This window comes from Paenibacillus sp. P4_E11 (assembly GCF_056401635.1).
In genome coordinates, this window is the sequence record NZ_JBFUIX010000034.1 from 1 (window position 1) to 57,671 (window position 57,671).

Genomic DNA, 57,671 nt, shown 5'->3' on the forward strand with positions numbered 1-57,671 from the left:
ATAGGAAGCAGCCCATACAACACCCGTACCGTCAGGCACGATGAGTTCCGCTCGCTTCATCATGGCCWTGTAGTCGCTGTTGTCGATGGCGGACATGACCATGATCGGATTCGCAGTGATGACCTGATGCGGCTTCCGGCTATGAACCGCCTCTGTAAGGAATTGCACCGTATCGTTCATATTCATTTGCGAGAAGGGAACTCCAAATATGTTAACCGTAGGAAATTTCACGTGAGAACTCATCCTTTTTGACGCAATACTGCGATAATTTGTTGCGCCGGCCGATGCGCTTCTTCCTTCAATTGGTCGATCCGCGCCTGCTTGGCCGATCTCCATTCCATGGGGCGCTGCAGCAGATTGACCAGGTCCTTCCTAACTTGATCGGAATCAAATTCAACTCCGTCAGATGAGGTCACCGCTGAAGCTTGCATATCCAAACGATGCAGGAATTGATCGATCTTCGGATCATACGAAATGCCGAGCAGAGGTACATGCTGCGAAGCCGCGTAAATTAGCGAGTGCAATCTCATACCGATCAGAACATCGCAAGAGCTTACTTCGGCCAGCATATCTTGTGGGTGTATGACTCCACTTATTAGCTGTACACGGCTGGAATCAACGGAATGTTGCCCCGCTCCCAGCAATTCCATTACATAGCGGGACGCTTCTTCATCTGTAGGCAAGTGAAACGGAAGGAAGCGAAGTATCACGTCTCGGCTCGCTTGAACCGCCTTCAATGATTCGGCCAATGCTTTCAATTCATTCCGATCCTTGTTCCAGTAACGTACCGATATTCCCACTACGGGAGTATCACTTGCACCTTGTGAACGATCACTCGGTTTGTTCAGTACTGCATCTTTCAACTTCAACCCCATAACAGGATCTGGAACTACGTCAATCCGCGCATTAGGGACACCCATACGCTGCAGCAAATCAGCTGACTCTTGGTCCCGAACGGAGATATAGCGGCACTTCTTAAATACGGATCGAATGAAAGGATCGTATAGGCGTCGATTCACCGGCCCAATACCTTGAGCATAAATAAATGTAGGCTTTCCCAGCCATTGAGCCAGTTGCACAATAGCCAAGTAGTAAGGGATCGTAAGCGCTCCTGTTGCATCTTGCAGCAAGCTTCCACCACCGCTGATCAACCCGTCGCACTTACGCAGCTCAGCCGCCACAGCTCCCAGCTTCATCCGATGGATAGCACGCACACCATACATGCGTTCTGTCCATTCCGGGTTGGCGGACAATACGATCGGCTCTATGCGTACACCCTGCTCTTTCCCTTCCGCTTGAAGGGCGAGCAGCATCGATTGCAGCACAGCCTCGTCTCCACTGTTATTGAAACCGTAATACCCGGATATTGCTATTCTTTTAACAGGTAAGGAGACCATCGCTTCCAACTCCTTACTAATACTTCCCATACTGCGATATAGAGAAGCCCGATGACTAACCCGAGCAGCACTCCATAGGTAATGCGTGTAAGCGAAATGAAAATCGGGGTATGCAGATGGGCGAACGTGTCCACCATAGACAGTTGACCCATTACTGCCGCCGCAAACAAATACACAGCATTGCGGTATTTCATTAACAAGTATGCGCTTAGAATGAACAACGGATGCGCGAACAGAAATTCCTTATTCCGTGGCCTCACGCCAAGCTTATCCTCCAACAAGGTACGGAATATTTTCTCCACATTGGAAGCCTGTCCCTCGTTGCCCGTACGCGACAAGTAGTACCACAAGCCCACCAAGGCGATACCCGCTAACGTGACCATTAAGATGCTGATTTTCGTGGAAAGAATCGTCCTCGCCCGCTGAATAGCTCCTCGAAGTCCGATTTGTCCGTTAAACAATAGAACGTATAGTCCAACCAAAACCATTGGAATCAAATGAAGCAAAGCCACCCCACGGAATTGCTCCAGTACCAAGTAGTAAGAAATGCCCGACAACAATCCCACCACGTAAGCAATCCCTATAACCGTGAGCCCCGAGGAGCGTAAAAACACGCCCAATGCTTGCATAACACTCGGTGCAAGTCCGCGCTTATTTCGACTCTGTATGGATCGAATCGCGTAGATCGTCGACCAGGTGGGCGCACAAATGCCTACAGCCAAAGCTGTCGCTTGTAGCGCAAGCGAGGAAGACAAGCCATACAACCCTAATACTCCGACTAGCCCGATGACAAACAATAATAGGATCAACGATTGAACGAAGGAACCGATGGTCAGCGCAATAAGCGCGGCGCCTCCCGCTAACAGCACTAGCTTAAGGGCTTCAATCGATTTGCCATGTTCAACAAACGCATGTGCTTCCCCGAATTGGTAACCGATGTCTTCAATGCGCTGTATAGCCCCTTCGGGCCCTTCCAGGCTGTTCACGATATTGTCCACATAGTCGTTCATGAACCCTTTGTCCATATCCTTGGCAGCCTTGATATTGAGGAACAGAATGCGAATATTGCGGTCTTTGACTGCCAAAACCAGCTTGTCCGCAATCTTATCCGGCTTGAGGTTGGCCTCTGTATCAAACAATGGGAACACCCGAACGGCATTGTTGTTCAGCTTGTTCAGGAACGATACGGTGAAGCCCTTCTGTGGAGCTTTCAGCCGATCGATCGCCCCTACGCCCATCTTGTATTTATTTAACAAGTCCAACGTCTCCACCACATTGGACTTCTCAGGATCTTCATCGTAGCCAGTGATCGCTGTGCCGTCAAACAAAATGCGTTTCACGCCAAAACTGCTCAAGCTCTTAAGCTCCGCTTCCAGCTCTTCTTTGGAGTAGGGCTGCAGCCGGTTCGATAATCGCCCTACAAGCTGGAATCCGAACTCATTATGGAGCCTATCCATCGTAATTGGGTCAGGAGGCAATGGCTTCGTATTGGCCTCTTCATAAGGAAGCCCTATAATCAGTCCGCTCTGGTTGTTATAACTCCAGGGACGGACGTCCGCCTTGACCCGATTGCGGTATACGTTCTCAATTGAACTCTGCAGCTTGTTCCGAGCCTCATTAGAGGTAAACAACAGGTAGGTGAAGTTCTCGTTCACACCTGCTGGCTTGCCGGTCATCGCCGAATACTCATTCGATGTGAATACTTGGATACTCCGGCTGTATTTCAGCTCCTCTAATGAAGCTTCATAGACAGCCATCGAGTTTACCCCTGCAGCCTTCAACCGCTTGAGCTGCTCTTGTACATACGTCTGCGGATTCGGTTTGTACTGTGACGCCTCCAGCAAGTCGCGATAATCGAATACAATCTCCACATTCTTCGTGGAACGCTCCGTCTGTACCCGCTCATATGCTAATGGCAATGAAGCGATCAACCCTATAACGACTAGCAGCCAAAGCCACTTCCCAACTCGACGATTGAATTGCAAATATCGTTCCAGCACTACGTTCACTCCCTAATTCTTTTGCCTTCTTAGCCGTCTACCCTGGACATGACATCCGCCCGGATTCGCTCCAACTTCTCTGATGACTCTGCCTCCGAGGCCCCGCATACAGAGAAATAAATCTTAATCTTAGGTTCCGTGCCTGATGGTCGCAAGCAAAACCACGATTGATCTTCGAGCACATACTTCAATACATTTTCCTTCGGCAGATCATCAATACCCTCTGCATAGTCCTGTACAGAAGCTACACGAATGCTGGCCACATGTTCAGGCGGGGTTGTACGCCAATCGTTCATGATGCCTTGAATCGCAGCCACCCCATGAATGCCCTTCAACGTACGCGATTCCAACGCTTCCATGAACGTCCCGTATGTACGGTAAAGCTCCTGCAGTACCTCGTACAAGGTCTGGCCTTGGCTCTTGTAGTAAGCCGCTGCCTCACACAGCAACATGGAGGCTAATACCGCATCTTTGTCACGGCAATAATTGCCGGCCAAATATCCGTAGCTCTCCTCATAGCCGAACAAGAATCGGTGCTCTCCGGTCTGATCGAATTCAGTCATCTTGGCACCGATGTATTTGAATCCGGTTAACGTATTCAGAGTCGGAATGCCGTACGCTGCCGCGATGACCGCTCCCATCTCACTGGTCACGATCGTCTTGATCACAACACCATTCGAAGGCAAGGTTCCCTTCTTCTTCATCCCACTTAGCAAATAATGCGTCAAAATCGCACCGGACTGGTTGCCGCTCAGCACGACATATTCGCCGGACGCGTTCAATACAACCGCACCGACCCGATCACAATCAGGGTCCGTCCCAATAATAATATCGGCTTGTTGGGCCTTGGCTAATTCAATCGCTAACGTAAAGGCTTCTCGCTCCTCCGGATTCGGAGAGCGTACAGTAGAGAAATTCGGGTCTGGCTGTTCTTGCTCCGCCACGACGTGGACATGCCCGAAGCCGATCTCAGCCAGCGCACGGCGGACGGATAGGTTACCAGCCCCATGCAATGGAGTATACACAATATGGAAGTTGTCGCTGATCGCCCGGACTTGCTCTGAGTGCAGGCTGACGCTAGTGACAGCCTGCAAGTACAGATCGTCCAGCTCCTGACCGGCGCTAACCAATAAGCCCTGCTGTTCCGCCTCCGATTGGCTCAATCGCTTCACATGCCCGAATCCCTCAACAGATTGAATATGGGCGAGAACCCGCTCCGCGCTGTCCGGTACCAGTTGACCCCCATCGGCGCCATATACCTTGTACCCGTTGTACTCAGGCGGATTGTGGCTCGCCGTGATTACGATCCCTGCCGTGGCCTGTAAGTGCCGCACGGCAAAAGACAGCTCCGGAGTGGGCCGGAGCGATTCAAACACATAGGCGCGGATGCCGTTGCCCGCGAGTACTTGCGCTGCCTCCAGCGCAAACTCCGGCGACTGGTTTCGCGAATCGTAGGCGATCGCCACGGATGGAACCGAGGACGCTCCAGAAGCCTGCTCCTCCAGTACAAATTGCGCAAGACCTTGCGTTGCCTTCGCTACAGTGTAGCGGTTCATTCGATTCGTGCCAGCACCGATTACTCCGCGCAGCCCGCCTGTTCCGAATTCCAACTCTTTATAGAAGCGATCCTCGATTTGGTCCGCCTGATTCTGAATATGTAGTAGTTCCTGCTTGGTCGTTTCATCCACAGCTGTGTCGTTCAGCCATGTTGCATAACGTACCTCTGCCTCGCTCTTCTTCATTGTTTCCGCCTCCCGATTGGATGATCCGCTTATACGGTTGAGGATTTATTGGCCAATGCGAACATCAGTCCACCCTCGGCTACCACTTGGTCTCCCACTTTGGCTACTGCTGTGCCTTTTCCAATCGTACCTTTCAATCGGGTAATGTTCACTTCTAGGGTAAGGGTGTCGCCTGGTACAACTTGCCCGCGGAACCGGAACTCGTCGATTCCCGCGAAGAAAGCCAGTTTGCCTCGATTCGCTTCCATCTTTAATATCGCAACGGCTCCTACCTGAGCCAACGCTTCTACTATGAGCACACCTGGCATAACCGGATGTCCGGGAAAGTGGCCCGCGAAGTGAGGTTCATTCATCGTAACGTTCTTCACACCGACAGCTCGAACCCCTTCTTCTACTTCAAGAATACGATCAATTAACAGGAATGGGAATCTGTGGGGAATAATGTCTTGAATTTGGTTTATATCTAACATCATTAACGCTCCTCTTCGAGTGTGGTATAAATACTTGGCATTATACTTAGACTAACAACTATCCCTTCCCCGTCTGCAGGCGAAGAAGGTTGATATAAGGGGGCGTAGCGGATGACCTCGAAGGGCTTTCCTACGCCTTTTTTCCTACATCGCTGGCTTTGGTTTCCTGATTCAGTGATTTGAATAAAAAGATGTAAACAAAGGAGGCCAAGAAGGACACTCCAATCGCACTCCACAAGATGGTAATGCCTAGCTCTTGGTCGAAGAACACGAACAGGAACGCCAAATAGTACAAGACCGTTGCGACTTTCCCCATCGTATTGGCCGGTACCGTTCGCTTCCCGCGAAAGTGGAAAAATGCAGAACCAACAATCATGCCGGCATCGCGAATAAGCATGACCACAGCTGCCAGCCAAGGAATTCTTCCGGTAACCAGGAGGGAAATCACGACGGTCAGCATCATGCATTTGTCCGCCAGCGGGTCGAGCATAATGCCCATCTGTGTGATCTGTCCCCGTTTGCGCGCCAAATAGCCATCCAGTACATCAGTTGCTCCCGCCAATACGACAATCGCAAAAGCAGTCTTGATATACCCAAGGCTATAGAAAACGATATAGATCGGTATTAAAAAAAAGCGACATAGTGTCAGCAAGTTAGGAAGATTCAATCGCAACCCTCTCCCTCATTCGTTACTTCATCCATTCATTATACCGTTCTTATACAAAAAATAAAACTCCCATTCCGGGAGCAATCTAGGCATTCCCGCAAGCCATGCTCGCAGGAGTCCTCTTAATTCGCAAATACTAACTCAAATAGATGCTTCCACGTGTCCATGTTCCATACGTCTCCGTACTCCCTGCCCCCCATGTACACGTACCCGAATACTACACCACCAACTAGTGCGGCAACACACAAAACTGGGATCAGCAGCACTCTTAGAACACGAAGGATGATTCTCAACCATGTCGGAATGCGCTTGCGAGTGGTCGACGGAAGCGCCTGCGACTTGGACAACTGGTCTTGCGGCGATGGGGAAGGCGATGACGGTGGGGTTGGCGCCCCCTTGGCAACTGGCGGAGCTGGGCGAGTGCTGGCGTCTTTCTTATTGGAAGAAGTCAATCCGTTCTCAGCTCCGGAGCGAGTTCGTGAGCGCCATCAAATTGTCCGCCGAAACCAATGCCTTCGCATTTAATTGGAACGCCCGTTGGGTTAGCATCAATTCCGTCGTTTCATCAGCCAGGTTGACGTTCGATTGCTCGACGAACCCTTGTCTTACCGCCAGTTTACCCTCTTCCGGACTGATCGGAATCGTCCCGACCACCCGAACAACATCGCCAAGAAGAGCCGGATCAAGTGTATTGGGTACCGTATACATATTCTCACCTAACTGCTGCAGTACCTGCGGCCGCACCACCTGCACCAACTTCAACTGTCCCGCTGGAATAGCAGGCGTGCCAGGGGTTAGCTCGCTATACGCTAGAATCGTGCCGTCTTCTGCTATCTTGATCTTATGGTAGTTCGGAATGCGAACCGGTTGGTTGTTCACACCGAGAACAGCATGGCCTTGCTTGGTCGTTAAATATACATTGTTTGGGTCCACTGAACTCGCGGTCAAGGAGAACGCCCCGTCCCGCGTCCAGGCTGGTTTCAACACCGGTTGTCCATTGGCATCTTGCCCTGGAATTGCAATCTCGAACAAGGCGTCACCTTCAATCGCCACGTCCGTCTGCAAGTCGGTCGCCTTCAGCGAACCTTGCGACATCTGGGTCTGGATGGAGCTGATCTTCGCTCCCCAGCCTTGAGTCAGCCCAAGCGGTGACACACGGCCGGCTTGTTGGAACGCGGCTGGCTGAGACATGGTCGTCGTCAACACGTCATGGAAAGTCGCTTCCTGCCGCTTGAACCCCGTCGTATTGATGTTAGCCATGTTGTTGGCTATAATATCTAGTTTCTGTTGAAGCCCCTTCATCGATACCAAGGAGTTAATCATCGAATGATTCATCGCTTCGAACACCCTCGCTTACTTGTATTGACAGAACACGAAAGCCGACCGCCTCTTATACGCGGCCGACTTCATTCACTGCCTTATCCAAACTACGATCATAATATTGTACGATTTTCTGATTCGCTTCATACATGCGAGAAGCCGTCATAATATCAACGGTCGATTGGGTAGGGTCTACATTCGAACGTTCTAGAAAGCCTTGACGAACCTCGATTTGATCGGTTGGATTCATCGGTGCTATGGCAGATGGCTGGGTAACGTCATTGCGAAGAACCCCGCTACCTTCTGCAATTAATCGCATAGGTTCCTCCACACGGGTTAGCAACAAAGCCATCGGCTGTCCGTTCGCATCCAGTATGGTCCGTCCATCCACAGAATCCAGCAATTCCCCACGACCGTTCATCGTAATGTTGCTGATTGGGATGTCCGTCACCGGATCAATAAGAACGATAGGCTGACCATCGACACCTGCTACACGGAAGCCTTCCGCGGTAACGAGTTGGCCTAACGCATCGATGGAGAATTTCCCGTTCCGGGTAAACCGCTGCTCCCCGTCCTGATTCAACACGGTAAAGAAAGCCTGCGGCTGGAATACACGTTGGCCCTCATCTGTAATGGTCTTCCCATTATCGAACTGCATGCCGGCCACTTGAATATCCGAGACAACAGCAAAGTCGAAGGGATTGCCGGTCTCTCTTAAGTCCCCTTGTACGTTCACGGTCAAAGCTTCCTCAGCCAGAACGCCCGTATTCAACCGACCGGTGTTGAACCGCCGAACGCCAGGAGCGTCACCTTCTTGCAAAGTGATCAACATCTCTGGAAATGAACGTGACACCATACGGCTCTGTTTGAAGCCGGGTGTGTTAACGTTCGCTATATTATTCGTGACCGTATCATGCTTGCGTTGCTGCGACAACATACCTGCAGTTGCGGTGTACATTCCTCTAAGCATAGGAGGCCTCCAAGATTGACAAGTTTATACTATAGTATCGGTAAGCTAACCGAGTTTTTTTCTAGTTACTTTGTCTAGGTTGTCCAACATAATGCCTGTCCCATTAACAACGCAATGCATAGGATCTTCGGCGATAAGCACTGGAACCTTCAGCTCGTCCGCCAATAGCTGATCTATACCGTGCAACAGCGCGCCCCCGCCAGTCAAGATGACCCCGCGGTCGATAATATCGGCTGACAACTCAGGCGGTGTACGCTCCAGTACAATCTTAGCCGCTTGCACAATCGCGGTTACCGATTCCCATAGCGCTTCTTTCACTTCGTGTGAATGAATCGTAACGGTCTGCGGCAACCCGGACACCATATCGCGCCCTCGGATATCCATCTCCTCGTTGCGGGATTCCGTATACACGGTCCCGATCTTCAGCTTGATGTCTTCCGAAGTGCGTTCTCCAATCAACAGCTTGTACTTGCTCTTTATGTATTTCATGATGGCGGAGTCGAACTTGTCCCCTGCGATCTTAATAGAAGAGGAGGTCACGATGTCGCCCATGGATAACACGGCTACGTCCGTGGTCCCTCCGCCAATATCTACAACCATATTCCCGTAAGGTTGGAAAATATCCATCCCGGCTCCAATCGCTGCCGCCTTCGGTTCTTCTTCCATAAACACTTCTCGTGCTCCGCTGCGTTCGGCTGCTTCACGGATTGCCTTCTGCTCCACCGAAGTAATATTGGTCGGGGCGCAGATCAGAATGCGGGGATGCGAAAACCATCGCTTGCCGCCCACTTTCTGAATGAAGTGCTTCAACATCATTTCCGTTATTTCGAAATCGGCAATGACCCCATCCTTCAAAGGGCGAGTCGCTATGATGTTGCCAGGTGTCCGCCCCACCATTCTATGGGCTTCCTCTCCTACGGCAAGCACACGCTTGGATTCGCTCTCAATTGCAACGACAGAAGGTTCATCCAATACAACGCCGCGCCCTTTGACATGAATGAGTACATTAGCCGTACCTAGGTCAATTCCTATATCTTTGCTGAACATGAATACTAATCCTCCCTGAAAATCCATCCGCCACGACGATAGTCCGTTTCACACAATAAGTATATCTATTTCGACAGCTTTTGCAAAATTCCTCTTTTTTCAGATAAAGAAGTTCATGAGGAAGCATTCTGCTTAGTGGGGAGGGTATATGACAGGGAAGGAGAATGGGTTAGCGGGCTGTCACCAAATGGTCGGAAGTTTTGGGCGATCGCGTCCGTTTGTACTTCACTTTCGTGGCTTCTCCTCCTCTTAAGTGGCGAATGGATTTGTGATACTCCAGGATCAGTTTCACCTGATTGGCCAATTCCGGATTGATCTCCGGTAGCCGTTCCGTTAAATCTTTATGCACCGTGCTTTTGGATACCCCAAATTCCTTGGCTATTGTGCGAACTGTTTGTCTCGTTTCCACAAGACTGCGACCGATTTTGATTGTACGTTCTTTGATGTAATCGTGCACTCCCCTCGCCTCCCTGCTCGAGTTAGTTTGGTACAGTATATGAGGGGCAGGGCCATATATTCTTTGTTTCCAAGCCTGACAAGCCTAGTCGTACAAATTATTTTGTCGGACAAACTGAATCGCCCTGTACAAGGGAAAACAAAAAAGCAGAGGGAAAGATTCCTCTGCTTGTGGGAACAACACTACTTACTTCTGGCTGAGCAACGTTTCCGGATTGACCGGAGTCCCGTCTTGACGAACTTCGAAGTGAATGTGGTAGCCCAATTCCTTCTCCAGTTCGCTTCGTCCCGCTGTAGCGATGGCGTCGCCCTTCTTCACTTGTGCATCCTTCGCCACCTTGACGTCGGATAAGCTTTGATAGATGCTGACCATGCCATTACTGTGCGTAATCTCAACCAATTGACCGACCAACGGGTCTTTGTCAACACGAGTGACTTTCCCGCTGCCAGCAGCGATCACATCAAACGGCTTATCATCGCTCCGACCCAGGTCCAAGCCCATATGCGGGGTCAACGTCTCGCCATACTCGACCATGGCAGCTTGTCTCACTTCATTCGAAGCTTTGCTATCGAAGAAGCTCATGAGCACATCCACATCACTGCTGTTCTTTACGGGCCATTGCAACGTTTCGGTGTTGGCGGCTACGGCAAGCGCATCAGGCGTTTTCTTACCGTCAGTTTGAGTTTGTTTCGTCGTTTCCACCCCTGTGGTCTCATCGGATAGCGTCTGCGTACCCGAATCCTGATAGACCCACATTAAGGTTAGTATAATTGCCGCCGCTGCCATGTAAGTTGCAGGAAATACCCACTTCTTCGCGGTTAACCTCTTCCATGTGGAAAGTTTGACCGACTCGGCTCCGTTATTGGTTTTCGGAGCGTTTTGTTTGACCTGAGTTTCTTTGTTTTGTTCACTCATTGGTTATCACCTCAGTAACCAGTGTGACCAGATCAATAGGTTTTATACGTGAGATGATAGATTTTTTCTAGTACTCGCAACCTTTCATTTTTTCAGTATAGAAGACGCTTCTCGGATATCAACGCCTTGATAGTAGTACTTAACGATCGCTCCCGCATCATACCCTGCCTGCGCCATTCCATTCGCACCCCATTGGCTCATCCCTACGCCATGTCCGTACCCGTAAGTAGTAATCTCTATGTTGGTTCCCTTCACCTTCCATTGAAACTCCGAGGATGCTAGTCCTAGCTTCTCGCGAACCTCGCGACCCGTGAACGGTTTGCCGGCAATTTGCAGCTTCTTGATCCGGCGCCCCTCTGTTGTTTCCAACACCCGCATGCCTGACGTTCCTGTGGACACCGCGATTGTAGTAGGCAAGCCCAGGCTCTTCATCACTTCTTTTCCTTTCAAAATAACCGTCTGTTCGTATTTGGGAGACAATTGCTTGTCCCAGGGACTCGGAACACTTCGCAGATAGGGAATGTAGGTTGTCCAGTAATCTTCTGAATTCTCGGTATACCCGTTGCTCGTAGAGAAGAATGCTGCTAGGATCGGTTGGCCCTTATACACAATAATCTGATTCTCTGTCTCATTCACCGCACGATTCAACCGCTCCATTTGCGTTTCATAGAGTCCCTCGCCCCACAATCGCTTCAGTTCATCCTCGGACTTGTAAGCCTGATGGGCTACGGTGTCGGTAACAAGCGCTCCGGTTACTGGAACTTGGCTGTAATCCTGGTCCAACAAACGCTTCACAATATACGTCCGGGCGGCAAGCGCTTGAGCCTTCAAGGCCTCTAACTCGAAATCAGCCGGCATCTCGGCCGCTATCACATTGCGCACATACGTTTCCAACGGCACCTGCTCTATGAGTGTAGATGCGCTTCGATATACCGGGATGATTGGGGCCTTATACCGATCCGTGGCCTGGATACCGATTCCCGCACCGATTTGATTTTCCGTCTGGCCGGTGTCGCGCTTGGCAGTGGGTGTACGATCTACTAGAATGGCGGGGATCAGAATGGCAACGCAAAGAAACGCACCCAGGGCAATTCCTAATAGCGGGGCTACCGTTTTGTTGAACTGGTTGAACTTATTGAACTTATTGAACTTATTTCGCCTGTTGTACTTGTTAAGCTTATTCAATCGGTTGATAGGTTTGTTCACCGGCATCTCCCTAGTCTCCTCTTCTCGGTCTTCTCTGTTGCGATATTCCATTCTATGAGAAGTTGGGACATGCTAGAACCGAAGAGAATCGAGAGAGTGCTTCGTAAGAGTTCCGTTTGGCGCGGGGAGGGAGTGAACAGGAAAAAACTGCCGCTCAAGTGCATGATTGCACTCGAACGGCAGTTTTCTATAATTACCATTTAATAGTCTGTTCAACGATTTGATTTTTGTGAATATTTATTCATTGGGGTTATGGAGGGACAAGGGAATGGTACGTAAAGTTTACGGCCGCCTTTGAAATCAAATTGTAACCACAAGATTAATTAAAAACAATTTGAATTTCAACAGCGGTGGAGTGCCATCCCTTTCCTGCAATAACCCCCATCAATGAATATGTATTCACGGATTTACTTTCGTCGGACAGCCCCCTACATTACGCCCAGCTCGGTTGTGGGTTGATGGAGAAGAGCGGCAGCTCCGGTTCCTTGTCCTTCACAGGCAACTCCACCTTCTCCCCTTCATGCCGGCGAATATCGGCGCCCAAGCTCTGCAGCTTGCCGGTAATGTCAACATACCCCCGGTCAATATGATGGATGCCGGATATCTCGGTCTCTCCATCGGCTACGAGTGCCGCCAAGATCAGAGCGGCGCCTGCGCGCAGGTCGGTGGCGCACACCTTAGCGCCCTTCAGTCTGACATTGCCGCTTACAACAGCGGTTCTGCCGTCGACTTTTATTTGCGCCTGCATGTACTGAAACTGCTCTACGTGCATAAAGCGATTCTCGAACACCGTCTCCGTTACTAAGCCAGTTCCGTCCGACACCATCAGCAGCGCCATCATCTGGGACTGCATATCGGTCGGAAACCCGGGATAAGGCAACGTCTTGACGTCAACCGATCGCAGGGGTTGATCGGCCCGCACGGTTATGCCGTTCTCATCCTCAATCACCACGACTCCCATTTCCTGCAGCTTGGAGATGACAGGACGAAGATGGTCACCAATCGCACCCTCAATGTAAACCTGGCTCCGCGAGATCGCAGCCGCAATCATATACGTTCCCGCTTCAATACGATCGGGAATAACGGTATGTACGACACCCCTCAGTTGTTCCACGCCTTCGATACGGATGAGCCCGGTTCCTGCGCCGCGAACTCTTGCTCCCATCGCATTCAGATAGTTAGCCAGATCTACGATCTCAGGTTCCTTGGCCGCATTCTCTATGATCGTCGTACCTTCTGCAAGTGTGGCCGCCATCATGATGTTCTCGGTTGCGCCTACACTGGCCACATCCAAGTATACTTTCGCACCCTTCAAGCGCCCTTGAACACGAGCTTCAATATACCCCTGACCTAGATCAATCTCGGCCCCCAAAGCCTCAAAGCCCTTCAGATGCTGGTCAATGGGGCGAGTTCCAATCGCACAGCCCCCCGGCAGAGCAATTCTGGCATATCCTTTACGGGCTAACAGCGGGCCCATAACCAAGAAGGAAGCTCTCATCTTCCTAATCCACTCATAGGGTGCTTCACAGGCTGTTATCCGCTCTGCATTGACCCGAATCACTTCATCCTTGTATGTGATCTGAACACCTAAGCTTTTCAATACTTGACTGATCGTCAATACGTCGTCTAGTGGAGGGGCATCGTGTATGATGCTCTCACCCTCCGAACCTAAGATTGAGGCAGCGATAATGGGCAGAACTGCGTTTTTCGCTCCGCTGACTTTCACGTTCCCGGATAATCGCTTGCCACCGCGGACGATAATTTTGCTCATCTAGATCCCCTCCGCGAGTTCCCTTGTAATAGTCAAACCATGCATGGTTAAAACACCCACCGTTCAGTTTAGCACCCGGCTCCGAGCGGAAACAACTGTTAAATGATTCCTTGCTGCCCGCTTTTCACCCGTTACAGTCTTCGCAGTCCATCGGCCATTTGGAACGGTATCCCGAAAAGTTTATGTTCTTACTACCATTGTTGACAACAAAAAAGGATGTTATTCGACAAGTTAGAACATCCCCTGTAGCAGTTGCGACCAATTGAAATAATCGATCACAAACCGTGCCACTTCATAGCCCAATACGATGGAGAGCAATACTTGTAGCATCTTGGCCGGAACGCTCTTCGGACTTTTCAGAAACAAGTCGAACCTGAATTGCTGCAAGCTCCACCATGACAAGAATATGGCAATCAGAACGATCGTGATATTAACAAGTCCCGACATCGCCAATGAATTCTTTACTTGCTCGGCCACATCCATACCGGATTCCTCCATTCCGTTCTAATGACTAGTTCGCTAACACTTGAGTAAGCAGCGCGACTAGCTCTGCCCGGGTACAAGGTTGTTCAGGCCGGAATGTATCGTCATCATAGCCCGATATCAGGCCCTCCAGCTTCAATTGCTTCAAGATCGGCGTCGCCCAGTAATCGGAAGCCACATCGGCAAAAGGAATATTCCCTCTCTGCTTCCCGCTGATTCCCAGTGCATTCGCTACCAGGACGGTCATCTCAACACGAGTGAGTTCCCGATCCGGCTGTACCGTGCCATCCGGATACCCCTGAACCACCCCGGCTTGAGCGCCTAGCGAAATCGAGTCATAGGCCCAATGAGAGCCCGGGAGATCCGCGAATTGCACGGACTTACGCTTGTTGTACCCGAACGCTCGAACGATCATGGTCACGGCTTCTGCTCTTGTTAAGGTTCGCTCCGGTCTGAATGTATAGTCCCCGAAGCCTTCAACGACATGACGATCACTCAGTTTCTGGATGGCAGATTGCGCCCAATGATCCCTTATATCGATGTACCCGCCAACCATCCGATCGATTTGGGCCGAAATCCGATACATTTGGTCCTGGAAGCCCATATTCGCGGTTAATTTCACGAAATATGTGCCCGGTATTAGTTGTTGTGTCAGTTCCACTCCCGATTGACCCCACGGATTCATCACTCCACTAACAAAGACGAGTGAACTGTTCAGTAATTCCATCCTCATGGTTCGATTACTTGGGATGTTATTCAACTGCAGACGCAGCAAGCTATCCTCGGCAACCGTGATTTTAAACCAATCCTGATCCTCTCGATCGCTTGCATCTATAATACCCTCTAGCTCATACTGATTGCCCAATAGTGTGGACTGGTAAGACTTATCATTCGGTTCATTCGGGTCAAGCATACGCATATCGTACAGAACCTCTAATGTGTAGGACCCGTTCACGGCATGGGTCGTCGTCTTATCAGCCAATATGTAGTACGTTCCCGGAAACACGTCCAAGCTGTAGGATTCAGGCTCCCCGTCTCCATTCTGGTCTAGAGTGACGAGCTTCTCCCCTTTCTTCTGAACCTTCAGAATGACATCCATCCGCTTCGTATCAGGCGTCAACCGCAAGGTAAGTGTTCCAGACTGCTCTACACGGATGGAATACCAATCCTGATCGTCCTCATGGTCGAAGGTTCCGACAATCGACTGGTACCGCGGTGCAAGCTGATAAGCTTTGTATTGCTTATCATTGTCCTCGAAGGGGTCGCTCCCGATTCGGAACGTGTTCGTTATTCGGTAAACCCAAGCCTTGTTCGACTTCCGCTCGATAGAACTCCATACAAAATCATTTTTGCCCTTCTTTACTGGGACATCTATCGTCTGGGAGGCCCCAAGCGAATAGGGGACACCCTCAGGATAATCCGATGAGTAATGCGTCCATCGCACATCAGATGGAGTCGGCTCATCTGCATTCAGTTTGAAACGAATTGTTCCATCATAAGGCACCTCTATTGAAAACCAATCCACATCTCGTCCATCTTTAAGCTCCCCCATCAACATCGTATTGAGTGGAAATGGCTTAGCAGTCGCCGGGGTTTCATTAGGCTCGTAAATGTCGGGTTGATGCAGCCCAGAAACGACGCGATCCACGCGCAGCAATCCGTATCCCGTATACATGTCCCAGCCTGGGTCGCCGATATCCTCTGCGGTTTGTCGGAGCAGATTGCGAATCTCGTATACCTTCATTCCCGGATTGCGGCTCCAAGCGAGTGCGGCCGCGGCCGCTACTTGAGGGGCAGCCATCGATGTGCCTTCGTTGAAATCATACTTACCGCCCGGTGCGGTCGTAAATACCGACCAAGGTGCCACCAGGTCAACTTCCGGGCCATAATTCGAGCGGTACTCGAATTGGTTGTTCGTACGCACACCGCCCACAGCCACCACGCTAGGATACGCAGCCGGGTATCGCACAACCTGCCCTTCGTCATTCCCCGTTGCTGCTACAAGCAGCACCCCCTTGTCTTCGGCATACTGAACGACTTCCTCAAGAAAAGGATCGTTACGCAGCAGTCCGACAGACAGCACGACGATTTTGGCACCATGATCAACGGCATATCGTATGCCTTCGCCAAGCTTGTCTTCGTCCCCTCTGCCGCTCGGTTCCAGTGCCTTGATGGGCATAATCTTCGCTTTCCAGAGCAGGCCGGTGATTCCTTTATTATTGTTACCCAGCGCAGCAATAACGCCCGCTACACTCGTACCATGCCCATTGTCGTCTCGCGGCGGCTGGTTACGCTGAATCAGATTCGTTCCGGGGACCAAGTTGTCTTTCAAATCCGGATGATCCAGATCTACGCCCGTGTCCACAAGCGCAATGATGATGGATTCGTTCTGGTTCACATGACTCCACGCTTCTTCGGCGTGAATTTGCTCCAAGTACTTTTGCCGGCTCAGAAGCGGATCACTCGGTTTGACAGCTGCTAGCTGCAGAGCTTGGTTCGCAATCAAATATTCGACTTTGTCCGAATGGCTCCATTTCTCCGCCCATTCCACTTCATCCACCCCAGAATTGGGCCGGACGATGATCAGACCCGACTGCGGATGAGATCTGACTATTTCGGTCGTTTCCATAAAACTCGGATCCGATTCACCTTTCCACTTCAACAGCCAAGTAGCGGAATTGGATCGATCTGGTGCAACTGCAGATGAAGTCACTTGATAAGCTAATAGATTGCCTAATAAAAGTAGGAGAAAGGCCAATAGAAGAAACGCCGGCCTATACGTTCGGTTGAGTGTCATAGATTAGGATTCCTTGCTGTAAAAAAAGATGAATGGCTACAAATTGAATCCTTTCTATTGTAACAAAGTTCCCTCCTAAAGTCTCATCATCGGTGGTATTCATCCAAATTTAAAACTTCTCGCAGCAAGGATAAACGCCTAACGGCGTCCATTGACGCCGTGCGTTTGCCGGGACGATGAACAATCAGCGAAGTTAATCATTCTGAATCGTCAAAAAGGACCCTCCGCTAATGCGGAGAGCCCCTGGCATCCATATCATGTTGCCCTTATTGGATAAAAAAGTCTAATGGTAAGCTGATGATTTTCTCAATCCAACCAATTACCACGTAAGGGAATAGCCCCATTGCCACTGTGGCCGCCGCGCAAATCCAAAGGGTGATAAGCGCAGGTACGGTCGACTTGAATTCCGATTCATTGTATGTTGATCGCATGAACATTTGCCGGATAATGCCGAAGTAGTAGTAAAACGAGACTACACTCGTTCCGATCAGGATAGCCGCAAGCCAATACTTATGCACTTGCAAGGTTCCTAGCAAAATGTACAGCTTTCCGAAGAAGCCTCCTGTAATAGGCAGCCCTGCCAACGATAGGATAAGGATCACGGTCGCTACGGCTGTAAGCGGTGCGCGGTAATACAATCCGGCGAAGGCAGAAATCTCTTCATTCTGTGTCGATTCACTTACCATCATGTACACCGCGATCATCCCGATGTTCATGAACACATAAGCGATCAAGTAGAAGAAGAACTCGGTGAAATTGGAATAGTGCACAATGCCATATTGCGTCGAGATCGGTACGAGCAAGTAGCCCGCATTGGCGATCCCGGAGTAGGCCAGCAATCGCTTCAAGCTCTTCTGCCGCAATGCAATGGCATTCCCGGCAATCATCGCGATAGCGGCCAGCACAGACAAGGACAGGAACACATCGCTGTGAATATCCGTCTGTAGAATGCTGCCGAGACCGAATACGCTATAGATGACTCGGAAGGTAAGTGCAAACCCGGCTGCTTTGGATACGACGGCCAGGAAGGCCGTAACTGGCGACGGCGCACCCTCGTACACATCCGGTGCCCACGTATGGAATGGCGCTGCGGCAATCTTGAACCCGAACCCTGCCAGCAATAGGAAGAACGCCAAGTATATTAAAGCTTTAAAGTCTGCGGAATGTTCCGAGATCGCTTGGTTGATTTCCACAATATTCGTAGACCCGCTAATCCCATATAGAAAGGACATCCCGTACAAGATGATCGCCGATGAAATACCGCCCTGTACGACATATTTAAAGGCGCCTTCATTGGAAGCCAGGTTCTTCTTGCGCATCCCTACCATGACATAAGACGTAATGCTAAGCAACTCCAGACCGACGAATAGCGTAATCAGATCACCTGAAGAAGCCATGATCATCGCCCCGACGACAGCTGGGAGGAACAAGTAATAGAATTCGCCTTTATGCTGAATCTCTTCGTCCTTGACGGAGCCGAGACTCATCAGCACGATCAATCCTGTCCCTACTAGAAGCAGCAGCTTGAACAGGTTGCCGAAATCGTCAATACGGTAACTCTGCCCCAGCAGTCGGATCGGCTCGGACGACCCGATCAACCCTGTCGCTTCATTCACAGGGTTGATCATCCGAATATCGAGGCCTACGAATACAGCCGAGACAACAATACCGACTAAGGCGCCCCACCCGATGATGTTACGGTTCACTCTGCTCGGCAGAAAGAGGTCGAGCAAGGAAAGAACAATCGCAAATATAACTAATATAAGCTCAGGCGCGAGAAGGGGCAAATCGGCCGCTGTCAATCGTTGTAGCTGGTCCATTGGTCTATCCCCCCACCTTTGCAATACTTTGTATCCATTGATCGAAGCCGCTGACGGTGTAGTGCAGCGTCTGACTCAGCACGGCCGGGTAAACCCCCAACAGAATGATGAAGGCGGACAATGTGATCATCGGCACCGCTTCAACCAATCGTGCATCCCTTAATTGGCGGAAAGATTCTGGAATCGGTCCATAACTGATCTTCAATATTCCTCGCAGCACGTACACCGCTGTGAGAATGATGCCAAGCGTACCGACGATCGTGATCGCTGGCATGCTGTCGAACAGCCCCAGGAACGCCAAGAATTCACTCACGAACCCGGACAGTAGCGGCAGTCCAAGCGATGCCATCCCTCCGACCATCAAGATGCCGCAGATGAACGGAAGTGAGGCGGCTAAGCCCCCCAGTTGCTCCACTTCGGTAGTCTGTGTGCGCTCATATAAGCTTCCGACAATCAAGAATAATAGCGCCGAGATCAATCCGTGAGAGATGAGCTGGAAGATGGCTCCCTGCATGCCAATTTCATTGAATGCCGCGATGCCAAGCAGCACAATTCCCATGTGACTGATACTCGAGTAAGCCAGGATGAGCTTGAAGTCCTTCTGTCGGAATGCCAGAATCGCCCCGTATAGGATGTTAATGACCCCGAGGACCGCGAGTCCAACCGCCCAACCTTTCGCCTGAGCGGGAAAGAGCAGGATGCCGTAACGGATCAATCCGTATGCCCCCATCTTGAGCAGAATGCCCGAGTGAATCATAACCACCGCAGGATGCGCTTCCTTATGCACCTTCAACATCCACGTATGGAACGGGAAGATAGGAAGCTTGATGCCGAATGCGACGAGCAGCATGAAGAACAACGACCATTTCATCGTATCGCTTAGGTAGAACGGATTGTCCGGAATAGTCTCTGCCGTAGCGTTCACGAAAGATTCTGTATCCTGGAACAAGTTCTTAGCGATAACATCGACGTTCCCGCTGTAAAAGAAATTCGTCCCTTGCTCTGTGTTCTCCATCGTAAACCCGGCTGTGTTCACAAGGATCAGGAAGGCTAACAGCATGATCGCCGAACCGATTCCGTTGTAGATCAGGAATTTGTTAGCCGCCTTCTCCCTGTTCGTGTAACCCCAAATCCCGATCAAGAAGAACATCGGAATGAGGGTCAGCTCGAAGAAGAGGAAGAAAAGGAATAAATCCCGGGCCATGAACACGCCGAACATCCCTACCTCCAGAATGAGGAACCAGATGTAGAAAGCTTTCCATCTTTTCTTCAAATGAACGGATGCAAGTGCAGCCATAGCGGTGACCAGTGCAGTTAAGAACACCAGCGGCAGCGACAATCCGTCCACAGACATCGTGTAATTGAACTCATAGAAAAACTCTTGAAGCGAGCTGATTTCCCCAACTTCCTTATTCAAAGGGACTTTGATCCAGTTCACTTCTTCTTTAAACTGCATTTCGTCCGTATCTTGCTTGAATCCCGAATACAAGATTCCTGAGAGGAGCAGCGGAATCAACGTAGCGATAATCGCAACCGTCTTCAGCGTGCGGCCCTTATGCTTCGGAATGAACAGTAGGACGAGAAGCCCTAATAGCGGCGAGAAGGTAATCATCGATAAGATAGGCCAGTTATCGAGCATGTTAGATGAACCTCCTTCCGACGAGCGCGAGCGTTAATAGTAGCAGCCCGATGAGCGTAATCAACCCATACGTTTGAACTTGGCCGTTCTGCAATCGAGAACCGACACGTCCTATTCCACCTACTGCGGAAGCAGACAGCTTAACTATTCCGTCGACAACGAATTCATCGAACAAATTCAGAACATTGCCGATCCCCTTGAGCGGCTTCACGAATATAGCCCCGTACAGCTCATCGACATAATATTTACGTTCTACCAGCTTGTGCAACCATGGGGCAGGCCCCGATATTATTTCCCTGGAAATACGATTCTTCATATAGATCATATAACCCAGCCCGATACCGAGTACGCCCACCAAGGTGGATAGAACCATAACGATGGCTGTTCCGTCGTGTTCGGCAACTTCTTTGCCTGTCAGCCATTCCCCGAACCATCCGTTGAATGGAGTCTGGACGAAGCCAGCACCTACTGCCAAGACGGCCAGTATGATTAGAGGTAAAGTCATCACACCAGGTGACTCATGTGCCTCCGTGTGTGTACGTGATTTGCCCATGAATACCAGGAAGAACAGTCGAGACATATAGAATGCCGTGAAAAACGCCGCGACCAGTCCGATGATGAATAGCCCCCAACGACCATCGTGATACGCTTCGGCTAATATCGCATCCTTGGACCAGAAGCCTGAGAACGGAGGAATTCCCGACAAAGCTAATGTTCCGATAGCAAATGTCCATGTTGTAATCTTCATCTTACGGGCAAGTCCGCCCATCTCATGAATGTTCTGCGTATGTACAGCATGAATGACACTACCTGCTCCTAGGAAGAGTAGAGCCTTGAAGAACGCATGTGTGAACAAGTGAAACATACCCGCAGTAACGGTAGTACTGATGCCTAGCGCCATCATCATGTAGCCGAGTTGACTGACCGTGGAGTACGCCAATATTCGTTTGATGTCATTCTGGGCAACACCGATTGTGGCTGCGAATATGGCTGTGAATGCACCCACGTAGGCTACGATGTCCAGCGCAATGGGCGAAGCCTGGAAGATGTCGAACGTTCGCGCTACCAAGTACACCCCAGCAGCAACCATCGTCGCAGCATGGATCAAGGCACTGATCGGTGTTGGACCTTCCATCGCGTCCGGCAACCAAGTATGCAGTGGGAACTGACCTGACTTCCCGACCGCTCCAATGAAGATCAGAACCGCAATCCAATTAATGATATGTTGTGGAATTTGCTGTTCGGACAGTGCATTGTGGATACTGTTAAAATCAAGCGAGTGGTTCGGCACGTACCAGAAGAGTAGAAGGATGGCTATAAACAAGCCCACATCGCCTATACGCGTCATGATGAACGCTTTTTTGGCCGCTGCCCGCGCTTCCGGCTTGAAGTACCAGAACCCGATTAATAGGAACGAGCCTAATCCAACAAGCTCCCAGAATATGTACAGTTCCAACAAATTCTCTGAGATGACCACGCCAAGCATGGCAAATGTAAACAGCGCCACATAGCTGAAAAAAACCGTCTTGCGGTCATCGCCTTGCATATACCCCTTGGAGTAAATGTTCACAAGCAGACTGACTAGCGAAACGATAAGCAGCATAAGCGCGTTGAGGTTGTTAATCTCAAATCCCATACGGATGGACACGTCGCCAACCTTGATCCATTCAAGCGCGTTCCATGAGTAGTTGTCTGCATGGCTCCCAAGCCGTTCAATCCACACCAGGAGCGACAGGACAAAGGAAGCGAGCGTCGCGATTATGCCCACGTAGGCGCCAAGCTCTCTCCACTGCCGGCCGATAGCCGTCAGCACTAGGAAGGCAGCCAGCGGGAACAGCGGAATGAGCCACGCTAATTGTGAGTAGGATTCCATTGCTTAATTCCTCCTTAAGACTTTTCGGAGCAAGGTAACAAGCTCGATTCGGAGCTTTCGCAGAGCCAAGTCACTTCTTCAACAAATTCATTTCCGTGACATCGCTCGTTCCTTTATTCCGATACAACGAAACCAATATCGCAATGCCGATTGCCGCTTCGGCTGCCGCCACAGACATGTTGAACAAGGAGAAGATTTGACCGGTTAGTGAAGGATTCACGCCCATCTTCGCGAATGCCACCATGTTCAAATTGACTGCGTTCAACATGAGCTCGATGGACAGCAGGACGATAACGGCATTCCTCTTGGACAACGCCCCATATAACCCGATACAGAACAAGATTGCAGCCAACGTTAAGTACGGTAGAATCGAATCGCTCATCGCTTAATCCTCCTCCCGCTTGGCCAACACAATGGCGCCTATGAAGGCAACCGTCAAGAGCACCGAGATGAGCTCGAACGGAATCACATATTTGTTAAATAATAGCTTCCCGATCTCAAGCGTATTGTCCTCGATTTGCGGGAATTCGGCCGTTGGAAATGTCGTTTGTTGCACCGCATAGAAGATTACACCGAACAACGCAAGCACACCCAAAGCCAGCAGCACTTCATGAGCGGGTCGCTTGGGTCCTTCTTCTTCACGCTTGTGCTGGGTCATCATAATCCCGAAGATCATCAGGATCGATATCGCTCCGGCATAGATCAGAATCTGCACAAAGGCCAGGAATTCCGCTTGCAGCAATACGTAGAGTCCAGCCAAACTGATAAAGGTGACCGCGAGCGCCACGACCATATGGACGACCTTCGTAAAGCTGATCATGAAGATGGCCCCGCCAATCGCGAACAAAGCGAATATGAAGAACCCGATATTAGCTCCGCTGGAGAAAAACTCGACTAAATTATCCAGCATCCTTCTTCGCTCCTCCCTTAGGTACAGGCACCGTGTTTTCCTTGCGAATGTTCGTGTTGTTGTCGTGCAGCCATTCCATATTCTTAAACAAATCATCACGGCTGTAGCTCGCCAGCTCGAAGTTGTTCGTCATCACGATCGCCTCTGTCGGACAAACTTCCGTGCACAGGTCGCATAAGATACAAATCTCGAAATTAATGTCGTAGGTTTCGATCACAAGCTTGACCTTGCTCTCAGGATCCGGATTCTTCTTCCCCGTCAGTGTAATACATTCTGTCGGGCACACACGTACACACTGGTTGCACACGATGCATTTCTCTGGATCAAAGTATTGAATGCCCCGAAACCGGTCAGGCAATTGCAAAGGTACGTCCGGGTATCCGTACGTCACTTTCTTTTGCGTCATCGTCTTTAATGTAAGCCCAAGCCCTTTGATAATGCCTTTCATCCGATATTCACCCCAGTCGTCATTGGATTCATCGCATTAACTCCAGTACGATGGCCGATAGAAACACGTTCACCAAAGCCAATGGCAGCAGCACTTTCCAGCCGATTCCCATCAACTGATCCACACGAACACGGGGAAGTGTCGCCCGCAGCCAGAACAAGAAGAAGACGAAGAACGAGAACTTCAACAGGAACCAGATAATACCCGGAATAAAATCCAGGAATGGGAATGGCGCATACCACCCGCCGAAGAACAAGATTGTAGTTAGTGCCGCAATGGCGAACACATAGACGTACTCCGCCAACATGAAGAAGGCGAACCGGAATCCGCTATACTCCACATGGTAACCGGCAACCAATTCCGATTCTGCTTCCGGCAAGTCAAATGGCGTACGATTCAGCTCGGAGACGGCTGCAATGACGAACACGACCAAGCCGAGAATTTGCGGCAGGAAGTTCCAGTCCCAGAACCAGCCTTGCTGCGCTTCGACAATTTTGCGCAGATTCAAGCTGCCTGTCATGAGAATGACCCCAATAACAGAGATGACTAGGGGGATTTCATAACTGACCATTTGCGCAGCGGAACGCATCCCGCCGAGCAGCGAATATTTGTTATTAGAAGCCCAGCCGCCAATTACAATACCGATTGTCGAGATGCTGGACAACGCTGCATAATAGAGCAGCCCTACGTTCAGATCGGCAAACTGCCAAGCCGACGTGAACGGGAACGTAGCCAGTACCACGAACGACGGCACGAACGTAATGATCGGCGCGAGGATGAAGAGCTCGCGTTCCGCCTGACGTGGGATCGTATCTTCCTTAATAAGCAGCTTCAGTACGTCAGCTACGGATTGCAACAAGCCCAATGGCCCCGTACGGTTCGGACCGATCCGGAACTGCATCCAGCCGATGACCTTGCGTTCGAAGTAAATCGCATACGTAACGAAACCGAGTACGAGCAGCAGCATAAGCACGCCGAGAGAAAGCATAATGCCGAAGTTCGCCCATGTCAGATTTTCCTCAAGCATGGTCAGCATTAGCAATCCACCTCCCCAAGAACGATGTCAATGCCGCCCAGTATCGTAATCAAGTTCGTCATCGATTGTCCGACTAGCAGTTTCGGTAATATTTGCAGATTAATGAATGAAGGTCTTCTGAATTTCAACCGGTACGGCTTATCTTTCCCCTTGGATACGATATGGCAGCCGATTTCTCCACGTGGAGACTCGATCCGTACATACACTTCTCCTTCAGGCGCACGAAGCACCCGCGGAGCTTTTCCCATAATGTCGCCTTCGCCCGGGAACTGTTCCACCGCTTGCTCCAGAATGCGAAGCGACTGATGAATCTCTTCCAAGCGCACTAGATAACGGTCGTAACAATCCCCCGTCTTGCCTACTGGCACATCGAACTCGAAACGATCATAGATGCTGTATGGCTGGTCCTTACGTAAGTCCCACTTTACGCCGGTAGAACGCAAGTTCGCTCCGCTAAGACCATAATCGATCGCCGTCTGTGCATCATACCTGCCAACACCCTTAATCCGCCCCAGGAAAATCTCGTTGCCGCTTACGAGTGTGTCGTACTCTTTCAATTTCTCCCTCATATAAGGGATGAACTTGCGCACTTTCTCAATCCAACCTTCGGGAGCATCCCACTTCACGCCGCCAACCCGCATATAGTTGTAGGTAAGGCGCGCGCCGCATAGCTCGTTAAACAGATCGATAATGATCTCTCTGTCGCGGAAGGCGAATAGAAAGGGACTCATCGCCCCGATATCGAGTAAGTAAGTTCCCCACCAGACCATGTGGCTGGCAACGCGCTGCAGCTCCATCACGATGAGGCGCAAATATTGGGCGCGCTCCGGGATTTCCAACTGCATCAACGTCTCTACCGCATGCACGAGAACATAATTATTCGTCATAGCCGACACGTAATCCATCCGGTCGGTATACGGGATAATCTGCGTATAGTTTAAATCCTCGGCCAGCTTCTCTGTCCCGCGGTGCAAGTACCCGACGACCGGCGTGGCTTCGGTAATGACTTCTCCATCCAGCTTGACGATTATCCGAAACACGCCGTGCGTGCTGGGATGCTGTGGCCCCACGTTAAGCAGCAGTTCTTCAGTACGAATCAACGGTCACACCTCCGGATCAATCGGTTCATAATCTTTGCGCAGCGGGTGACCGACCCAGTCGTCCGGCAGCATAATTCTCCGCATATCGGGATGACCTGGGAAATCGATGCCGAGCAAATCGTATACTTCCCGTTCTTGCCAATTGGCCGTTTCCCAGACAGGCGTTACGGATGGTACAGACGGTTCGTTGCGATCCGTCTTCACTTTCACACAATAGTCTTGTTTTTTGTCAAGGGAGATCAAATAAACGACGACTTCCATATAAGTCTCGTAGTCCACACCCGACAAATTTCGCAAGTAATTCAGTGACAATTCCTCATTGTCCCTTAGGAAAAGCGCAGTCTGCGCCCAGTCCTCACCTCTGATGCTGAGCACCGGCAGATCACGATCTCGCTCATTAATGAAGGCTTCGACGACCGCTTCTGCGGAGACATGCTCACGAATCAGTTGAACAGCCCGGTCCAAGAGGGGTTGTTTCGGTGAAGGCGGCTTCGGTTCAGCAGGTGTTCCATCACCGGCTCCCTCAGTTTTCCCTGCTCGGGCAGCCGCACGAGCAGCACGAGCCTCGGCCGCAGCCTTCGCCTTAGCTTCCTTCTCCGCATCAGCATCGCCTTCGCCACCGCCCACTACTGGTGCTGGAGCCGCAGCCGCGTCAGGAGCTTGGCCCGCTGCGGCCGCCCTTGCTTCGCGAGCCGCGGCTCGCGCTGCTCTGGCTTCAGCGGCAGCCTTCTCCTTCGCTTCCTTCTCCGCATCGGCGTCGCCAGCGCTCTCTTGAGCCGCAGCTGGTGCGGCCGAAGTTGTCTCTGTAGCCGGAGCTGGCGCCGAAGATTCCTTTATTCCAGCGGAATCTGACGCTTGGGTCGTATCCGTATTAGAGGTGGTAGTGTTTGCGCTTTCTTCATTACGTCCATTCGACTCGTCGCTCATCGGTGGATCACCTTCTTCCCCGTCTTCGCTTCGTATCGAATTTTCTCTTGAAGCTTATTGATCCCATAGATCAGAGCAGCTGGGTTAGGTGGACATCCCGGAATGTATACATCGACCGGAACGATCTGGTCTACCCCTTTCACAACTGCATAAGACCGTATGTACGGACCTCCAGCTGTTGCACAAGACCCCATGGCAATGACCCATTTGGGCTCAGGCATCTGATCATACAACCTGCGTAAGAGAGGCGCCATCTTCTTCGTTACCGTACCGGATACAATCATGACATCGGACTGACGCGGTGAAGTTCGGAATATAACACCGAAGCGGTCAAGGTCATAGTGCGCAGCACCCGTTCCCATCATCTCAATCGCACAACACGCCAACCCGAACGTCAGCGGCCATAATGAACTGCTTCTTGCCCAGCCCTTGATTTGATCTAATGTGGTCGTAAGCACATTGCGTTCCAACTCTTGTTGCTCGTCTAACTGGATTGACTCTAAATGGAAGTCCATTGCAGCACCTTCTTCTTCCAAGCATAGATTAGACCGACTACAAGCAGGACTACAAAAATTAGCATCTCCACAAGTGCAAATAGCCCAAGTTGGTTGTAAGCAACCGCCCATGGGTACAGGAACACTGTTTCCACATCAAAAATAACGAACATTAATGCAAACAAATAGTAACGGATGTTAAACCGAATGTGACTGTCGCCAATCGGCACGTTCCCGCTCTCGTATGTCGTTTGTTTCTCTTCGGTCGGCTTGTGGGGACGAAGCCAACTACCCACAGTCAGAGCCACAATGGGAAGCAAAATCCCCAAAGCTAGAAAGATGGCAACAAAGACATAATTGTTTGTGTAAACCGCCATACCATCGCCTCCGGCACACATTTTTCTTTTATATGGTGCGGCCTTTCCTAATAAACACCCACACAATTATATCAAAAGCCCCTAGAAACGTCTATGCACATCTTGCAGCGCCAAAGTGCTGTTACAACCTCCCGTCTATTCATTTACAAGATCCGACATATTCATACAAAAACAACCCCACAAGAAAAAAAAGAAGCAAAGGACTAATCCCTTTGCTTCTTGATACTTTCTTATCCTCTGGACCTAACGTCCAAACGGTTCATAGCTCGCTGAAGTGCCAATTCGGCACGACGGAAATCCGTCTCATCCTGCTTGCTGCCGAGCCGTTTCTCAGCACGTTCCTTAGCCGATCTTGCACGATCGACATCGATATCGCCTGGCAGTTCGGCGGATTCGGCCAGAATGACGACCTTGTCCTTACGAACTTCCATGAAACCACCATTCACTGCCATCGTTTCTGTAGTCCCGCCTCGTTTAATCGAGATCGGAGCTATCTTGAGCGGAGTGACGAGTGGAATGTGGTGAGGCAGAATACCGAGTTCCCCGGAAGTGCCTTTTACGCTGACCATATCCACATCCTGAGCATAAACAATACGCTCAGGCGTTACCACTTCCAATAAAAAAGTACTCACGCTAATTCCTCCCCGGAATTACTTCATGCTCTTTGCTTTTTCCACAGCTTCTTCGATCGTTCCTACGAACAAGAAAGCGGCTTCCGGCAAATCGTCATGCTTGCCTTCCAGAATTTCCTTGAAGCTGCGAACGGTGTCCTTAACCGGTACGTATTGTCCCGGGAAACCATTGAACTGTTCGGCAACGTGGAACGCTTGGGACAAGAAACGTTGGATTTTACGGGCACGAAGTACGATCACTTTATCGTCATCAGACAATTCGTCCATCCCTAGAATCGCAATAATATCTTGAAGCTCTTTGTAGCGCTGAAGAATTTTCTTAACGCCTTGAGCGACATTGTAGTGTTCTTCACCAACGATGTCCGGTTGCAGCAAGCGGGAGCTCGATGCCAATGGATCAACCGCTGGGTAAATACCCATCTCGGAGATTTTACGCTCCAAGTTCGTTGTAGCGTCCAAGTGAGCAAACGTTGTTGCCGGAGCTGGATCCGTGTAATCATCCGCCGGAACGTAGATCGCTTGAATAGAAGTTACGGAACCTTTCTTCGTCGACGTGATCCGCTCTTGCAGACCGCCCATCTCCGTAGCAAGCGTTGGTTGGTAACCTACCGCGGAAGGCATACGGCCTAACAAAGCGGAAACCTCGGAACCAGCTTGGGTGAAACGGAAGATGTTGTCAACGAACAACAGAACGTCTTTACCTTCGGTATCACGGAAATACTCAGCCATCGTCAACCCAGTCAAGGCAACGCGTTGACGTGCGCCTGGAGGCTCGTTCATTTGACCGAATACCATCGCAGTTTTGCTGATAACGCCGGAATCCTTCATCTCGTGATACAAGTCGTTTCCTTCACGAGTCCGTTCCCCTACGCCTGCGAATACGGAGATACCGCCGTGCTCTTGTGCGATGTTGTTAATCAGCTCTTGAATCAATACGGTTTTACCTACACCCGCACCACCGAAGAGACCGATCTTACCACCCTTCGCATATGGGGCCAGCAAGTCTACGACCTTAATACCTGTCTCGAGAATTTCCGCTTGCACGGACAACTCGTCGAATGCAGGAGCTTGTCTGTGAATCGGATTCACGACAGTTCTTGACACTTCGCCAGCATTATCGATCGGCTCACCAAGTACGTTGAACACGCGACCCAGTGTAGCTTCACCAACTGGTACGCTGATCGGAACGCCAAGGTCAACAGCTTCCGTCCCACGAACAAGACCATCCGTGGAAGACATAGCTACGCAGCGTGCTACGTTGTCGCCCAAGTGAACCGCTACTTCAACCGTGAGGTTGATTGCAGGTTCGTTCGGGCCTTGCGACGGCTTTTCAATTTTAACCGCATTATAAATTTGAGGCAGGTTACCTTTATCGAATTCGATATCGACAACAGGTCCCGTTACCTGCAATACGCGTCCCTTGTTCATTTTGTTTCCTCCTACAAACTTTTTGAAGAAAAGATAATCTTATGACTGAGCGCTAGCCCCAGCCACAATCTCAGAAATTTCCTGCGTAATGGCAGCTTGTCGAGCACGGTTGTATACCAAGGTTAGGCGGGAAATCATATCGGTAGCATTTCGGGTTGCATTCCCCATTGCCGTCATCTTGGCGCCGAATTCGCTTGCTTTGCCTTCCAACAATGCACTGAAAATTAACGTTTCCGCGTACTTCGGCAGCAGTACATCCAATACTTCTTCCGGTGAAGGTTCGTATTCGTAGTTCGCTCCGACAGCAGTCGTATTGCTGCCTGTCACTTCCAAAGGAAGCAGACGGTTCAAAACCGGCTCTTGGGAAATGGCATTGTGAAATTTGTTGTACACGATGTAGAGCTCATCATAAGCACCTGTAGTGTAGTTGCTGACTGCTCTGGAAGCCAGTTCTTTAATATCTGCGAACCGAGGCGCATCCGAGAGTCCGGTTACTTCGTCCAAGACAGGCATGTTGCGCTTCTTGAAGAAGTCACGGCCTTTACGGCCCACAACCATCAACACATATTCATTGCTGGACTTATGATTCTCACGAATCGTCTGCATTAATTTACGCAGCAGGTTGGAGTTGTAACCCCCAGCCAGCCCCCGGTCGGAGGTGATGACCAGATATCCGGTCTTCTTGATTTCGCGTGAAATCAGAATCGGATTCTTGATTCCTTTCGTACCGGAAGCGATGCTGGACACAACTTCCTTGATCTTCTCAGCGTACGGACGAGCCGCTTGCGCAGCTTCTTGGGAGCGTCGCAGCTTGGCAGCTGCAACCATTTCCATCGCTTTTGTAATTTGTTTCGTATTTTGAACGCTCTTGATCTGGCGTTTAATGTCGCGCATTCCTTTAGCCATGCATTTCACCTCCACAAACTTTCCAACGGAAAGTTTAACATCGTAAGCAGCGAACAAGCTTAGCTTGCCGAAAGCGGATGCTTATGTCACATCCGCTTACACAAACCGGTTTATCCATTAAACCGATGGAGCGAAGCCCTTCTTGAACTTCTCGATCGCTTCCACCAATGTCTTCTCGTTGTCACCTTGCAAGTCTTTGGTTTCCCGAATTGTAGCATAGATCTGCGGGAAGTTCGCGTCGACATAGACAAGGAATTCGCGGTCAAAACGAAGTACGTCTTGAACTGGAATATCGTCCAAGTGTCCTCTTACGACTGTGAAAATGCTGACAACTTGCTTCTCAACCGGCAAAGGCTGGTTGTTAGGCTGTTTCAGAATTTCAAGCGTACGTTGACCACGGTTCAATCGGGCAAGCGTGCTCTTATCCAAGTCGGAACCGAATTGGGCAAAGGCAGCCAACTCACGGTATTGCGCCAAATCAAGCTTCAAGGAACCGGATACCCGCTTCATCGCTTTGATCTGCGCGGAACCGCCTACGCGGGATACAGAGATACCGACGTTGATCGCTGGACGTTGTCCGGCGTTGAACAAGTCGGACTCCAGGAAGATCTGGCCATCCGTAATCGAAATTACGTTAGTAGGAATGTAAGCCGATACGTCGGAAGCTTGAGTCTCGATGAATGGCAGAGCCGTCAAGGAACCGCCGCCGAGGTCATCATTCAGCTTCGCTGCACGCTCAAGCAAACGGGAGTGCAAGTAGAATACGTCGCCCGGATAAGCTTCCCGGCCCGGAGGACGTCTGAGGAGCAAGGACAACTCCCGGTAGGCTGCAGCTTGCTTGGACAAGTCATCATAGATGATCAGCGCATGCTTGCCGCCGTACATGAAGTATTCGCCCATTGCTGCACCGGCATAAGGAGCCAGGAACAACAACGGAGAAGGCTCGGAAGCGCCTGCGGTAACGACGATTGTGTAATCCAATGCGCCATTACGACGCAACGTTTCCACAACGTTAGCCACCGTGGATTGCTTTTGACCGATTGCAACGTAGATACAAATAACGCCGTTGCCTTTTTGGTTAATGATCGTGTCGAGCGCGATCGAAGTTTTACCAGTTTGACGGTCACCAATGATAAGCTCACGTTGACCGCGGCCGATTGGAACCATGGCATCAATCGCTTTGATCCCGGTCTGCATCGGTTCGTGAACCGATTTCCGGTCGATAACGCCTGGTGCGTTAGCTTCTACCGGACGGAAGTGAGGCGTGTCGATTGGGCCTTTGCCATCCACAGGAATACCAAGGGCATTCACTACGCGGCCTAACAAGGCTTCGCCTACCGGCACTTCCATGATGCGGCCTGTACGTTTCACTTGGTCGCCTTCACGGATGTCCGTGTACGGGCCCAAGATAACGATACCGACATTGTCTTCCTCCAGGTTAAGCGCCATCCCTACAACGCCATTGGCGAATTCGAGAAGTTCGCCGGCCATTACGTTCTCCAGACCATGAGCGCGGGCAATCCCGTCACCCACCTGAATTACGGTACCAACATCAACGACTTGAATGTCGGATTGATATTGTTCAATTTGCTTTTTAATCAGCGTGCTGATTTCTTCAGGTCTGATACTCAACGAACCTCACCCCTAACTTTTTTGCTTGGCATATGCTTTCGAAATGCGTTTCCACGAAACGCTTAAGTTTATGCTTTCGATGTGCGTTTCTTCGAAACGCTAGGTTTATGCTTCCGAAGTGCGTTTCTTCAAAACGCTTAGACGCTTAGCTTTTGTTGGAAACGCTGAAGCTTTCCAGACAAGCTTCCATCGTATAAACGATCTCCGATGCGAACTTGGATACCGCCGAGCAGGCTGCGGTTCACCACGTTCTCAACGCGGATCTGCTTGCCTGTCAGTTGACCAAATTGTTCAGCGATCTGTTGTGATTCCTCTGCCGTGAGCGGATAGGCGCTAACTACAGTTGCATTAGCTTGACCCAATGCTTCATTGGCCACTTTCACATAACTATCTACAAGATCCTCGAGTACGGATTCTCTTCTTCGTTCCACTAGTAGTTGCAAGGTGTTCAATACGGCCGCGGACACTTTTCCTTCAAACGCTTGTTTCAACAACCCAAGCTTGTCGGCAGTGGAGATGTTCGGATGTTCAAGCAGTTTCCCGTAGTCAGCGTTCTCACGAATCACTTGCAGGATTCCCTTGAGCTCTTCCTCCACCTGCGCCACAATGCTTTGCTGAGAGGCCACTTCAAACAGTGCCTTCGCGTAACGTTTGGCTACGATCGTTTCCCTGCTCATACATTGCCCCCTACCTGTTTCAGGTATTGGTCAATTAATTCCTGCTGCGATTTCTCATCTACTTGCTTGTCAATAATCTTAGATGCAATCATGACAGACATGGCGCCCACTTGACCGCGCAATGCGGCAACGGCCTTATTCTTCTCACTCTCGATGTCTTTCAATGCGTCATTCTTAATGCGGTTCGCTTCATCCTTAGCTTGCGTCAGAATATCGTCCGCTTGGCGCACACTTGTTACTTTCGCTTGCTCGATCAAGTCGTAAGCATCCTTACGAGCCGATTGAATCGCTTGCTTCTGCTCTTCGAGCAATCGCAAGGCTTCTGTACGGCTGTTCTCAGCGGATTGCATTTGATCTTTGATTTGCGCGGAGCGCTGCTCCATGATCCCGAACAACGGACCGAACGCATATTTATTAAGCAACACATACAAGACTATAATCGCGATGAACGCGAATACAAACGACTCCCAATGCAATGCCATTACAATTCACTCCCTCCTGAACAACTGATAGCCAATGCTGCCCGATTCAAAACGAAGGCGCGGACGGCATAGGGCCTTCCCCGCCTAAACGTCATATTTCCTTACGCGCCGAAGTACAACAGGAAGCCCAAGACTACGCCAATGATCGGAACAACCTCAACGATACCAACCCCGATGAACATAGTTGTTTGAAGAGTACCACGAAGCTCTGGTTGACGAGCAATACCTTCTACTGTCTTGCTTACGATCATACCGTTACCAATACCTGCGCCCAATGCGCCTAAACCGATTGCCAAAGCAGCTGCTAGAAATTCCATTTGTAAATCCTCCCTAATCTCAATTAATATATTTGGTTTATATGCTTTCATCTCGCCAGAACATATGGAGCCGCCCAGGCTGAGTTTGGATCCACTACTTAGTGATGTTCTTCATGTACAGTAGCACTGGAGATGTAAACCATTGTAAGAATTGTGAACAAGAACGCCTGAATCGCGCCCACAAATACACTGAATCCCTGCCATGCTACCATAAGCGGAATCCCGTACCAACCTGCCATAGTAATAGTTGCAATTAGTACTTCTCCCGCAAAAATATTAGCGTAAAGCCGTAGCGACAGCGTTAGCGGCTTGGCTAATGTCTCAATGATGTTGAGCGGGAAGAAAAACCAGTATGGCTTAAAATAATGCTGAAGGTAGTGCTTGGTATTAAGCTTCAAGCCTAGGATGTGGACCGTCAAGAAAACAAGTACGGCTAACGCTGCGGTTACATTTATGTCTGCCGTCGGCGATTTCCACCAAACAACCTCTGCAGCATGATGCCCTTTGTCGTGCGCCTTTTGAATCGTTTCTTCAGATACAACCGTGTGCCCGAACAATTCAAGCGGCTTCTCATGTTCGGTTACAACCGCGAATGGCAGACCCAGCAAGTTCCCAACGAAGATAAACATAATCAGCGTCATCCCGAGCGAGACAAACATTTTTGCTTTCTTCAGCGGCATCGTGCTGGCAACCAGATTGTGCACAAAATCGACTACCCACTCTAGGAAATTTTGCAGCTTCGACGGGTTGTTGACCGACAAATTCCGCACTGACAACAGAGCCAGAAGCAATACAATAACGAATGTTACCGTAATCGTAAGGAATGTCGAGATGTCAATATTCAATCCGCCGATCTCAAGCATAGGAAAATCATGCATCGATAAGTTTCACCCCTTTCCAGCAAATCAAATATCATTTCGGTTGGACCAACGAGACAAGATCCCCCATACAAGTATTGCCGCAGCGCTGTAAAATAACCCAATTATTGTGGGCGCCAGATCGACTTGATCGGACTTCATCGCAAACATAACGGCTAGAATCGCGGTAGAGACTCTTGTCAAAAAGCCAAGATTGAATCGTTTCCGGGTTCCTTCCACAACTAACGTGGACATTTGCCCGATTTTCTTGCTTAAGTACCAGGAATTCACTAGACTCACTAGCATCCCCAATAGCAGCCCAGCAATTACAGGGCGCAGTTGGGGGAGAAACAACCATAGAAGGAGTCCAATAGAGATTAGCCACAGAGACAGTCTGTAAATCGGTTTCATATAATGGGATGGATTGTTCATTTGGAATCCTTTACATAGAACCGAATCAAAACCACGACGCTAACGATTCCCACGAACAAGCCAACAAGCGTTCCGATTGCACGGTACTTCTGTTCACCCGTTCGGTCGCTTAACCAGCTCCCTCCCCAATAGCCCAACAAAATACAAAGGGCTATATCGACGCCAGCCGCTCCTAACAAACCGGCCGCTCTCCAAGGATTATCATTGGATTTACGTTTGTGCATACAATCTCTCCTAAGAATCCTCACTAATTGTATCGAAGCTGGACAATGTTTGTCAATTCTAATAAATTCAAACATTGTGTGAACGACTTCTCAACAATGCCTTACGGCACAACGGCTCTCGGCTTTTGAGAAGCAAACACCATACAGTGGTACTGTTTGGTTTTAATTGCATAAGTCGACATCGTTCGCGAGCTTAAGTCGTGAACGGTGCCGGTTTTTCACTAATTCGTCCAAAATGATGCAAAATCCCTTGCACAATTCGGCTGGATGCTTGTCCATCGCCGTAAGGATTGGCCGCCCTGCTCATCTTCCCATAGGCATCCTCATCCGTCAGCAGCGTCTTGGCTCTACTGTAGATCAGCTCTTCATCGGTTCCGACTAACTCTAGCGTGCCGGCATCGATGCCCTCTGGACGCTCCGTCGTATCGCGAAGCACCAACACAGGGATGCCGAAGGATGGTGCTTCTTCCTGAATGCCGCCCGAGTCGGTCAAGATCAAGTGGGTGCGCGGGAAGAAGTTGTACATGTCCACCAAGTCCAGCGGTGCCATGAGCTTGATTCGAGAATGACCACCCAACATCTCATGGGCGGGACCTTCGACCGCAGGGTTAGGATGAACAGGATAGACAACGACAATATCTTCGAACTCCTCAACCAAGCGTTTAACTGCCTTGAATATGTTACGATGCGGTTCACCAAAATTCTCACGACGATGGGCGGTCATGAGTACGAGGCGACGAGCGCCGACCCAATCGAGAACGGGGTGGTCATAACTGTCCCTCGTCACATATCGAGCGACATCGGTTGCCGTGTTCCCTGTAATATAAATAGCCGACTCCGACTTGTTCTCCCGGCGCAGGTTGTTTGCCGACCAGTTAGTTGGCGCAAAATGAACGTCAGCGATGACACCCGTCATTTGGCGGTTCATCTCTTCCGGGTAAGGCGAATACTTGTTCCACGTGCGCAATCCGGCCTCTACATGTCCTACAGCAATCTTCTGCATGAAGGCGGCGTAACTCGCTACGAACGTTGTGCTTGTATCTCCATGCACGAGGACCATATCTGGCTTCGCTTCGCGGAACACGGGCTCCAAGTCTTGCAGCATCCGAATCGTAAGTTCGTTCACCGTCTGGCCTGCCTTCATCACATTGAGATCGTAGTCAGGCTTGACCTTAAACACATCCAGCACTTGATCGAGCATTTCTCGGTGCTGGGCGGTTACGCATACGATCGAATCGATTTGCTCTGAGTATTTCTCCAGCTCAAGTACGAGCGGGGCCATCTTAACGGCTTCCGGTCTTGTTCCGAATATGGTCATGATTTTAAGGCGATTCATCGTTCTCTCTCCCTCTCCCTGTACGAATGCATCTATTCGTGATTCCGTATTCGTTATTTCGTGCCGAACAGTCTGTCCCCTGCGTCCCCTAGACCAGGAACAATGTAGCCATGATCATTCAGGTAATCGTCGATGGCTGCAACGTAAATGTCCACATCGGGATGAACCTGCTGCACCGCAGCAATCCCTTCCGGAGCGGCAATCAGGCACATCAGCTTGATCTGACTGCAATTGCGGTTCTTCAGCGCCTCAATCGCGGCAATCGCTGACCCACCAGTAGCCAGCATAGGATCGATAACAATGAGCTCCCGCTCCTGTACGTCAGTTGGCAGCTTAACGTAATACTCAACAGGCTCTAGCGTCTCCGGATCGCGGTATAGCCCGACGTGACCGACCTTCGCGGCTGGAATAAGCTTCAGGATGCCGTCCACCATCCCTAGCCCAGCACGAAGAATGGGAATAAGACCGAGCATGCGACCCGAGATGATCCGACATTCAGCCAGGCTGACCGGTGTCTTCACTTCCACGCGCTCGAGCGGAATGTCCCTTGTAATTTCGTACGCCATCAAAGTGGCCACTTCGTCCACGAGATCGCGGAAATCCTTGGTCGTCGTATTCTCATCACGTATGTATGTGAGCTTATGTTGGATTAAAGGATGATCACATACGAATACTTTGCTCATGTGGGCGTTCCTCCTAAACTTTATCGGACACTCAAACACCCGTCCTATTATATCATTGTATTTTACGGGTTGCACGATACATTTACGGATGAAATTGTTGGCACTTCTCCACTTCCGTTGCCCGCTTCCATTTAACGCGATATACTAGGGAAAGCTTTTATCCATTCGCTTCCTAAACGCTAAAAGGAGTACTTGCCTCATGTCTGACTTGCCTCTCGTGGAGATTGCTTATCAGGAAATTCGTCAAAAACTGTTGAATGCCGAATATTTGCCCGGAAATCTGCTTTCCGAAAGCGAACTCGCAAGCGGGCTGAATATGAGCCGTACACCGATCCGGGCGGCCATCGCCCAGCTTGAGAAGGAAGGGTTCGTCGAAACGCTCAAAAAACGCGGCATTCTCGTAAAAGAAATCGACATCAAAGAGTTGTACGATATTTTCGACCTTATGACAGCCTTATATTTTTATGCCCTGGACGTCACGGAGCAGCATCAATATGAAATTGATTTGGATACGATGAAGCTCTATCTCGACAAGTTGATCGAAGCGAGCGAGCAAAAGCGGTACCGGGACTATTACGAGAACGGCCTCCTGTTCATGAACACCATTCTCGCCACCATCGACAACCGGTGCATCCAGCAAACTTTCGATACGTACAAGGATAAACTGTTGTTTTTTGTCGTCGCGCATCGATCCATCAAAGGCACGAACCGCCCCTATACGGGCAAGAAGCTGTACGCGGACATCTACAGACTGCTAACTGAGGGTAACTTCAAAGAGGCGAAGAAAGCGATTCTGGAGTCCAAGTGGAATGTCCGGGAAGAGCTAATAAGAAGCGGTTAATTAGAATGGTTTGTTCAAGCAGAGACTTTTCATGATTTCATGAGAAGTCTTTTTTTTGTTTACGATTCAGAAAGTATAACTCCGCTGATTGTTCATCGTCTCGGAAAACGCACGGCGTCAAAAGGACGCCGTTAGGCGTTTATCCTTGCCCCGTAACATTTACAAAACCTCAAAGCCTGCTTAACACTCATCTTACATACAAGATGCATAATTCTTGTATACAAGATTGTTCTTGTACAAAACCATTTCATATCCCATGGAGGCGCAAATCAATGGAAACCGTAAAATTCATTCACATTACCGACACTCATCTGAACGCACCGGACAAAGAAGCTCCTTTCGCTAAGCTCCACGTCGCAGACAAAGTAAAGCAAGTGTTCGGGCATATTCACCAATCCGGCATCGCGCCTTCCTTTGTTCTGATAACCGGAGACTTGGCGCATGAAGGCGATGCGGAAGATTACGCCTATATCCGCTCGCTTCTCGATGAATGTTCGGCACAAGTCGGTGCTCCCGTCTTCGTCATCCTCGGAAACCACGATCACCGGTCGGCCTTTCGCGAAGGTTATCTCGGCGAGACGCCTTCCGAACAAGCGTACTACTACTCCCATACGATCGCTGGACTGCGATTGATCGGATTGAACTCACAAGCACCCGGCAAACACAGCGGTACGATCGATGACCAACAACTGACCTGGCTCGCCGAGCAGCTGCAAACCCCTGCTCCGATCGGTACGATTGTCGCCGTTCACCACCCGCTGCTGAACATTAACGGAATGGCGGCCGATCATCTCCTTACCAATATGGAGGAAGTCGGACAAGTTCTGCACCAAACGGACGTAATCGGCATTATGGCGGGCCATGTTCACTCGAACAATGTCGGGTTGTATCAAGGAATCGTCAGTGTTGCCGCCGCCGGCACGGCATTCGGCGGAGAGATTGCTGAGGAAGGGCAGTTCCGGATGTTCGACTTCTGCAGCTATAACGTAGTGTCCGCTAACGCTCAGGGTATATCTGTCCAAACGATCGTACTTCCCACATCCAATGCCGAGATCGCCCGCTTCCCAATGTCCGCGCTTGTAGCGCAACACTAACACGTATAAGGAGAGATTCTGAGATGACTGCCCCTATTCAACAGAAGGAACAAATGAAGTTATACGATCCAACCGAAGGAAGATCAGCTAAGAAACCTTGGTTCGGTGAATTAGATCCGATGAAGAGTCGCGATTATTCCTTCGCGGTGATCGGTGATCGTTGCGGAATTACAACTCCAGGCGTGTTTGAACGAGGATTGGACCTTGTCCGTTCGTTAAAGCCGGATTTCGTGATGTCGGTAGGCGATCTTATTGAAGGCTATTGGGAGAATGAATCGGAAGCCCATGCGGAATGGGACTATGTCGACACCCTCTTAAAAAGCTTAGCGGTTCCGTTCTTCCATGTCGTTGGTAACCATGACTATGGCAATGAAACGATGGTCAAGGTTTGGCGCGAGCGCAAAGGCTTCGAATATTATGCTTTCCGTCACCACGAGTCGCTTTTCCTTGTAGTGAATACAGAAGAAGAACCGATCGGAATGACAGGGGATACGCTGCACCAATTCAGACAAGTCACGTACGACGTAGCGAGAGATCCTGGGCAGTCCAAACGGTATGTGCAACAATTCATGGACCATATGATGGCTCAATTCACCGTTGAAGATATGAAGAAGGGGAATGTGCCGAATATTAGCGACGAGCAGCTTCAGTTTTTCCAGAACGTGCTGGACGAGAACCCGGACGTGAAGATGACATTCGTATTTATGCACAAGCCTTCGTGGAAATCCGATTCCGTGCCATTTCAGAAGCTGGAAGACATGTTGAACACCCGCTCCTATACGATGTTTGCCGGCCATCTGCATCAGTTGGAGGTCATGACCAAGGAAGACAGAACCTATATTCAAATGGGCCGGACAGGAGCGTGCTGGCACGGCGATTCCGTCGGCTCCATCGACCATATTCTCTGGGTTACGGTGAAGGATGGAGAAGTTCATTATCAAGTGATTGATCTGGATGCCGTATCAACACTGGAACGATTCGAGCTACATGTGAGCGATAAACAGGAGGTCTTGTAATGAAACGCATGATAAAGGGGACTACCTTAGCGTTGGCGCTGACGGTCGCTGTAGGTCTTAGCGGCTGTGGGACCGCCACGGTGGCTTCCAAACAACCCCAGCTAGGCGCACTGGATCCGAGCAATCCAGCTAAAATCACGTTTTATTCCTACAGCTTAGCCTATCCGACTATGAAGCCCGGGATGGAACAGCTGATTCAAGAATTCAACACGACAGTAGGCAAAGAAAAGGGAGTCATTGTCGAAGGCGTAGCCGATGCCACTTTCCAGCAATATAAGGCGGATATATCGGCGGGTAAGCAAGTCGATGTCGTTCAGCACCCATTCGGCACCTTGGACAGCTCAAGAACGACGCTCGGGTTTAAAGCTTATGAAGATGTATTTCCGAAAGAAGAGCTCGATGCCCACTTCAAGGGAATTTCGCCGAATGCGTTGGAATTAGGGAAAATTGACGGCAAAATGTACGGTTTGGCCTTCACATTCAGCACGCCGATCATCTTTATTAACGGAAAACTGTTCAAAGAAGCTGGCCTGGACCCAACACAGCCTCCTCAAACTTGGGAGCAAATCAAAGCCGCCTCTTTGAAAATTAAAGCAGCTACCGGCAAGGCTGGCTTCGGGCTCGCCCCGAATAATGCCTGGATTACCGAGGGGCTTATTCTTAGCAACGGCGGTGAAGTGCTCTCCAAGGACAGGAAGAAAGTGTCGTTCGCGAACAAACAAGGCGTACAAGCCATCGAGATGTGGAAAGACCTTTATCAGAACGGCGCCCATGCCGTAGGAAACGAAGCGGAGTTGAGCGATCAGTTCATGGCGGGCAATCTGGGGATGTATGCTTCCTCTACCGCTCTTCACAGCGGGGCTAAGAAAGCTGCCGAAGCTGGGGGTTGGCAGCTGTACGGCGCAGGACTTCCGCAGTTTGGTGACAAACCGTCCATACCTGTCAATTCGGGCAGCGTATTGGCCATCAGACCGGATAGTGCGACGAAGAATGCAGCAGTCTGGGAATTTATCAAGTTCGTAACTGGTGATCGCGGCTACACGATCATTACTTCCAAGGTAGGTTATTTGCCACTCCGTACCGGTCTTGCAGACGATCCGAACGCTTTGAAAAGCTTCGTGGACCAGAATCCGCTGTATAAAATCAACCTCGAGCAATTAAAACGAATTCAACCTGTCGCCATATGGCCTGGGGAATACGCTACGGAAATATCGACAGCTTTCACGGATGCCATTGTCAAATCGGTTATTTCCAATGAGGATGTAGCGAAAACCTTAACGAAAGCCCAGGATGAAATCAACGGCATGATCAAGTAAAGAATAGCACCCCAATTCTTTATGAGGAAAGGAATCGCTATGAACCGAGTCATCGAGAATAAATATGCACCCCCCTTAACGGGGAGAGCTGCTGTTTCGAGAAAAAGAGTATGGAACAAAACCAAGGTCATTCAATGGCTTAAGCCCTATCTATACCTGCTCCCCGCGTTACTGCTGCTGAGCATATGGATGTATAAACCGTTGATCAGCACGTTTTATCTGGCTTTTCACAAATGGAGCATGGTGCCAGGGACTATTCCAGTCTACGTGGGCATGGATAACTTCGCACGTCTGATCCAGAATAAGAACTTTGTAGCTTCGATTGGAAACACCCTATTCTATACAGTCGGGCTGCTCCCCTTCTCAATCACTATCCCCTTGTTGCTAGCTACAGCGACGCAGCAAATGGAAGGCCGGATGAAAAATGTGTACCGGGCGCTCTTCTTCATCCCGATGATCCTTGCGCCTGTGTCCGTAAGCGCGATCTGGCGCTGGTTGTTCCATCCCTCCAATGGCTTAGTCAATATCACGCTGTTGAAGCTGGGGGTCATCGGAAATCCGATTGCGTATTTTTCGGACCCGAACTTCGCTAAGTGGATCATTCTATTAATCACAGGATGGAAGATGGTCGGGTTCAGCACGATCATGTTCTCGGCGGCGCTAACGAGCATCAATCAAGAATACTACGAAGCCGCCTCGCTGGATGGAGCGGGCAGGTTCAGGTTGTTTAGACACATTACAGTTCCGTTGCTGTCACCGATGATTATTTTCATGCTGACCATGAGCATCCTCTTCTCCAGCCAGTGGACGTTCGCCTACATTGATATTCTTACAACGGGAGGCCCTTACGGCTCATCAACTAATATTTATTATGAGATGTACAAATTCGGATTCTCGAATATGAATGTCGGGTTTAGCTCGGCGGCGGCCTTGATGTTTTTCCTCGTATTCGGAGTCATTGCGCTGACGCTGAACAGCTTCTCGAGAAAATACGCTTTTTACGACAATTAGAACAATGAGAACAGGAGGAGCCGAACAGTGAAGAAACGATCCCTACCTTCCAAGATCATTCAACATGGATTGTTGTCTATCATGTGTTTGATTGCCATTTTCCCTCTGTATTGGATGCTGATCTCCTCGTTCAAGAATGAGTCGGAAATATTCACGGCTTCCATATTCCCTTTAAAACCCACATGGAACAATTATGCCTATGTGTTTGCTGAAATGCCGATCTTTCGGATGATGTTCAACTCGTTTGGGGTTGCGATTCTTATGACCTCCCTGCAGTTGATTACAAGCCTGCTAGCGGCCTATGCGCTTGTTCGCTGGAGATTCCGAGGAAAGCTGCTTATCTTTTCCTTGCTTAGCTTGACGTGGCTAATCCCGTTTCAATCGATCATGATTCCTAACTATGTGCTCATTAATCAAATCGGGTTAAATGAAACGGTGCTCGGGATCGTTCTGCCATTTGCGGTTTCCACGTTTGCCATTTTGTCGCTGTACCAGAGCTTTCAAGCTTATCCTACCGTATTGATTGAAGCCGCATGCATAGACGGAGAAAGTGATTTCGGCATCTTAACGAGACATATTCTGCCTAATATTAAATCGACAGTGGCTTCTCTAGGCATTCTCTTGTTCATAAACGGCTGGAATGAATATTTATGGCCGATGCTCATCACGAAGAAAATGGAGAATGCCCCGCTGCAAATCGGGTTGAAGTTGTTCGTGAACTCCGATTCGAACATGTGGGGCTCCTTGATGGCGGCTACAACCATCTCCTGCTTGCCCATCTTGGTGATCTATCTTCTTCTTCAGCGGCAGGTCGTAGATTCGTTCGTTAGATTCGGTATTAAATAGCTTTAATCATTCTAACCATAGAGGTGACTATCAACCATGACGAATAAACTACAAGACCCGTACCCGGCCAACCGTGTGATTCCGCTCGAAGGTGCAAGCAATTTCCGCGACATGGGCGGATACCTAACCGAAGACGGCCGCACGGTCAAGTATGGGCAATTGTTCCGCTCCGACGAAATGGGAAGCTTGACCGAGCAGGATAAGCAATTGTTGCAAACGTTGAACATCAAGACGATTCTCGATTACCGCAGCAGCCATGAAGCGGACCGCAGCCCGACGCCAACTGCTGAAGGGATCGTCTACCGTCGGATCGAAGCGAACCCGGTTGCGGCGGGCTCAAGCGGCAGTGTCGAGGACTACCTGAAGAGCGGACAGCTGAACCGCAACACGATGATCGAGATGTATGCCAAGCTGCCATTCGCCAATCCGGCCTACCAGTTCCTCATGGAGACGATTCAGTCATCCGAACAGATGGGCATCCTTCACCACTGCGCCGGAGGAAAAGACCGAACCGGCGTAGGGGCCGCCCTGATTCTGAAGCTCCTTGGCGTTTCCGACGCCGATATTATGGAGGACTACTTGCTGACGAATGAAACGCTGGGGCCGAAGACCTCCGTGCTGGTGCAGAGTATGGCGGACAAGCTGGACGCGGTTACGCTGCAGAACTTGAAGGACGTGTTCGAGGCGAGTGAGCATTATTTAAGCGCTGCCTTGGAAGCCGTCTTGGCAGAATACGGGGATTGGGACGTTTACTTCGAGCGCGAGTTCGACATTACAACGGAGAAGCGCAACCAGATTCGCGATATGTATTTGGAATAGGTCAAGAGGGTAAACAATAATAACCTCCGGATTGTCCGCTGGATCGCGGACTTTCACCGGAGGTTATTTGTTGTTCGAACCTTGTAGGCGAACTCTTAGTAAGCCAGACCTTTATACAGCGGGAATTGGCTAGTCAATTGCTTCACAAGGCTACGGGCATCGTTCAGTACGCCTTCGTTGCTTGGATTCTTAAGCGTCATGGCGATAATCTTGGCGATCTGCTTCATGGCTTCCGCATCCATGCCGCGGCTAGTTGCGGCTGGAGTGCCAATCCGAATACCGCTTGTGACGAACGGGCTGGTCGGATCGAATGGAATCGCGTTCTTGTTCACGGTAACGCCCACTTCGTCCAGAACGTGCTCAGCTTCTTTACCGGTAATGTTGACACTGCGCAAATCAACCATCATCAGGTGGTTGTCGGTGCCGCCGGAAACGATGTTCAGCCCTTCAGCGATCAGTGCTTCAGCCAGCACTTGGGCATTGCTAACTACATTGCGGGTATACGTAGCGAATTCCGGTTGCAAGGCTTCGCCGAAGGAGACTGCCTTCGCTGCGATTACGTGCATAAGTGGTCCACCTTGAGTACCCGGGAATACCGCTTTATCAATCGCTTGCGCCCACGACTTACGGCACATAATCATACCACCCCGTGGACCGCGAAGCGTCTTGTGCGTAGTCGTAGTAACGAAATGCGCGTAAGGTACAGGACTTGGATGCAAGCCTGTGGCGACCAGACCGGCAATATGTGCCATATCGACCATGAACAACGCGCCTACATCGTTAGCGATTTGGCTAAGTGCAGCGAAATCGATAATGCGCGGATATGCACTGGCGCCAGCGACGATCATGCGAGGCTTATGCTTGAAGGCCAGCTTGCGTACTTCATCATAATCGATACGGGAGTCTTTCTCGCTTACACCGTAAGCGACGAAGTTATAGAGCAGGCCAGAAGCGTTAACCGGGCTACCATGTGTCAAGTGGCCGCCGTGGGCCAGGTTCATACCGAGTACAGTGTCGCCGGGGCTAAGCGCCGCCAAATAAACCGCCATATTCGCTTGGGCACCAGAGTGAGGTTGAACGTTCACGTGCTCAGCACCGAACAATTCCTTCGCGCGGTCACGGGCGATGGTTTCCACAACATCTACATATTCACAGCCGCCATAGTAGCGTTTTCCCGGATAGCCTTCTGCGTATTTATTAGTCAGGACCGTTCCCATAGCTTCCATAACTGCTTCACTGACGAAATTCTCCGATGCGATTAATTCGATCTTGTCTTGTTGACGACCGCGTTCCAACTGAATAGCTTCCAGAATTTTCGGGTCCGATTTGCGTAAGTTTTCCATTTGTACGATTCCTCCTGGGATAATGAATAATGAGTTTAACTTTCCTGGTCTACCGAATACATGGCGCGAACGCCGCCGATTAACTTCGGACGGGTGTACGCCATCGTGACATGTGCCTGTCCAATCGATCGAATCGTGGGACGGACCGGCACCGCTACACGCTTGAGGTGCATTCCGATCAGCGTGTCACCAATATCAATACCTGCATGCGCCTGAATCGATTCTACCACGCAAGGATTGGAGAAGTGCCGATAGGCGTAGGCTGCCATCGAGCCGCCCGCCTTGCGGACAGGTACGACAGTCACTTCCTCCAGAACGGGTTGTGCAGCCAACAGCTCGCGCTCAATGACCAGCGCCCGATTCAGATGCTCGCAACACTGGTATGCGGGCTGGAAGCCGACATCCCTTCGTACGTTCTCAACCGCTTGGAATATTTCGCGTGCCACATCTTCGGTTCCGGCCGTCCCGATATGCTGGCCGACTACCTCGCTCGTACTCGTACCGATGACTATTATATGGCCTTGTCGGATGCCGCCCGCTTGAACAAGTTCACGCAGCATGAGCTCGACATCTTGCGTGATCGTATGCGTTGCGTCGTGCTGTGACATGTTATCAGCCCCCAAGCAATGATTTAAGGATGAAGTGCGAAGCGGTCTTCCAACCCTTTAATCTTTTGGATCCGGTTCACGTGACGAGGCCCTTCCGAGAAGGGGGTGTCCAGCCAAGTTTTTATAATTTCAAGTGCTACACCAGGACCGATAACCCGCTCCCCCATAGCCAATACGTTGGAATCATTATGCTCCCGCGTTGCTTTGGCTGAGAATAAATCGTGAACGAGCGCACAACGAATACCTGGAACTTTGTTAGCGGCGATCGTCATGCCGATTCCCGTACCGCAAATCAGAATGCCGCGATCCGCAGTCCCGTTAACGACCTGTTCACAAACAGGCAAGGCATAATCCGGGTAGTCGATCGAATCCGCGCAGTGGCAACCGAAATCCTCTACTTCATGTCCCTCACTTTTCAACAAAGCAATTACATCATCCTTTAATCGGAACCCAGCGTGGTCCGCTCCAATCGCGATTTTCATCTTCATAGGCCTCCTAAGCTTGGCAATATCTCTCCACTATTATAACCGAAACGCCGGTTAAGATGAAAAAAAGAGCACGCCGACCGTCCGAAAACGTTCGTTGCTCTTTGCCCAGGCGACCGGCCGTATGTCTCGATGCTCCATTGGGGTAATCCCCGTTCGTCGCCAGTTACATCGAGTCCATCCTCTTACTCTCATCATACCTCAATCCCTATACCGTGTAAAGAGGCCTTACCCACACCAATCCCACGCCAAGAAGGCTCAATCCGCCGCTTCCAGCTTGGCCATAAGCTTCACTAACGCACGTTCGATCTCTTGCGAGCAAGCCTCATATTGATGGAATGGACCACCGAAGGGATCGCTAATATCCAGATCGGGGAGCTCCCGCTCCAACGCAGCAAGCCTCTGCAAATCCCGTTCCGCAATACGCTCCGCAAGTGCCTGCTTGATCTGGAGCTCCGACTCCAGCTCCCCGCGCTCCGCGATAAGTCGCAGCACGTGGGGGTCATCCTCGGCGAACTCCTTAAGCGTGAACACTTTGTCCGCTACCTCAGGAAAACGATGGATAACCGTATATTTATGGGACGCGGTCATGGTGAGAATCAAGTCCGCCCATTGGACCCCTTCCTCCGACAGAGCAGCCGAGCTTTGTTTATCCCCTGCTCCTTTACCCTTCAGAATGGCGGCCGCGTGCTGGGATATGGGCGACCCGCCTGACGTTGCAACGCCTGCAGACCGCACGTCCCAGCTCTGCCCATTCTGATCCACCATCCGGCGAAGCATGCCTTCCGCCATCGGACTTCGGCAGGTGTTCCCGGTACATACGAACAAGATGTGCTGAATCTTCATAGTGCTCCCCGCCTTTATACTAAGAATCGGATCCCGAATGCAATCAAGATAATGCCGCCGAGTGCCTCTCCGTATTTACCTACCCATTTGGTTGCATTGCGCCCGAGCAGTAATCCTAGAATAGACATGACACCGCCAAATAGGCCGAACATGCTTACAGTCAATAACAGGTCGGTTGCAAATAGTCCAAGGGAGACCCCCACCGATAGGGAATCAATGCTTACGCTCAAGGCAACCAATACCACACTCCAGATGGAGCGATAATCGATCATTTCCCGATTCACGCTGTCATATGAAGTATAGAGCATGTGTCCGCCGAGTATGATCAACAGCCCGCCGCCTGCCAGCATGGCCACATCCCCCAGCAGAGCACTGGCATATTGCCCCATGAACATCCCCAATACAGGCATCATAACATGGAACAAGGCAATCACGAAACTGATGCGGACCATATGCAAAAGCCGTATCCCCTTAAGCCCGATGCCGATCCCGAGTGAGAACGCATCCATGCCAAGGGCAACGGCCATCATAAGAATTGTAATGAATTGTCCTGCATGTGCAGAAGCAGCTACGGCTACCATCCTATCTCCCCCACATCCTGTCCTATGTTCCTAAATCAACATATGCGGACAAGAAKGGAAACATGTACATTATCATGGGCCAAGCCGCCTAGGAGTCTATCACCTACACCTCAACGATTCGACCCCCGGCAGCTTTCAGCAGTCGGTTCATCAAGGCCACACCCATGCCTTCCTCCGGGTACGCCTCGGCCCATATGAAGGCGATCGCTTGCTCGTCGAACTGCCGAAGCGCGGCATACAGGTTGTGCGCAGCGGCTTCCAGATCGGAGGCGCTTCCGCAAGGGATGACCAGATCTGCCTCATAGCGTCCAGCCCGTTCAGGCGTGGTCAAGATGCCCGTGAGCGCACCACGCTTGCGTGCCTTATTCACTTGCTGTTGAATCCAGGCGCGGACCAGATCTTCGTCCTGAGGCGAATGCGCGGCTTCCACAGCTCGCGCTCGGATGATAGTCAGCTCCCCCTGCGGGGCGTAGTGGGTATATTTCATGCCGGGCGATCTCGGGATGTACGATTCGTTATCTTCGTTGCCCCCGCTGGTTGGCGTTGTTTGATGCACCAGGTGGTCCTGGCGCGCATCCTCCACCGTGCAGTCCGGCACGGCCGCCTGCAGATCACCCGCGGTCACGCCGCCGGGCCGCAAGATGTGCACCCGGTCGCCGATCACCTCGGCGACCGTCGACTCGAGCCCGACGCCGGTCGGCCCGCCGTCGACCAGCCCCGCGATGCGTCCGGCGAGATCCTCGCGGACGTGCGCCGCTAACGTCGGGCTAGGGCGGCCCGAGCGGTTCGCGCTCGGGGCCGCCACCGGGCAGCCCGCCGCCCGGATCAGTGCCAGCGCCACAGGGTGCGCTGGCATGCGCACGGCCACGGTCGCGAGCCCGGCCGTGACCCGCGGGGACACGGCGCCGGGACGCGCCGGCAGCACGAGCGTGAGCGGCCCGGGCCAGAACCGGGCCATCAGCCTGCGGGCAGCGTCGCTGACATCGGCGACGAGCCCGTCCAGCTGCGCCCAATCGGCGATATGCACGATGAGCGGATTGTCGGACGGGCGACCCTTCGCCCGGAAGACTGCCTCGACCGCCGCCGAGTTGGTAGCGTCCGCACCGAGGCCGTACACCGTCTCGGTGGGGAACGCTACGATCTCACCAGCGGCCAGTAGAGCGCCCGCTTCCGCTATCGCCTTTAAATGTATTGCGTCAGCATTATCGTTCTTATCGGTACCGGCCGCCACTGCCGGGTCAATCGTCCAATATTTCGTCATTCGAAACGCATCCTTGCTCCAGTAATAATAGCCAATTCCATCATTATAGCGTTTCAGCAAGAGGCTGTCATCCCGAGCGGCGTCTAGTTAACGTCCCATTGAGCCATCGGATTTCCCTTGAACCTACCGTTCCAACTTACGCAAACAAACCCTTGATGACCATGACGCCTTTCTTCGCGACTTCCCATAGGAAGAATTTTACTTCCGTCTTCGGAGCGGCTTCTTGCTCTCCCGCGCTTGCTACGGCTGCCTTGGCATTCCCAACAGATGGCGTAGCAGGTTTCACGGTTTCTTGTTGCTTCTGCACAGCTGCACCGTCTTTACTTGCCTTCCCAGCCGCTTGTTGCCCCGTCTGTGCCTTCTGCTCATTAGCAGGTTTCTCTGCACTGGCCTTCACACCAACGAAGCATAGAGGAGGGAACAGCACGCACCACCAGTTCTGACCTTGTCCACTGCCAAGTACTATGCGCAGCGCTTCATAGTTGCCCGCCGGATATGTCTTACTGCCGTACTGCTTGGCCGGGAATGGCACTTGACCGAGCTCGACTTGATAGTCGTTAGCATAGCCGTTAGCAACCAACACTTCACCTACAAGCTGCCCGAGCTTCGGAATGTTCGCTTGGATCTGCGTCCGAGCTTCATCCAGGTCTTGCGGATCCATGACCCAGCCACTGATTTCCTTGACCACTTCAAGCTGCACCTGACGCTTGATCCATTGATCTTGCGGGTTATCAGAATTAGCTAGAATTCGGATGCGGATCGAATCTTTTGGTATAGTAGAATCCAAGACAGCCGCTTGAATTCGGTTCGATTCCCAACAAAACATCATGACCATAATGGCAAAGGCTACAAAGAAATAAGGCCTTAACGATACGCGTTTCACCATAATAAACAACTCCCTTCCTTACCTAGTCCAAGTATGGCCAGGAGAGAAGAGAGTTAAACCTACGAATCTATTAATTTTTCTATGAATCTAGCAATCGGCTTCTAGCAATCCATTCCCATCTAAGCTATATGTTGAGACTGTCGATTCATTGTTAATTGAAGCAAAAACGGCCGTTCCAAGTGAAAAAGGACCCCTAAACTTTACCCCACAAAGTGAAGATAAGCTTCGGAGCATATTCCGGGTACTTTGCGGGGGCCCCAGGGCTCAAACATCTTGTTTGAACCTCCTTGGATTGTATAAGGGATTTTGCGGTATGAAGGTTCAAGCCAAAACTCGCCAGGGTTCTCTTTTTCACTTTCCACTTTGTATTCACAATGAATCGATAGCCTTATGTTCCATCTAGTATACCTCGTTTGCTGTTACCCAGCTACCGCCGAACCCCGATCACATGCCGCTCAATACCTGCTAGATCCAGCACTATTCGAATGTCGTCCCACTGTCCGGCCCGCTCCAGCAGCGAAGCTACATCACGTGCCTGGCCTTGCCCTACCTCCAGGCCGACAAGACGCGGTGAGGTCGGCTGGAGCCGGGTCAGCTGATCTATAAGCCTGCGGTAGAGTACCAAGCCGTCCGGACCACCGTCCAGCGCCAGGATCGGCTCGTAACAGCGCACCTGCTCTTCCAACTCGGCGATCGCCTCTGTCTCGATGTATGGAGGGTTCGATACAACAATATCCAACGCTCCTGCTCGTTCCGATTGTTGCAAGAAAGGCTCCATCAAATCACCCTGATAGAAGGCTACCCGCTCCGCCACGCCATTGTGCCGTGCATTGCCACGAGCTACTTCTAGCGCCTCCGGCGATAGATCAACCGCATGCACACGCCACGTCGGGCATTGAGCGGCGAGCGTGACCGCGATGGCTCCGCTGCCCGTGCCGATGTCCGCCGCGGCAACTGCCGTTCCCTCCGGCCACAGCTCCTTACCCAGCTTCATAATCGCCTCCACGAGCAGCTCAGTTTCCGGCCGCGGAATAAGCACCGTCTGTTCCACGTGAAACGAAAGTCCATAGAATTCTTGTTCGCCTATTATATATTGTACCGGCTCCCCGCCCACTTTCCTCCGCAAATATCCAGACCATTCGGTCTCCTTCTCTGCCGGAAACGGCTCTCCCCAGCGCAGGAACAGGTCTGTTCGACTCCATCCCAACAAGTGACATAACAGCAGTTCCGTTACAATCGCATGATCTCGCACCGACTCCTGCTGCAAAAAAGAAGAAGCCTGCAAGTAGGCTTCACGTATGGTAGACATCGTCCTTATTCCCCTTTATCCAACAGCTCCGACTGAGCTTCAAGCGTCAATGTGGAGATGATTTCCTCCATGTCGCCATTCAACACTTGATCGAGCTTGTGCAGCGTCAGTCCGACACGATGGTCAGTCACCCGGCTTTGCGGGAAATTGTACGTGCGAATTCGCTCGCTCCGGTCACCTGTACCTACCTTGCTCTTTCGCTCACTGCCGTACTTCGCATCCTCTTCCTGCTTCATCATGTCATAGATGCGGGCACGCAGCACTTGAAGCGCCTTATCTTTGTTGGAGTTCTGTGACTTGCCATCCTGGCAAGTCGCGACAATGCCCGTAGGCACGTGGGTAACGCGCACCGCCGATTTGGTCGTGTTGACGGATTGTCCGCCTGCTCCGCTTGAGCAGAACGTATCCACACGAATGTCGGACTCCTTGATATCAATCTCGACTTCTTCCGCTTCAGGCATGACCACAACAGTCGACGTGGACGTATGAATACGTCCGCCAGATTCCGTTACCGGAATGCGCTGTACGCGGTGTGCACCGCTCTCGAACTTCATCTTGCTGTATGCGCCCTTGCCCGAGATCATGAAGATGATTTCCTTGAATCCACCCAAGTCATTTAAGTTCGCTTCGAGAATTTCCGTCTTCCAGCCTTGCGTATCGGCGAATCGGGTATACATGCGATACAAGTCAGACGCGAATAACGCTGCCTCGTCCCCACCCGCAGCTCCGCGAATTTCTACGATTACGTTCTTATCATCATTCGGATCTTTGGGAAGCATCAGGACGCGAATCTTATCTTCGAGCTCATCCTTACGCTCCGTCAGCTCCTCCAGCTCCATCTTGACCAATTCACGCATTTCTTCGTCCAGCTTCTCGTTCTGCATGACTTTCGCGGCGTCGTACTGCCCCATGACGCTCTTATACTCGGAGTAGGCTTCGAAGGATTCCTGCAAATCCGACTGTTCCTTCGAGTATTCGCGCAGCCGCTTCGAATCGTTAGCGACATCGGGGTCGCAGAGCAGTTCACTTAGCTTCTCATACCGGTCAGCCAGCGCCTGCAAACGGTCTAACATAAGTCCAAACCTCCTTAAAAGATCTCCCTCAAGGGACTATCCAACCTCATATATTTATACGTTGAAACGGAAGTGCATGACATCGCCGTCACGAACTTCGTATTCTTTGCCTTCCAGACGCAGCTGACCCTTCTCCTTGGCTGCATTCATCGAACCGCTGTTCACCAGATCATCGTAAGAGACCACTTCAGCACGAATGAACCCTTTTTCGAAATCCGTGTGAATAACTCCCGCTGCTTGTGGGGCCTTCATCCCTTTGCGTATCGTCCAGGCGCGTACTTCCTGTACCCCCGCTGTGAAATATGTGTACAACCCAAGCAGCTTGTAGGCTGCTCGAATCAGGCGATTCAGCCCTGACTCCGTCAAGCCTAGCTCCTCGAGGAACATTTCCTTGTCTTCGCCTTCCAGCTCGGCGATTTCGGACTCCACCTTTGCGCTGATCGGAACGACCTCCGCCCCTTCCAGCATAGCGAATTCACGTACCAACTTCACGAACGGGTTGTCGTCCGCATTTGCTGCCTCCGCTTCACTAACGTTCGCTGCATACAGCACCGGCTTCATCGTCAGCAAATGCAGGTCGCGGATCAACAGCTTCTCTTCGTCTGTCAAATCCACAGAGCGAGCCGGCTGATCGTTATACAACGCTTCTTTCACACGCTCGAGGCATTCTACTTCCTGGGCGTACTTCTTGTCGCCGCCCTTCATATTTTTACGGGAACGATCAATCCGCTTATCCACCGAATCGATGTCAGCCAGAATTAACTCCAAGTTAATCGTCGTAATATCCCCAATGGGATCCACCTTGCCGGATACATGGGTAATGTTCTCATCCTGGAAGCAGCGGACAACATGCACAATCGCGTCCACTTCGCGGATATGGGCAAGGAACTTATTCCCCAAGCCTTCCCCTTTGCTGGCGCCTTTAACCAGACCCGCTATATCCACGAATTCGAATGCCGTTGGAACGACCTTGTTCGGCACGACAATCTCGGTCAGCTTCTTCAGTCGATCATCCGGCACTTCCACGACGCCTACGTTAGGGTCAATTGTACAGAACGGGTAATTCGCCATCTCGGCGCCCGCCTGCGTAATTGCATTGAATAAAGTTGATTTCCCGACATTGGGAAGTCCCACAACACCGCAAGATAAAGCCATCTATATGCACACTCCTCAGATTCTCTGTTAACTAATACATTATATAGTAGAACTACTGGAATGTCATCTATACCCCTTTATCCACATCTTATCCCCAAAAACGGGCTAGTTATCCTCAAATCGCACAGCTTTTATTCACATCTTACCCGATATTATCCCCAATTATGGACCATGTCTTATATCCTTTCTTTGAACAAATCCCCCATTCCAGACATTCTATCACCTCCACTGTTCTTAACTTGCTATTCCAATGTGCATCTACTACAATAACAACAATTGATTCACACCCCTTGATTTTTTAGTTATCCCCATGTGGATAGCAGTTATCGACACCACTTGGGGAGTTATGCACAAACTTATCCACAGTCTGTTAACAACGGAATAAATGTTCGGGACTCAACCCGTTCACTACTATATTAGTTTGGGGATATGTACAAATGAACGAGCATACAACTTGGATGTTGGAGGCCATTGCGGAAGCCCGGAAAGCGGAAGCGCTTCGGGAAGTTCCGATCGGCGCCGTCATCGTGCGCAATGGGGAAATTATCGGTAGAGGCCACAACCTACGCGAAACGACATTCGATCCTACCGCCCATGCAGAGATGATAGCGATTAAAGAAGCGAGCGAACGAATAGGGGCTTGGCGGCTGCTCGAATGCACACTCTACGTAACATTGGAGCCTTGTCCGATGTGTGCAGGTGCACTCGTACAATCCAGAGTGAAACAGCTCGTATACGGAACGACTGATCCGAAGGCAGGCTGTGCCGGTACTCTAATGAACTTGCCTCAGGAAGATCGGTTCAATCATCGCGTTGAAGTCATTACCGGGGTGTTGCAGGAAGAGTGCGCACTGCTATTGACGCAGTTTTTCCGACAATTACGGGGCAAACAATAGACAAGGCAGCTTACTTCCTCGCCAACCCGGGTTCCACCCTAACTCTGCACTACACTTAACCCCCGTCCGATCGGACGGGGGTTTCTATGATCATCTTGTAGGACTCACGCTATTTCTACTTTAGAATCRCTTCGATACGCTCAAGGTGCTCCTGCGCCAACTGTATGCCAGTCACCTTCACGTTCTCCTCCAGCTGCGGCGGCGAGCTTGCACCGATGATGGCACTGGAGACGCCCGGCTGTCTCAGCACCCAAGCCAATGCCAGCTGCGTCATGCTAAGCTCTGCCTCGGCGGCGATCGCTTGCAATTGTTGAACCCGCTCCAGGTTCGTCTCGGTGAGGTATCGACTGATGATCTGACTCCCGCGCTCCGTATCTCTGCGACTACCCTTCGGCACGTCGTTCATCGTCTTGTATTTCCCCGATAAGACTCCTTGAGCGAGCGGAGAATATACCACTTGGCCGATTCCGAGCTTGTCACATGTAGGCAGTATATCCTGTTCGATATCGCGCTTCAGCATACTGTACGGAGGCTGACTCGCTACAATGCGATCCAGCAGGAAGCGATCCGCTAGATGAATCGCTTCCGTCATCTGCGCGGCGCTCCAGTTGCTGACGCCCACATACAGCACCTTCCCCTGTCGAACAAGATCATCAAGCGCTCTCAGCGTTTCCTGCATTGGTGTGGAAGCATCGAAGCTATGGCAGTAGTACAGATCAATATAGTCCATTCCCAACCGTTTCAAGCTGGCGTCGCACTGATCCATGATGTGTTTTCTGGATAACCCTCTGTCGTTCGGTCCATCCCCCATCTGTCCACACACTTTAGTAGCCAAGACGACTGAGTCCCGTGAATAGCCCTTCAAGGCCTCGCCTACTACGATTTCCGCTTCTCCACGCATGTAGACGTTGGCGGTATCGTAGAAGTTGACACCCGCTTCATATGCCCTATGTATCGTATCGATTGCCAGCTGTTTCTCTACGTACCCTCCATAGGTTAACCAACTGCCCAAGCTGATTTCACTAACCTTCAAACCCGATTTACCCAAATTACGAAACTGCATGCCCGAATACCTCCTTATGGCTCGCTACCCGCGTGCCGGATTCTCGTTCCACTGCTCTATTGTAACATAAAAAGAAGGAGCCGCTCGTTCTAACGGCTTCCTTCATGAGGGCACTTTACTTATTAACGTGGGCATATCAAGAATCGTGATCATCTTGTTGTCAACCGAAATGGTGCCTTCTTCCTGCAGCTCCTGCAGCACTTTCGTAACCGATTCCCGCACCGTTCCTACCAAGTTGGCGATTTCCTGATGCGTCAGCTTGATAGCGATCTGTGTCTGCCCGCGCTTCACCTCACCATAATCAAGCGACAGCTGATACACCGTCTTCAGAATACGGGTCCGTACGTCGAGGAACGTCAAATCATGGATTTGCTCATTCGCTTTTCGCAGTCGGTTCATCGTAACTTCCAACAGCTTCAAGCATAAGGATGGTGTTCGCTCCATGCATTCGAAGAACGTGGTACGATTCAGCGTATACAAGATACTCTGCTCCAGCGTCTCGGCATTGGCCGATCGGGTGAAGCCTCTCTGTACGAGTGACATTTCTCCGAAAAAGTCTCCACCCCGGAACAAAGTAAGGGTAATTTGTTTCGTGTTGTCGAGCCGATAAATTTTGACCGTCCCGCTTTTCACCACGAACAGCTCGTCACCCGTATCGCCTTCGAAGAATATAATCGCATTCTTCTTATACTTGCGCTCGATGAACAGGGAGGATATCGTCATCAGCTCTTCGTCCTTCAAATGCTCGAACAACGGGACGTTGCGTACTAGTGCTGCGATTTCTTTCATTTCCATACTCTCTTTTCTGGAGAAGACACTATTTACTGCCTACTGCTTCTCCCACACGGGAAATCATTACGTTTAAGTGACGCGACAAATCGATTTCGTACGGCTGCTTAAGCGGCTCACCATACGGATTACGTAATATCCGGATAACGGGCCGGTGCTTGAAATCGTTATTCACCTTCGAAACGATGCCCGTCTCACCAGAACTCAGCTCCACGCTCAGTCCAAGCGGGAACAAGGCCACCCTGTTCCGGAATTGCCTTACCTTATGAATGTCATACAACGTACCGGCCCCACCATACAAGATTTCAATAGCCTGATGAGGAAGGACTGCTTCTCGGTGCGCTCTAGGATGGGTCAAGGAGTCGTACGTATCGATTAAGCCGATCCACTGCGCGAACGGATGAATCTCATCCCCTTTGAGACCATGAGGGTAACCGGTTCCATTGATACGTTCATGGTGCTGCATGGCACAGTGTGCGACTGTAATCGGTATGCCGGGCTCATCCTTGAGCAGCTTGAAGCCATATTCGGTATGTTTCTTGATTTCCGCATACTCGAATGGTGTCAATAAAGAGCGTTTCGTAAGTATTTCCCGAGGTACCTTCAGGTTCCCGATGTCGTGAAGCAGGGCACTCAAGCTGAACGTATCCAAGTCTTCACCGGTGTAGCCTTCCACCATCCCGAGCTTTGTTGCATAGACGCATATGTTGATCGACTTCTGAATGAAACTCTGCTCATACACGTTTGATTGAAACACATTCATATTCATGAGCATAATCGTATCCTGATGCTGCAGATCATCAATGACCATACTTACGCTCTTGGAGCACAGTCGGTGTAACTGGCCGTTAGCGCTCTTAGCGTCATAACTCGTGCTTGCGACACGATCCAGGATGTGATGAAGCGTAGATCGTAGATTAACACGGGTTTCTTCTTTGATGAGATCTTCAATAATAATATC

At 50.7% G+C, this 57,671-nt stretch carries 60 protein-coding genes and 1 riboswitch (1 of these 61 running past the window's edge); of the genes, 8 read left to right on the plus strand and 52 right to left on the minus strand.

What is annotated here, in order from left to right:
• From AC1DWB_RS14860 to upp, 39 genes are all read right to left on the minus strand, one after another.
• Positions 1-243, minus strand: a 243-nt coding sequence (locus AC1DWB_RS14860; protein ID WP_477541855.1) for a WecB/TagA/CpsF family glycosyltransferase, incomplete at its 3' end; no start/stop codon positions are given.
• Positions 240-1,397 carry a polysaccharide pyruvyl transferase CsaB gene (csaB, locus tag AC1DWB_RS14865; RefSeq protein ID WP_477541856.1) on the minus strand — a complete coding sequence of 386 codons (1,158 nt, stop codon included), beginning with the start codon at positions 1,395-1,397 and terminating at the stop codon, positions 240-242. The genes csaB and AC1DWB_RS14860, both read right to left, overlap by 4 nt.
• Positions 1,370-3,397 carry a DUF5693 family protein gene (locus AC1DWB_RS14870; RefSeq protein ID WP_477541857.1) on the minus strand — a complete coding sequence of 676 codons (2,028 nt, stop codon included), beginning with the start codon at positions 3,395-3,397 and terminating at the stop codon, positions 1,370-1,372. Before AC1DWB_RS14870 ends, csaB begins: the two co-directional genes overlap by 28 nt.
• 29 nt (positions 3,398-3,426) lie before the next feature.
• Positions 3,427-5,139 carry a phospho-sugar mutase gene (locus AC1DWB_RS14875; protein WP_477541858.1) on the minus strand — a complete coding sequence of 571 codons (1,713 nt, stop codon included), beginning with the start codon at positions 5,137-5,139 and terminating at the stop codon, positions 3,427-3,429.
• A 29-nt stretch (positions 5,140-5,168) separates the two neighbouring features.
• Entirely contained in the window at positions 5,169-5,609 is a 441-nt protein-coding gene (gene fabZ, locus AC1DWB_RS14880; protein ID WP_477541914.1) for a 3-hydroxyacyl-ACP dehydratase FabZ, read from the minus strand.
• Between the two features lie 130 nt (positions 5,610-5,739).
• Positions 5,740-6,276 carry a CDP-alcohol phosphatidyltransferase family protein gene (locus tag AC1DWB_RS14885; RefSeq protein ID WP_477541859.1) on the minus strand — a complete coding sequence of 179 codons (537 nt, stop codon included), beginning with the start codon at positions 6,274-6,276 and terminating at the stop codon, positions 5,740-5,742.
• Positions 6,277-6,398: 122 nt separating this feature from the next.
• Positions 6,399-6,728, minus strand: a complete 330-nt coding sequence (locus AC1DWB_RS14890; protein WP_477541860.1) for a DNA-directed RNA polymerase subunit beta — start codon at positions 6,726-6,728, stop codon at positions 6,399-6,401.
• A 7-nt stretch (positions 6,729-6,735) separates the two neighbouring features.
• Positions 6,736-7,611 carry a flagellar hook-basal body protein gene (locus tag AC1DWB_RS14895; RefSeq protein ID WP_477541861.1) on the minus strand — a complete coding sequence of 292 codons (876 nt, stop codon included), beginning with the start codon at positions 7,609-7,611 and terminating at the stop codon, positions 6,736-6,738.
• Between the two features lie 55 nt (positions 7,612-7,666).
• Entirely contained in the window at positions 7,667-8,566 is a 900-nt protein-coding gene (locus tag AC1DWB_RS14900) for a flagellar hook-basal body protein (protein ID WP_477541862.1), read from the minus strand.
• Positions 8,567-8,611: 45 nt separating this feature from the next.
• Positions 8,612-9,613, minus strand: a complete 1,002-nt coding sequence (gene mreB / locus AC1DWB_RS14905) for a rod shape-determining protein MreB (RefSeq protein WP_477541863.1) — start codon at positions 9,611-9,613, stop codon at positions 8,612-8,614.
• A 169-nt stretch (positions 9,614-9,782) separates the two neighbouring features.
• The gene (gene spoIIID, locus AC1DWB_RS14910; protein WP_477541864.1) at positions 9,783-10,070 is read right to left on the minus strand and encodes a sporulation transcriptional regulator SpoIIID; all 288 of its coding nucleotides are present in this window, start codon (positions 10,068-10,070) and stop codon (positions 9,783-9,785) included.
• A 186-nt stretch (positions 10,071-10,256) separates the two neighbouring features.
• Positions 10,257-10,985: a peptidoglycan DD-metalloendopeptidase family protein gene (locus AC1DWB_RS14915; RefSeq protein WP_477541865.1), complete on the minus strand. Its 729-nt coding sequence runs from the start codon at positions 10,983-10,985 to the stop codon at positions 10,257-10,259.
• An 84-nt stretch (positions 10,986-11,069) separates the two neighbouring features.
• Complete coding sequence (gene spoIID, locus AC1DWB_RS14920) at positions 11,070-12,197, minus strand: stage II sporulation protein D (RefSeq protein ID WP_477541866.1); 1,128 nt, start codon at positions 12,195-12,197, stop codon at positions 11,070-11,072.
• 427 nt (positions 12,198-12,624) lie between these two features.
• Positions 12,625-13,962: a UDP-N-acetylglucosamine 1-carboxyvinyltransferase gene (gene murA, locus AC1DWB_RS14925; protein ID WP_477541867.1), complete on the minus strand. Its 1,338-nt coding sequence runs from the start codon at positions 13,960-13,962 to the stop codon at positions 12,625-12,627.
• 231 nt (positions 13,963-14,193) lie between these two features.
• Positions 14,194-14,445 carry a DUF1146 family protein gene (locus AC1DWB_RS14930; RefSeq protein WP_477541868.1) on the minus strand — a complete coding sequence of 84 codons (252 nt, stop codon included), beginning with the start codon at positions 14,443-14,445 and terminating at the stop codon, positions 14,194-14,196.
• Positions 14,446-14,473: 28 nt separating this feature from the next.
• Positions 14,474-17,242, minus strand: a complete 2,769-nt coding sequence (locus AC1DWB_RS14935; protein ID WP_477541869.1) for a S8 family peptidase — start codon at positions 17,240-17,242, stop codon at positions 14,474-14,476.
• Positions 17,243-17,508: 266 nt separating this feature from the next.
• Positions 17,509-19,062 (minus strand): NADH-quinone oxidoreductase subunit N, encoded by a 1,554-nt coding sequence (locus tag AC1DWB_RS14940; RefSeq protein WP_477541870.1) that lies wholly within the window; start codon positions 19,060-19,062, stop codon positions 17,509-17,511.
• A gap of 4 nt (positions 19,063-19,066) precedes the next feature.
• Positions 19,067-20,701 carry a complex I subunit 4 family protein gene (locus tag AC1DWB_RS14945; protein ID WP_477541871.1) on the minus strand — a complete coding sequence of 545 codons (1,635 nt, stop codon included), beginning with the start codon at positions 20,699-20,701 and terminating at the stop codon, positions 19,067-19,069.
• A gap of 1 nt (position 20,702) precedes the next feature.
• The gene (nuoL, locus tag AC1DWB_RS14950) at positions 20,703-22,574 is read right to left on the minus strand and encodes an NADH-quinone oxidoreductase subunit L (RefSeq protein ID WP_477541872.1); all 1,872 of its coding nucleotides are present in this window, start codon (positions 22,572-22,574) and stop codon (positions 20,703-20,705) included.
• A gap of 70 nt (positions 22,575-22,644) precedes the next feature.
• On the minus strand, positions 22,645-22,956 hold the full coding sequence (gene nuoK / locus AC1DWB_RS14955) for an NADH-quinone oxidoreductase subunit NuoK (RefSeq protein ID WP_477541873.1): 312 nt from the start codon (positions 22,954-22,956) through the stop codon (positions 22,645-22,647).
• Positions 22,957-22,959: 3 nt separating this feature from the next.
• Positions 22,960-23,484 (minus strand): NADH-quinone oxidoreductase subunit J, encoded by a 525-nt coding sequence (locus tag AC1DWB_RS14960; RefSeq protein ID WP_477541874.1) that lies wholly within the window; start codon positions 23,482-23,484, stop codon positions 22,960-22,962.
• Positions 23,474-23,932: an NADH-quinone oxidoreductase subunit NuoI gene (nuoI, locus tag AC1DWB_RS14965; protein ID WP_477541875.1), complete on the minus strand. Its 459-nt coding sequence runs from the start codon at positions 23,930-23,932 to the stop codon at positions 23,474-23,476. Before nuoI ends, AC1DWB_RS14960 begins: the two co-directional genes overlap by 11 nt.
• 28 nt (positions 23,933-23,960) lie before the next feature.
• Positions 23,961-24,968, minus strand: coding sequence for an NADH-quinone oxidoreductase subunit NuoH (nuoH, locus tag AC1DWB_RS14970; protein WP_477541876.1), 1,008 nt, complete (start codon positions 24,966-24,968; stop codon positions 23,961-23,963).
• Entirely contained in the window at positions 24,968-26,068 is a 1,101-nt protein-coding gene (locus AC1DWB_RS14975) for an NADH-quinone oxidoreductase subunit D (RefSeq protein ID WP_477541877.1), read from the minus strand. The genes nuoH and AC1DWB_RS14975 overlap by 1 nt, the downstream gene beginning before the upstream one ends.
• Positions 26,069-26,071: 3 nt before the next feature.
• On the minus strand, positions 26,072-26,995 hold the full coding sequence (locus tag AC1DWB_RS14980) for an NADH-quinone oxidoreductase subunit C (RefSeq protein ID WP_477541878.1): 924 nt from the start codon (positions 26,993-26,995) through the stop codon (positions 26,072-26,074).
• Positions 26,992-27,510 (minus strand): NuoB/complex I 20 kDa subunit family protein, encoded by a 519-nt coding sequence (locus tag AC1DWB_RS14985; RefSeq protein WP_477541879.1) that lies wholly within the window; start codon positions 27,508-27,510, stop codon positions 26,992-26,994. Before AC1DWB_RS14985 ends, AC1DWB_RS14980 begins: the two co-directional genes overlap by 4 nt.
• A complete protein-coding gene (locus AC1DWB_RS14990) occupies positions 27,495-27,866 on the minus strand; it encodes an NADH-quinone oxidoreductase subunit A (protein ID WP_477541880.1) in 372 nt (123 codons plus the stop codon). The genes AC1DWB_RS14985 and AC1DWB_RS14990 overlap by 16 nt, the downstream gene beginning before the upstream one ends.
• 230 nt (positions 27,867-28,096) lie before the next feature.
• Positions 28,097-28,498: a F0F1 ATP synthase subunit epsilon gene (locus AC1DWB_RS14995; protein ID WP_477541881.1), complete on the minus strand. Its 402-nt coding sequence runs from the start codon at positions 28,496-28,498 to the stop codon at positions 28,097-28,099.
• Between the two features lie 18 nt (positions 28,499-28,516).
• Positions 28,517-29,926: a F0F1 ATP synthase subunit beta gene (gene atpD, locus AC1DWB_RS15000; RefSeq protein WP_477541882.1), complete on the minus strand. Its 1,410-nt coding sequence runs from the start codon at positions 29,924-29,926 to the stop codon at positions 28,517-28,519.
• Positions 29,927-29,965: 39 nt separating this feature from the next.
• On the minus strand, positions 29,966-30,832 hold the full coding sequence (atpG, locus tag AC1DWB_RS15005) for an ATP synthase F1 subunit gamma (RefSeq protein ID WP_477541883.1): 867 nt from the start codon (positions 30,830-30,832) through the stop codon (positions 29,966-29,968).
• 117 nt (positions 30,833-30,949) lie between these two features.
• Entirely contained in the window at positions 30,950-32,464 is a 1,515-nt protein-coding gene (gene atpA, locus AC1DWB_RS15010; RefSeq protein ID WP_477541884.1) for a F0F1 ATP synthase subunit alpha, read from the minus strand.
• A 137-nt stretch (positions 32,465-32,601) separates the two neighbouring features.
• Positions 32,602-33,141 (minus strand): F0F1 ATP synthase subunit delta, encoded by a 540-nt coding sequence (locus AC1DWB_RS15015; RefSeq protein ID WP_477541885.1) that lies wholly within the window; start codon positions 33,139-33,141, stop codon positions 32,602-32,604.
• Positions 33,138-33,623: a F0F1 ATP synthase subunit B gene (gene atpF, locus AC1DWB_RS15020; protein WP_477541886.1), complete on the minus strand. Its 486-nt coding sequence runs from the start codon at positions 33,621-33,623 to the stop codon at positions 33,138-33,140. Before atpF ends, AC1DWB_RS15015 begins: the two co-directional genes overlap by 4 nt.
• A gap of 101 nt (positions 33,624-33,724) precedes the next feature.
• The gene (gene atpE, locus AC1DWB_RS15025) at positions 33,725-33,940 is read right to left on the minus strand and encodes a F0F1 ATP synthase subunit C (protein ID WP_477541887.1); all 216 of its coding nucleotides are present in this window, start codon (positions 33,938-33,940) and stop codon (positions 33,725-33,727) included.
• A gap of 98 nt (positions 33,941-34,038) precedes the next feature.
• The gene (atpB, locus tag AC1DWB_RS15030) at positions 34,039-34,818 is read right to left on the minus strand and encodes a F0F1 ATP synthase subunit A (protein ID WP_477541888.1); all 780 of its coding nucleotides are present in this window, start codon (positions 34,816-34,818) and stop codon (positions 34,039-34,041) included.
• 27 nt (positions 34,819-34,845) lie between these two features.
• A complete protein-coding gene (locus AC1DWB_RS15035; RefSeq protein ID WP_477541889.1) occupies positions 34,846-35,229 on the minus strand; it encodes an ATP synthase subunit I in 384 nt (127 codons plus the stop codon).
• A complete protein-coding gene (locus AC1DWB_RS15040; RefSeq protein WP_477541890.1) occupies positions 35,226-35,453 on the minus strand; it encodes a hypothetical protein in 228 nt (75 codons plus the stop codon). The genes AC1DWB_RS15035 and AC1DWB_RS15040 overlap by 4 nt, the downstream gene beginning before the upstream one ends.
• A 193-nt stretch (positions 35,454-35,646) precedes the next feature.
• Positions 35,647-36,789: a non-hydrolyzing UDP-N-acetylglucosamine 2-epimerase gene (gene wecB / locus AC1DWB_RS15045; protein ID WP_477541891.1), complete on the minus strand. Its 1,143-nt coding sequence runs from the start codon at positions 36,787-36,789 to the stop codon at positions 35,647-35,649.
• 53 nt (positions 36,790-36,842) lie between these two features.
• Positions 36,843-37,472: a uracil phosphoribosyltransferase gene (upp, locus tag AC1DWB_RS15050; protein WP_477541892.1), complete on the minus strand. Its 630-nt coding sequence runs from the start codon at positions 37,470-37,472 to the stop codon at positions 36,843-36,845.
• Positions 37,473-37,671: 199 nt separating this feature from the next.
• Here upp and AC1DWB_RS15055 point away from each other — a divergent pair, with 199 nt between their 5' ends.
• The 7 genes from AC1DWB_RS15055 to AC1DWB_RS15085 all read left to right on the plus strand — a co-directional run bounded on the left by AC1DWB_RS15055 (position 37,672) and on the right by AC1DWB_RS15085 (position 44,415).
• Positions 37,672-38,313 carry a GntR family transcriptional regulator gene (locus AC1DWB_RS15055; RefSeq protein WP_477541893.1) on the plus strand — a complete coding sequence of 214 codons (642 nt, stop codon included), beginning with the start codon at positions 37,672-37,674 and terminating at the stop codon, positions 38,311-38,313.
• A 272-nt stretch (positions 38,314-38,585) separates the two neighbouring features.
• Complete coding sequence (locus tag AC1DWB_RS15060; protein ID WP_477541894.1) at positions 38,586-39,407, plus strand: metallophosphoesterase family protein; 822 nt, start codon at positions 38,586-38,588, stop codon at positions 39,405-39,407.
• 23 nt (positions 39,408-39,430) lie between these two features.
• Complete coding sequence (locus AC1DWB_RS15065; protein ID WP_477541895.1) at positions 39,431-40,423, plus strand: metallophosphoesterase family protein; 993 nt, start codon at positions 39,431-39,433, stop codon at positions 40,421-40,423.
• Positions 40,423-41,739: an ABC transporter substrate-binding protein gene (locus AC1DWB_RS15070; protein WP_477541896.1), complete on the plus strand. Its 1,317-nt coding sequence runs from the start codon at positions 40,423-40,425 to the stop codon at positions 41,737-41,739. The genes AC1DWB_RS15065 and AC1DWB_RS15070 overlap by 1 nt, the downstream gene beginning before the upstream one ends.
• 39 nt (positions 41,740-41,778) lie before the next feature.
• Positions 41,779-42,750 carry a carbohydrate ABC transporter permease gene (locus AC1DWB_RS15075; RefSeq protein WP_477541897.1) on the plus strand — a complete coding sequence of 324 codons (972 nt, stop codon included), beginning with the start codon at positions 41,779-41,781 and terminating at the stop codon, positions 42,748-42,750.
• Between the two features lie 27 nt (positions 42,751-42,777).
• Positions 42,778-43,596, plus strand: coding sequence for a carbohydrate ABC transporter permease (locus AC1DWB_RS15080; RefSeq protein WP_477541898.1), 819 nt, complete (start codon positions 42,778-42,780; stop codon positions 43,594-43,596).
• Positions 43,597-43,632: 36 nt separating this feature from the next.
• The gene (locus tag AC1DWB_RS15085; protein WP_477541899.1) at positions 43,633-44,415 is read left to right on the plus strand and encodes a tyrosine-protein phosphatase; all 783 of its coding nucleotides are present in this window, start codon (positions 43,633-43,635) and stop codon (positions 44,413-44,415) included.
• A gap of 95 nt (positions 44,416-44,510) precedes the next feature.
• Here the strand turns inward: AC1DWB_RS15085 and glyA are convergent, their stop codons facing one another.
• The 10 genes from glyA to ychF all read right to left on the minus strand — a co-directional run bounded on the left by glyA (position 44,511) and on the right by ychF (position 53,962).
• Positions 44,511-45,758, minus strand: a complete 1,248-nt coding sequence (gene glyA / locus AC1DWB_RS15090) for a serine hydroxymethyltransferase (protein WP_477541900.1) — start codon at positions 45,756-45,758, stop codon at positions 44,511-44,513.
• 35 nt (positions 45,759-45,793) lie between these two features.
• On the minus strand, positions 45,794-46,366 hold the full coding sequence (locus tag AC1DWB_RS15095; protein WP_477541901.1) for a TIGR01440 family protein: 573 nt from the start codon (positions 46,364-46,366) through the stop codon (positions 45,794-45,796).
• A gap of 23 nt (positions 46,367-46,389) precedes the next feature.
• Positions 46,390-46,848, minus strand: a complete 459-nt coding sequence (gene rpiB / locus AC1DWB_RS15100) for a ribose 5-phosphate isomerase B (RefSeq protein ID WP_477541902.1) — start codon at positions 46,846-46,848, stop codon at positions 46,390-46,392.
• Positions 46,849-46,950: 102 nt separating this feature from the next.
• Positions 46,951-47,031: riboswitch (ZMP/ZTP riboswitch) on the minus strand.
• A gap of 78 nt (positions 47,032-47,109) precedes the next feature.
• Entirely contained in the window at positions 47,110-47,697 is a 588-nt protein-coding gene (locus AC1DWB_RS15105) for a low molecular weight protein arginine phosphatase (RefSeq protein WP_477541903.1), read from the minus strand.
• Between the two features lie 14 nt (positions 47,698-47,711).
• Positions 47,712-48,278 (minus strand): manganese efflux pump MntP, encoded by a 567-nt coding sequence (locus AC1DWB_RS15110; protein ID WP_477541904.1) that lies wholly within the window; start codon positions 48,276-48,278, stop codon positions 47,712-47,714.
• Between the two features lie 103 nt (positions 48,279-48,381).
• Positions 48,382-49,539 (minus strand): L-threonylcarbamoyladenylate synthase, encoded by a 1,158-nt coding sequence (locus AC1DWB_RS15115; RefSeq protein WP_477541915.1) that lies wholly within the window; start codon positions 49,537-49,539, stop codon positions 48,382-48,384.
• Between the two features lie 136 nt (positions 49,540-49,675).
• A complete protein-coding gene (spoIIR, locus tag AC1DWB_RS15120) occupies positions 49,676-50,425 on the minus strand; it encodes a stage II sporulation protein R (protein WP_477541905.1) in 750 nt (249 codons plus the stop codon).
• A gap of 427 nt (positions 50,426-50,852) precedes the next feature.
• Positions 50,853-51,734 carry a peptide chain release factor N(5)-glutamine methyltransferase gene (gene prmC / locus AC1DWB_RS15125; RefSeq protein ID WP_477541906.1) on the minus strand — a complete coding sequence of 294 codons (882 nt, stop codon included), beginning with the start codon at positions 51,732-51,734 and terminating at the stop codon, positions 50,853-50,855.
• 5 nt (positions 51,735-51,739) lie between these two features.
• On the minus strand, positions 51,740-52,807 hold the full coding sequence (gene prfA, locus AC1DWB_RS15130) for a peptide chain release factor 1 (protein ID WP_477541907.1): 1,068 nt from the start codon (positions 52,805-52,807) through the stop codon (positions 51,740-51,742).
• Positions 52,808-52,861: 54 nt separating this feature from the next.
• On the minus strand, positions 52,862-53,962 hold the full coding sequence (gene ychF / locus AC1DWB_RS15135; protein ID WP_477541908.1) for a redox-regulated ATPase YchF: 1,101 nt from the start codon (positions 53,960-53,962) through the stop codon (positions 52,862-52,864).
• Positions 53,963-54,399: 437 nt separating this feature from the next.
• Between ychF and tadA the strand changes: the two genes are divergently transcribed.
• Complete coding sequence (gene tadA / locus AC1DWB_RS15140) at positions 54,400-54,858, plus strand: tRNA adenosine(34) deaminase TadA (protein WP_477541909.1); 459 nt, start codon at positions 54,400-54,402, stop codon at positions 54,856-54,858.
• A 115-nt stretch (positions 54,859-54,973) separates the two neighbouring features.
• Here tadA and AC1DWB_RS15145 read toward each other — a convergent pair whose 3' ends face one another.
• The 3 genes from AC1DWB_RS15145 to AC1DWB_RS15155 all read right to left on the minus strand — a co-directional run.
• Positions 54,974-55,921, minus strand: coding sequence for an aldo/keto reductase family protein (locus tag AC1DWB_RS15145; protein ID WP_477541910.1), 948 nt, complete (start codon positions 55,919-55,921; stop codon positions 54,974-54,976).
• Between the two features lie 102 nt (positions 55,922-56,023).
• Positions 56,024-56,710 carry a Crp/Fnr family transcriptional regulator gene (locus tag AC1DWB_RS15150; RefSeq protein ID WP_477541911.1) on the minus strand — a complete coding sequence of 229 codons (687 nt, stop codon included), beginning with the start codon at positions 56,708-56,710 and terminating at the stop codon, positions 56,024-56,026.
• A gap of 28 nt (positions 56,711-56,738) precedes the next feature.
• Positions 56,739-57,671, minus strand: the 3' portion of a protein-coding gene (locus AC1DWB_RS15155; RefSeq protein ID WP_477541912.1) for an HD-GYP domain-containing protein. It continues 138 nt past the right edge of the window; 933 of the gene's 1,071 nt are visible here — the last part of the coding sequence; the start codon falls outside the window, past its right edge — the gene reads right to left on this strand; the stop codon is at positions 56,739-56,741.

Coding starts and splice junctions, on each gene's coding strand:
- csaB (WP_477541856.1), bottom strand. CDS start 1,397: ATGGTCTCCTTACCTGTTAAAAGAATAGCAATATCCGGGTATTACGGT.
- AC1DWB_RS14875 (WP_477541858.1), bottom strand. CDS start 5,139: ATGAAGAAGAGCGAGGCAGAGGTACGTTATGCAACATGGCTGAACGAC.
- fabZ (WP_477541914.1), bottom strand. CDS start 5,609: ATGTTAGATATAAACCAAATTCAAGACATTATTCCCCACAGATTCCCA.
- AC1DWB_RS14895 (WP_477541861.1), bottom strand. CDS start 7,611: ATGAATCATTCGATGATTAACTCCTTGGTATCGATGAAGGGGCTTCAA.
- AC1DWB_RS14900 (WP_477541862.1), bottom strand. CDS start 8,566: ATGCTTAGAGGAATGTACACCGCAACTGCAGGTATGTTGTCGCAGCAA.
- mreB (WP_477541863.1), bottom strand. CDS start 9,613: ATGTTCAGCAAAGATATAGGAATTGACCTAGGTACGGCTAATGTACTC.
- AC1DWB_RS14915 (WP_477541865.1), bottom strand. CDS start 10,985: ATGAGTGAACAAAACAAAGAAACTCAGGTCAAACAAAACGCTCCGAAA.
- spoIID (WP_477541866.1), bottom strand. CDS start 12,197: ATGCCGGTGAACAAACCTATCAACCGATTGAATAAGCTTAACAAGTAC.
- murA (WP_477541867.1), bottom strand. CDS start 13,962: ATGAGCAAAATTATCGTCCGCGGTGGCAAGCGATTATCCGGGAACGTG.
- AC1DWB_RS14930 (WP_477541868.1), bottom strand. CDS start 14,445: ATGGATGTGGCCGAGCAAGTAAAGAATTCATTGGCGATGTCGGGACTT.
- AC1DWB_RS14935 (WP_477541869.1), bottom strand. CDS start 17,242: ATGACACTCAACCGAACGTATAGGCCGGCGTTTCTTCTATTGGCCTTT.
- AC1DWB_RS14940 (WP_477541870.1), bottom strand. CDS start 19,062: ATGGACCAGCTACAACGATTGACAGCGGCCGATTTGCCCCTTCTCGCG.
- AC1DWB_RS14945 (WP_477541871.1), bottom strand. CDS start 20,701: ATGCTCGATAACTGGCCTATCTTATCGATGATTACCTTCTCGCCGCTA.
- nuoL (WP_477541872.1), bottom strand. CDS start 22,574: ATGGAATCCTACTCACAATTAGCGTGGCTCATTCCGCTGTTCCCGCTG.
- nuoK (WP_477541873.1), bottom strand. CDS start 22,956: ATGAGCGATTCGATTCTACCGTACTTAACGTTGGCTGCAATCTTGTTC.
- AC1DWB_RS14960 (WP_477541874.1), bottom strand. CDS start 23,484: ATGCTGGATAATTTAGTCGAGTTTTTCTCCAGCGGAGCTAATATCGGG.
- nuoI (WP_477541875.1), bottom strand. CDS start 23,932: ATGAAAGGCATTATCAAAGGGCTTGGGCTTACATTAAAGACGATGACG.
- nuoH (WP_477541876.1), bottom strand. CDS start 24,968: ATGCTGACCATGCTTGAGGAAAATCTGACATGGGCGAACTTCGGCATT.
- AC1DWB_RS14980 (WP_477541878.1), bottom strand. CDS start 26,995: ATGAGCGACGAGTCGAATGGACGTAATGAAGAAAGCGCAAACACTACC.
- AC1DWB_RS14985 (WP_477541879.1), bottom strand. CDS start 27,510: ATGGACTTCCATTTAGAGTCAATCCAGTTAGACGAGCAACAAGAGTTG.
- AC1DWB_RS14990 (WP_477541880.1), bottom strand. CDS start 27,866: ATGGCGGTTTACACAAACAATTATGTCTTTGTTGCCATCTTTCTAGCT.
- atpD (WP_477541882.1), bottom strand. CDS start 29,926: ATGAACAAGGGACGCGTATTGCAGGTAACGGGACCTGTTGTCGATATC.
- atpG (WP_477541883.1), bottom strand. CDS start 30,832: ATGGCTAAAGGAATGCGCGACATTAAACGCCAGATCAAGAGCGTTCAA.
- AC1DWB_RS15015 (WP_477541885.1), bottom strand. CDS start 33,141: ATGAGCAGGGAAACGATCGTAGCCAAACGTTACGCGAAGGCACTGTTT.
- atpF (WP_477541886.1), bottom strand. CDS start 33,623: ATGGCATTGCATTGGGAGTCGTTTGTATTCGCGTTCATCGCGATTATA.
- atpE (WP_477541887.1), bottom strand. CDS start 33,940: ATGGAATTTCTAGCAGCTGCTTTGGCAATCGGTTTAGGCGCATTGGGC.
- atpB (WP_477541888.1), bottom strand. CDS start 34,818: ATGCATGATTTTCCTATGCTTGAGATCGGCGGATTGAATATTGACATC.
- AC1DWB_RS15035 (WP_477541889.1), bottom strand. CDS start 35,229: ATGAACAATCCATCCCATTATATGAAACCGATTTACAGACTGTCTCTG.
- AC1DWB_RS15040 (WP_477541890.1), bottom strand. CDS start 35,453: ATGCACAAACGTAAATCCAATGATAATCCTTGGAGAGCGGCCGGTTTG.
- wecB (WP_477541891.1), bottom strand. CDS start 36,789: ATGAATCGCCTTAAAATCATGACCATATTCGGAACAAGACCGGAAGCC.
- upp (WP_477541892.1), bottom strand. CDS start 37,472: ATGAGCAAAGTATTCGTATGTGATCATCCTTTAATCCAACATAAGCTC.
- AC1DWB_RS15055 (WP_477541893.1), top strand. CDS start 37,672: ATGTCTGACTTGCCTCTCGTGGAGATTGCTTATCAGGAAATTCGTCAA.
- AC1DWB_RS15060 (WP_477541894.1), top strand. CDS start 38,586: ATGGAAACCGTAAAATTCATTCACATTACCGACACTCATCTGAACGCA.
- AC1DWB_RS15065 (WP_477541895.1), top strand. CDS start 39,431: ATGACTGCCCCTATTCAACAGAAGGAACAAATGAAGTTATACGATCCA.
- AC1DWB_RS15070 (WP_477541896.1), top strand. CDS start 40,423: ATGAAACGCATGATAAAGGGGACTACCTTAGCGTTGGCGCTGACGGTC.
- AC1DWB_RS15075 (WP_477541897.1), top strand. CDS start 41,779: ATGAACCGAGTCATCGAGAATAAATATGCACCCCCCTTAACGGGGAGA.
- AC1DWB_RS15085 (WP_477541899.1), top strand. CDS start 43,633: ATGACGAATAAACTACAAGACCCGTACCCGGCCAACCGTGTGATTCCG.
- glyA (WP_477541900.1), bottom strand. CDS start 45,758: ATGGAAAACTTACGCAAATCGGACCCGAAAATTCTGGAAGCTATTCAG.
- AC1DWB_RS15095 (WP_477541901.1), bottom strand. CDS start 46,366: ATGTCACAGCACGACGCAACGCATACGATCACGCAAGATGTCGAGCTC.
- rpiB (WP_477541902.1), bottom strand. CDS start 46,848: ATGAAAATCGCGATTGGAGCGGACCACGCTGGGTTCCGATTAAAGGAT.
- AC1DWB_RS15105 (WP_477541903.1), bottom strand. CDS start 47,697: ATGAAGATTCAGCACATCTTGTTCGTATGTACCGGGAACACCTGCCGA.
- AC1DWB_RS15110 (WP_477541904.1), bottom strand. CDS start 48,278: ATGGTAGCCGTAGCTGCTTCTGCACATGCAGGACAATTCATTACAATT.
- AC1DWB_RS15115 (WP_477541915.1), bottom strand. CDS start 49,539: ATGACGAAATATTGGACGATTGACCCGGCAGTGGCGGCCGGTACCGAT.
- spoIIR (WP_477541905.1), bottom strand. CDS start 50,425: ATGGTGAAACGCGTATCGTTAAGGCCTTATTTCTTTGTAGCCTTTGCC.
- prmC (WP_477541906.1), bottom strand. CDS start 51,734: ATGTCTACCATACGTGAAGCCTACTTGCAGGCTTCTTCTTTTTTGCAG.
- prfA (WP_477541907.1), bottom strand. CDS start 52,807: ATGTTAGACCGTTTGCAGGCGCTGGCTGACCGGTATGAGAAGCTAAGT.
- ychF (WP_477541908.1), bottom strand. CDS start 53,962: ATGGCTTTATCTTGCGGTGTTGTGGGACTTCCCAATGTCGGGAAATCA.
- tadA (WP_477541909.1), top strand. CDS start 54,400: ATGAACGAGCATACAACTTGGATGTTGGAGGCCATTGCGGAAGCCCGG.
- AC1DWB_RS15150 (WP_477541911.1), bottom strand. CDS start 56,710: ATGAAAGAAATCGCAGCACTAGTACGCAACGTCCCGTTGTTCGAGCAT.